The following is a 57,297-nucleotide window of genomic DNA, read 5'->3' on the forward strand; positions in this document are numbered from 1 at the left end:
CGGGGCCCAGCCACATCAAGCCCCTCCGGCGATTGAGGAGCGGGGTCCGGGGCAGAGCCCCGAAGACCCGCACCGCGCAGGCCCGTTCCCACGCCCCGCACCCGCACCCGCACAAGAAGGGGCGCACCCGGAACCCGGGTACGCCCCAACCCACCGCAGACGCTCAGCCGCGCCGCCGCACGTCAGCGCTCGGAACGCTCACGCGCCCGGTCCGCCGCGTCCTGCGCCCGGTCCCGGGCGCCGGCGCCGGCGCCGGGCCGACGGCCCTTCGCCTGGTCCGAGGCGCGGTCCGGACGGTCGGAGGAACGCTCACGCGCCTCGTCCCGCTCACCGCCCGCCTTCTGCTGCTTGGCCTGGTCGGCGAGTTCCTGCGCCTTGTCCTTGAACTGGTCTGCGATGCCCATGCTGTTCACTCCAATGTGGGTGCGTGGGGGTGGTCCCGGTGGAACCTCGCTCAGACTTACACACCTGGACATTCGCCGCATTTCGATCATTCACGAGAGGCTCGGGCCTCTTTGTCCGCCTGCCCACCGGCCCCCACGAGCCCCTTGCTCACACCGTCCAGCCGCGATCCGAAGCGCTGCATCTCGCGCTGCCCGACGGCCCCGATCACCATCGGCAGATATCCCCGGAGCGGCTGCATCCCGCGCAGCCACCACTGGGCGTACACATGTGCGGAGCGCCGTTCGATCCCGGCCACGATCCGGTCGACGGCCGGGCCCAGGGGATACGTGCGGTTCGTCGGCCACGGCAGCCGCTGCCGCAACTCCCGCATGACGTCGTCCTCGTCGGCGCCGCGCACCATGTCCGTGTCGGTCCAGGACAGATAGCCGACCCCGACCTTCACGCCCCGGTGGGCGACCTCGCCGCGCAGGCAGTGCGCGAACGCCTCCACGCCCGACTTGGACGCGCAGTAGGCGCTCATCATCGGTGCCGGTGTGATCGCCGCGAGCGAGGCGATCTGGAGGAAGTAGCCACGGCTCTCCATCAGCACCGGCAGGAAGGCCCGAGCCGTCACGGCGCCACCTATCAGGTTCACCTCGATGACCCGCCGCCACGCCTCGGGGTCGGAGTCCACGAGCGGACCTCCGGCGGCGACGCCCGCGTTGGCCACGACGGCATCGATCTTCCCGAAGCGTTGCTTGACCTCTTGGGCGACCCGGCTCATCGCCACCTGGTCGGTGACGTCCGCGTGCCAGTGGTCGCTCGGGGAATGCAGGCGCTTGGAGACCTTCTTCAGCTCGTCCGGCTCCAGCCCGACCAGCGCCAGCGTCGCACCGCGCGCCGACAGCTTGCGGGCCAGCAGCTCGCCCACCCCACGCGCCGCGCCCGTGACGACGACGACCTGTCCTGCGAGACTCCGCCTGCCACTCATGCGACCTCCTCCTCGCGCACGGCTGCCGCCGTGCTGCCCGCACCTTCCACAGTGACGTACGAGGCGACCAGTTCACGGAGCTTCGCCGTGACCACCTCGGGCGCCTCGACCGGCGTCATATGGCCCGTACCCGGGAGCTCGGTGAGCCCGAGGCTCTGCGGCAGGGCCGCCTCGATGGCCCGCGCGTGCACGGGCGGCGTCAGCCGGTCCTCCGTGCCGGTGATCACCGCGGTCGGCAACCGCAGCTCCCGTAGCCGCGCCTCGAGGTCGAGCTCCGCGAGTACGTGCCCCCAGGCGACCCGCGCCCCGCGCGGACACGCGTGCACGATCCTGGCACAGGCGTCGACCTTGTCCGGGGACGAGCCCCGTCCCATCGTGGCGTATTTGAGTATCTTCTTCGAGACCGCCGTGACCGGCCCGAGCGGCGCGCGCGCCCCGAGGACCGCCGCCGTCATCCGGGTACGGAGGGCGCCGGCCCGCAGGGGCAGCACCAGCGACTCGGCCGTCAGACGCGAGCTGCCGGTGCTGCACAGCAGCACGGCCGCCCCGTGCTCCCGCAGGGCGTCGCGGCCCGCTGCCGCCATCAGCGTCATCCCTCCCATGGAGTGCCCGCCGAGCACGGCCTTCTGCCCCGGTGCGAGCGTGGCCCTCAGCACCGCCTCGAGGTCGTCGGCCAGCGCACGGGTGCTGCATCCGCCGGGGCCGGCCGCGGGTGAACTGCCGTGGCCCCGCTGGTCGTAGACGACAACCCGGTGATCCACCGCGAGGTCACGCACCTGGGCGTCCCAGAAGCGGGTGCTGCACGTCCAGCCGTGCGCCAGGACCACCGCGGGAGCGTCCTCGGGGCCGTGCAGTTCGACATGCACGCGCGAGCCGTCGGCGGATACGACGCCCAGTTCACGTACGGGCACCGGAGGGGTGCGGTTCGTCTCTGTCAGCCGGCTCATCGTGCGGCCTCCTCGGGCACGGCGCGCACCACGGAGCGGGTGGCGGGGGGACGGATGACGTCGTACTCACCCAGGTCGACCGAACGGGTGGCGCGCCGGAATTCGGCCGTCGTGCCCGGCCAGACCGTGGTGTTGCGCCCCTCGGCGTCGAGGTACCAGCTGGTGCATCCGCCGGTGTTCCAGACGGTCCGCCTCATCCGGTCCTGGACCCGCCGGTTCCAGCCGCTGACGGCGTCAGGCCTCGCGTCGAGCGCGGCGCGCCCGCCGAGGACGTGCAGCTGGCGCAGGAAGTCGGCCATGTAGTTCAGCTGGGATTCGATCATCAGGATCATGGAGGAGTTACCGAGCCCCGTGTTGGGGCCGATGATCGTCATCCAGTTGGGGAAACCGGCCGCCGTCGCACCCCGGAGCGCCTGCATCCCGTCCTTCCAGGACTCGGCGAGGGTGATGCCGTCGGCGCCGACGACCCGGGTGGCGATCGGCATGTCCGTCACATGGAATCCGGTACCGAGGATGATCACGTCGGCCTCGGTCTCCGAACCGTCCGCCCCGACCAGGGTGGAGCCCCGCACCTCGGACAGGCCGGAGTCGACCACGTCCACGTTCGGCTGCGCGAGCGCCGGGTAGTAGGCGTTGGAGAGCAGGATGCGCTTGCAGCCGATGCGGTACGAGGGGGTCAGCTTGGCCCGCAGCGCGGGGTCCTTGATCGCCCGTGCCATGTTCGCCTTGGCTATGGACTCCACGAGCCCGAGCTGATCGGGGTGCTTGGTGAAGGCGCCGACCTGCAACTCCCGGATGCCCCACAGGAGTCCACGCCGTGCGGTGGCCGTGAACGGCAGTGTGCGGTGCAGCCACTTCTCGGCGCCGCTGATGGCACGGTCCATGCGCGGCATCACCCACGGCGGGGTCCGCTGGAAGAGGGTGAGCCGGCCCGCCTTCGGCTGGATCTCCGGGACGATCTGGATCGCGGAGGCGCCCGTGCCGACCACGGCGACACGCTTGCCGCTCAGGTCGTAGTCGTGGTCCCACTGCGCGGAGTGGAAGACCTTGCCGGGGAATTCGGCGAGCCCGGGGATGTCCGGCAGCTTCGGGTCGGAGAGCGGACCGGTGGCGGAGACGACCGCGTCGGCGGTGATCGTGGAGCCGTTCGCCGTCTCGATCACCCAGTGCAGCTCGTCGTTGTCCCAGCGCATGACCGTGACTTCGTGGTTCAGCCTGATGTGCGGGCGCAGACCGAAGGTGTCGGCGACGTGCTCCAGGTAGGCGCGGATGTGCTGCTGCCCCGAGAAGGTACGCGGCCAGTCGGGGTTGGGTGCGAACGAGAACGAGTACAGATGGGACGGTACGTCGCAGGCGCAGCCCGGGTAGCTGTTGTCCCGCCAGGTGCCGCCGACCGCGCCGGCCCGTTCGAGGACCAGGAAGTCGGTGACGCCTTCGCGGCGGAGCCGGACCGCGGCTCCGAGGCCCCCGAATCCGGATCCGATCACCGCCACGCGTACATGCTCGTGCTGGGCCATGCTGCCGCCTCCCCGCGGTACGTGCGTAACTCTGCCAGCAATCACTGGCATTGTTGGGAGGGTAGAGCAGCTCCGTACCGATGGGTAGGGGGCGGAGCCAGGAAAGTTACCGGCGGTACAACATAGGGTGCGGGTGTGGCCGAAGGACGCGAGCACCGTGAATACCGCATGGAGGAGTTGGCCAGGGAGGCCGGCATCACCGTGCGGACCCTGCGCTTCTACCGGGAGCGCGGCCTGATCCAGGCACCCCGCCGAGAGGGCCGCATCGCCTGGTACGACGACCACCACCTGGCCCGACTGCGCACCATCACCGGCCTGTTGGAGCGGGGGCACACCCTCAACGGCATCGCCGACCTCGCCAGCACCTTCGACAGCGGCCGCGACGTCGCCGAGGTGCTCGGCCTGGGTGAACCGTCCGCGGAGACCCCGGTCCGGCTCACGCCGGAGCAGCTCGCCGACTACTTCCCGGACCAGGCGACGGCGGAGAATCTGGCCGCCGCCATGGAGCTGGGCTATCTCGGTACCGACGGCGACGAGATCGTCCACATCAGCCGGCGCCTGCTGGAGGCGTCGTCCGAGTTGGTACGGGCCGGGGTACCGCTCGACGCCGTACTCTCGGCCGGCCGCCAGGTCCGCGAACACGCCGACGCCCTCGCCGACCTCTTCGTACGCGTCCTGCGCACCCACACCGCCCGCACCGACCCGGACCAACTGCGCACGCTCTCCCAGGCGGTGGTGGACGCCGAGCTCTCCATGGCCCTGGACAGGCGGCTACGCGAGGACGATCAACGCTCGTAGGTGACCGTCACCGGCGCGTGGTCGCTCCACCGCTCGCCGTGCGTGGCGGCGCGCTCCACCCACGCCTTCACGGCGCGGCCGGCCAGGCCGGGGGTCGCCACCTGGTAGTCGATACGCCAGCCCGCGTCGTTGTCGAAGGCCCGGCCACGGTAGGACCACCAGGAATACGGGCCCTCCTGGTCCGGGTGCTGCGCGCGGACCACATCCACGTACGCGGCCTCGTCGAAGACCCGGGTCAGCCACTCCCGCTCCTCGGGGAGGAAGCCGGAGTTCTTCTTGTTGGACTTCCAGTTCTTGAGGTCGGCCTCACGGTGGGCGATGTTCCAGTCGCCGCACACGACCACCTCGCGCCCCTCCGCCGCCGCCCGTTCCTTCAGCCCCTGGAGGTAGGGGAGGAAGGCGGCCATGAAACGCTCCTTCTCCTCCTGCTTCTCCGTACCGACCTCACCGGAGGGCAGATACAGACTGGCGACCGTCACGCCCGGGAGGTCCACCTCGACATAGCGGCCGGCGGTGTCGAATTCCTCACTCCCCGGAATGCCGAACCCTCCGAACCCGATCTGGACGCGCTCCGGCGCGTGCCGCGTGTAGACGGCGACCCCTGCGCGCCCCTTGGCCGCGGCCGGGGCGAACACGACGTTCCAGCCCTCGGGCTCACACACCTCCACGGGGAGCTGCTCCGCTTCGGCGCGGACCTCCTGGAGACAGATCACATCGGCCTCGGTCCGACCCAGCCACTCGACGAAACCCTTTTTCGCGGCGGCACGGAGCCCGTTCACATTTACCGTGGTGACAGTCAGCATCCCAGCACAGTACCTACACCACCTAGTGCATAGCTGTACCATCGCTCGCATGAATATCCAGCCTCGGCCTTTCGACCACCCCGATGCCGTCAAACTCAACGACCAGGTGCAGCTCGAATACGCCGAGCGCTACGGCGACGGGGGCGACATCACACCGCTCGACGCCACGATGTTCGACCCGCCGCGCGGACTCTACCTGCTCGCCTACGACGACGAGGGCCGCCCCCTGGCCACCGGCGGCTGGCGCAGCCAGGAGGAGAACGACGAGGGGTACTCCGACGGCGACGCCGAGATCAAGCGGATGTTCGTGATACCCGAAGGCCGTGGCAAGGGCCTCGCACGCCGCCTCCTCGCCGCCCTGGAGGCGGACGCCCGTGCGGCCGGGCGCTCCCGCATGGTCCTGGAGACCGGCGACCAGCAGCCCGAGGCGATCGCGCTGTACACGTCGAGCGGCTACACCGTCTGCACGAAGTTCGGCCACTACCGCACGTACGACAGCAGCATCTGCATGGCCAAACCGCTGGCCTGAGAACCTCCGCACGGACCGGTCGACCCCGGTGAAGAGGGCCCGTCGGCGACCGCAGGAGCCCGGCTCCGCGGTCGGCACCGACAGGGAACTACTCGTGGCCGAGCGTGAGGAAGCGTGCCGGTTCGTCGAGGACCGCGCCGGCGCCTTCCTCGTCCGTCATGCGCGCGGCGAGGGTCGCTTCGGCCAGGCGGGGCGGGAGAGCTTCTCCGAACTTGAGGCCACGAACCGCTCGGCTGCTGACATCAGGCAGGCACAGCCCCGCCTCGGTGTCCGCACGGGCCGTCTGCCAGAGCTGAGGCGTGAGGTCGTCGCGCAGTCTGACCCACTGGTCGCTGACACGTCGGTGCGGGGCTGCCACCGAGGCCAGCGAGGCGGCCAGCGTGGCGTTGGCGCGGTGGCCCGCCCAGGTCCACCAGCGGACGTCACCGTCACCGTGCCTGCTGATCACCGTGCCACCGGGGTGGACGGCGTGCAGGTGGACGTCGCGTGCTTCGGCGAGTTTCGCCGTGGCGCGCGCGGTGAGGCGGACCGGTGGATCCTGACCGAGGAGTACGTCCCGGGCGGCGCGGGTCAGGGCGAAGGAGCGGATGCGTTCCCCGCCGAAGCCGCTCCAGCGGGCACGCCCGCCCTCGTCCGCCGGTTCCACGAAGCAGCGCTTGCGTGTCCAGTCGATGTAGGTCACCAGCCAGTTGCGGCCGGCGAGGAGCAGCTTGCGCGGGCCCTCGATCTCCTCGGTGAGCAGGTCGGGGTCGGTGCGGCCGATCTCGTTGCGGCCGTTGAGTACGGTGAACTCCGGCGGCGCGGTGAACATCGCCGTCAGGTTCATGAAGTGACGGTGCCCGTAGCGCCGTTCGGCCTCCGGGCCGATGAACAGCAGTCCGCCGTCCTGATCCAGGTACCCCTCCTCGACCAGATGACGGGCGATGGGCTGCGCTCCCGGCCCGAAGGGGCCCATACCGCCCCACCACTCCTGCCACAGGTTCTCCCCGACCCGGTGCTCCTGGAGGCACAGGGCCAGAAGCTGCTGGGCCACCAGGTGGCGTGGCTCGGGCGGTGCGACGACGGGCTCGACCCAGCCACGTGACCACTGCAGCAGAAGCGCAGCCGACGCGAGCAGGCCTTCGGGTTCCAGCGCGAGGAAGAGGCAGTTGCGTGTCGTACCGGTCCGGCGTCCGGTGCGGCCGATGCGCTGGAGGAAGGAGGCGACCGTGGACGGCGCGTCGAGCTGGATGACGCGGTCCAGGTCGCCCACGTCGATGCCGAGTTCCAGGGTGCTGGTGGAGACGATCACACAGTCGCGCGCGTCGGCGAAGGCTTCTTCGGCCCGCCGCCGTTCGTCCACGGACAGCGAGGCGTGCGACAGGAACGTCGTGACGCCTTTCAGGCGCAGTCGCTCACCCAGCTCCTCCACGGTGCGACGCGTCTCGCAGAAGACCAGGCGTTTCTCACCCCGGTGCAGCCCTGCGATGACGGTGGCGGCGTTGGCGACGGAGCCGACGTAGTCGAGTTCGACCTCCCCCGGCGGCGGTGCGGCAGGGGCCCGCACCTCCCGCCCCGCGCCCGCTCGGCGCTCCTCGGCGAGGTGCGGTGCGACCACCCGCGCGGGCCGGCGCCTGTGTCCCGATCCCTGCAGCCAGGTCAGCAGTTCCTCAGGATTTCCGATGGTGGCGGACAGGCCGATCCGTTGGAGGGGGCGGCCGACGATACGGCTCAGGCGCTCCAGTACGGCGAGCAGATGCCACCCCCTGTCGTCACCCGCGAACGCGTGCACCTCGTCGACCACGACCGTGTGCAGCCCCGCGAAGAAGGAGCGGTGGTCGACATGTGCGCTGACCAGCATGGATTCGAGTGACTCGGGTGTGGTGAGGAGGATGTCGGGGCGCTGGGCGAGGATGCGGCGCCGTCGGCCCGTGGTGATGTCGCCGTGCCACAGCTCGGCCGTGCGGCCCACCCAGCCGGTGTAGGTCCGCAGCCGTGGGTGGAGGTTGTTGAGCAGGGCCTTCAGCGGACACACGTACAGCACGCTGGTGCCCTTCCAGCCGTGCCTCCCCATGCGCGTCAGCAGGGGGAAGGACGCCGCTTCGGTCTTTCCTCCGGCGGTGGGCGCGAGGAGCACGGCGTCCTCCCCGCCCAGGAGCGGCTCGATGGCCTCTTCCTGCAGGGGGCGCAGGGAGCGCCAGCCGAGGGTGTTGACGATCTGGTGACCGAGGACGGGGTCCAGGAGGTCGAAGGCGTCGGCCGGTTCCCTCATGGGAGGGCCGGGTCGTCGTCCAGGTCCAGTGCGATGTCCCCGGCGCCGGTCGCCGCGCTGCGTTCCGTCTCGTTGAGTTCGGCACTGCTCAAGGTGAGCGCGTAGTGCAGGCGGGGGTCGAAGTCGGGGAACTCGTCGACCCGGTCGAGGACGTCGGCGACGAGCTTGCGCAGGTACAGGCGTGGGGCGATGCCGACCTTGCCGCCGAGGGACCCGGTGACGGCACGGGCCAGCTCGTCGAGGTAGGCGTCGTCCACCCGGTCCGTGAGCCGCTGCGGGTGGCGGGCCGCTCCCGTGTAGAGGTCCCGCACCTTGCGCCCGAGTTCACCGAGCGAGTCCAGGTCGAATCCGGCCAGTCGCAGCTGGACGGCGCGGGGCGAGTCGAAGCGGGGGTCGGTGGTGAAGTCGGTGGCCAGCCGCTGGGCGAGGGGCGCCAGGCGCTGGACGCCCTGCTGCCCGTCGTAGAAGGCCGGGGTGCCGGTGATGACGAGGAAGAGGCCGGGAAACCGTCCGGCGTCGATCTCGTCGAGGAGCTGACGCAGGGCGTTGAGGGACTTCTCGCGTACGTCGCCGCGCACGCGTTGCAGGGTCTCCACCTCGTCGAGGACCAGCAGCAGTCCGGGATGTCCGCAGTCCCGCAGGACGGTCAGCAGGCCCTGGAGGAAGCCGAGGGCACCGAAGTGGTCGAGGTCGCCCCGGATGCCCGCGGCGCGTTTCGCGGAGGCGGCCACCGACTTCTGGCCGCCGAGCCAGGCGATGAGTGCCTCGGCGGTGGCCCCGTCGCCCGACGCCACGGCCTGGCGGTAGCCGCGCAGAGCGGCGGAGAAGGCCGGCGTGGTGCGGGCGACGTCGGCGAGACGCCGTTCCAGAAGCTCGTCGACCGCTGCCGCCAGGGCCTCTTCGTCGTCATCGGCGATGTCGTCGCTGTCGAGGACCTCTTCCTCCAGGGCGTAGAACCAGGAGTCGACCACCGCGCGAAGGGCCGAGGGCTGATGGGTGGCGGTGGTGAGGCGTTCGGCGAGTCTGCGGTAGACGGTCTCCAGCCGGTGCAGCGGCGTTTCGGTCTCGGAGATCTGGACTTCGCTGACGGCGAGGCCGTGGCGTTTGGCCCGCTCGGCGAGCCACCGGGCGAAGAAGGTCTTGCCCGAGCCGTACTCGCCGCGCACGGCGTGGAACGCGGAGCCGCCGCGGGCGACCGTGGACAGGTCGCCCTCCAGCGCGGCTTCGAACCGGTCCAGGCCGACGGCGAACAGGCCGAGGCCCGACTGCGGAACCGTTCCCCGCCGCAGCGCGTCGACCACGTCCCGCCGGCGTGCGGTGCTGATCTCGGATGCCGCGGTGCTCATCGCGTGTCTCCCGGGAACTGCTGCGCGAGCAGCACCTTGTCGAGCTGGACGGTACGCCCGGATTCCACGAGCTGGAGCACGGGGTAGCCGTCGATGTTGAGAAGCCGTTCCAGGACCGTCGCGAAGCGCTCCGGGTTGCGCTGCGACTTCCCGGTGGCGGCCTGGGCGGCGGCGGCCACCGCCCCCGGGGACAGCTTCCCGCCTGCCGCGAGCAGGGCGTCGAGGGCCGCGGCGACGGCCTTCTCACTCGGGGCGTGGCGCACGAACTCGCGCTGCGCCTTGTACGGGGCGGACTGCACGGCCTGCTCGCCGAGCGTGCCGTGACCGGGCAGCATGAAGATGCCCTCGCCCTGCTGGTCCTGCTCCGGTTTCTTCGTGCGCTGCTTGACCGCGAGGCCGTCGGCGGCGACGGGAACGGGCACGGCCGCGCCCTTGTCCTGCCACCAGCCGGGAGCGGTGCGTTCAGCGGGCAGCAGCGTCCAGCCCGACGGGATCAGGTCGGCGGACGGCACGAGGGTGATCACGGGAACGGTGACCTCGGCGAGGGAGGCACCGCCGTGATAGCCGGCCTGCCGGCCTGTGTAGCGCAGGTCCTCCCGCCAGGCCGCGGTGATGCGTCCGTTCCCTGCCAGCACGCGGGATCCGGCCAGCGCGACCTCTCCCTGCCCCGGTGCGCCGGTGTGCCAGCGGGCGCCACCCACTCCTTCGGCTTCGGTCTGCTGGTGGCCGCGCGGGGTGCGGTCCAGGACGTGGCCGTGGTCGGAGACGAGGACGACGGGACGGCCGTGGTCGAGGGCCGCGTTCAGCAGGTCGGACAGCTTGGCGATGTCGCCGATGCCCCACCGGCCGCGGGCCCCCTCGCGGCCGTCGGCCAGGGCGTCGTCGATGGTGTTGACGACGACGGCGACGATGTCGTCGGACGGGAGGGTCTCCAGCAGTTCGGGTGCCAGCCGGTGACCGGGCGGCCCTTCGTAGCCGCCCTTGTGGAAGAGGTGCGCGCCCCGGTGGCGCTTGCGCCAGAAGGCGGCGAACCCGGAGCGTTCCACGCTCTGCCCGCCCTGGGCCGGCTGACCGCAGAGCAGGGACGCCCTGCTGATCGTGGTGAGGGAGGGCAGCATGGACACGGCGGCCCGGCGGGCGGCCTCCTTGCCGGGCCGGGGCTTGGGTACGACCTCGGTCCACACCCGCCGGTCCAGCTCACCGGCGAGCTGGACGGCGACGTCGGCGCTCATGCCGTCGAGGACGAGGATCAGCGGCCGGCCGCCCTCGCGTGCGAGCGGCGCGGCGGCTTCGGCGAGGACGTCCTCGATGAGCAGGGCACCGCCCGGTGCCTGCGGGGAGGCGGTCTCCGTCCAGAGCGCGAGCTTGTGGGCGAAGTCCTCGTCGAGCCGCGTCCGACGCGCGCGGACCGCCCCTATCAGCCGGTGGTAGGCCTCGCCGACGGTGGTGTCCCGCGAGGTGTCGCCTTCGGAGAGGACTCCGACGGCCATGTCCGCCCAGCCGGAGGACGCCATGTGTTCCTGTACGGCCTGGGCGACCGAGTCGGCCGTCGGCATGGGGGCGTTCAGCCACCGCACCAGGCGCACCGCGGTGCGGGCCGTCTCGGTGGATTCGGCGTTCAGCGCGGACAGTTGGTGTTCGGCCAGCTCGCGCAGGGCGGCTTCGGCGGGTGCGACGGGGCCGTCGAGGGTGGCCGCGAGGGTACGCAGCCGGCTGCGGTAGCCGGAGGGGAGCATCCGGTCCGCGCCGATCAGCGGGCTGAGCCGGGCGTCGGCGGCGAGCCGGTCGGCGCGGTCGAGTACGGCCAGAACACGGCCGCGTGCCTCGGTGCGTTGCGGGCCGCTGCCTTCCGCCTGGGCGATCCAGCGGGTGACGACTCCGGTGGCGGCGTCGGCGAAGGGGCGCAGCGCGTCGAAGGTGGCGAGGGCGGAACCGAAGAGGGTGCCGAGCGCGAATCCGGCGGCCTCCGCCGACCGGGCGGAGAGCGCGGCGGACGCCAGCGCGCCCAGGGGCAGGGCGTCGGCGCCCCGGTTGTCGGCGGCCAGGGCGAGCAGGGTGGGTGCGGCGGGGCCGACGGCCCGTGCCAGCCACTCGCTGAGGCCGGCCCGCTCGGCGGCGGGCAGCGCGGCGAACAGGGTGGGGCCCGCTGTGGTCCGTGTCCAGGCGAACAGGGCGTCGGCGTCGAGATCGAGGGTGTCGGCGGTGGTGTCGCCGAGTCCGAGCCGGGCGCCGAGCAGGGCCCGCACGGCCCGGTCGCGGGTGAGGACGGCCCCGCCGCGCGGCCAGCCGTCCACGGGCTCGGCCGCCAGCAGTGCGTCCAGGAGCCAGGTCTCCTTGACCATGCGGGCGTCGAGGTCGGTGGCGCCGAAGAGCTGCTTGACGATGTCGGCGGGGTCGACGGCGAGGGGGCGCCGGCGCACGGCGTGGGCGCGCAGGTCCCAGCCGAGCTGGTCGGCGGGGACCGCGCCGGTGACGACGAGGACGCTGTCGCCGTCCGGGTCCTCCTGGGCCCGGTGGCGCTGCCAGGCGTCGGCGATGCCCAGCGGGGAGTTCTGCTCGGTGATGCGGACGCTGCGGTTCCTGCCGTCGACACGGACGGTGAACGCGGTGTCCTGGTCGCCTCCTTCGTAGGTGGCGTCGACCAGCACCAGTCGCCGTCCTTCGGCGTGCGGGAGCTCGGTCTCCAGCAGCACCTCGATGGCCCGTCGGCCGGCGACGGGACGGCCCGGCATCAGCTGCCCTCTTCCGCGTGGTGCTCGGCGTCCGGCACCGCACGCCAGATGATTTCCACCGGTGTGTGCGGGTGGGCGGCACGGAACCGCTCGATCTCCGCCCGCACGGCGTCCAGTTCGTCGGTGAGCCGCGACTCCAGGGGGGAGGGCCCGGAGGCGATCACCCGCCGGGCGGACTGCGGGCTGCCGCCCGGCCCACCCTGCGTCGCCTGCGGTGTCCACGGTGTCTGCTCGGGGTGGGAGCGTACGGGCTCGGAGGACACCGGGGGGTTCCCGTGCTGCGACAGGGCGATCTGTTCCGGCCCCGGGACGGGAGCCGGCGGCTGGACCGGCGGCTGGGACGCCACCGCGTCCACGTGGAGGGCCGCCTCCACGATCGCCATCCCGGTCTCCCGGACGCCGCCGAGCACGGGCACCAGTGAACGCTCGAACTCGGAGGCGCGGGCGGTCTCGGCGACCTGTGCCAGCAGCCGGCGGGCGCGGTCGCCCAGGCTGTCGTCGCGGTCGGCGAGCAGATGGACGTTCTTGAGCACCCGCCACACCGCGTCGTCGTCCAGGATGCGGAGCACGTCCTCGGCCGTGCTCATGACGGTGGCCAGGTCCCGGTCCGGGCTCTCGTAGGAGGCACCGGCCAGTTCCCGTACGAGTGCGGTCGCGTCGCTGCCGTGGCGTCCGAGACGGGCCAGCAGTCCCGCGGCCTCACGCAGCATCGCTGTGCGGGGGGCCGGCGTTTCGCCGTCGAGGCCCAGCAGGGCCGCGTGCCGGTCCAGGGAGGCGCGTACGCCCACCACGCTCTTCTCGTACTCCTCGACCTTGTCCCGGACGTCCTCGGCGAGCTTGTTGATGTTCCGGGCGAACAGGGCGGGCTTGGCGCGGACGCCGAAGAGCCGCCCGGCACGCTCCAGGGCGCGCGCGTACTCCTCGTCGCTGGGCAGCGGCTGCGAGCGCAGCGCCCAGCCGGGACCGATCGCCCCGAGCTCGGGGGCCGCGGTCTCGGGGCCGGAGCGGTAGACCCAGGCACGGTCGTCGAGCAGGGCGTACGCGGCGATCAGGAGGTCGGTGATCTGCTTGTCGAGACCGGCGTGGCCGAGGTCCTTGGTGATCCAGCCGCGGATGTCCTCGGTGGTGAGGTCCCCGCGCTCCTGGTGCTGGGCGGCGGCCTGGTTGATGCGGGTACGCCAGTCGGCGCGCAGCACGAGCGGGCCGTCGTGGACGGTGCCGAGTTCCAGGGGTTCCACGATGCGCTTGACGGTCCTCAGCTGATGGCTGTCGACCTCCACCCGGCCGCCCTCGTCCATGGCCCGGGTGATCCACTCCAGGGTGGTCCGCAGCTCGGCCGCGGTGACGGCCTTGCGCTGACCGGCCCGGTCGGGCCCGAAGTCGGGGTGCTTCGGGTACAGCGCGGCGAACAGGCCGTCGGCGAGGTACACCGCGTTGTCCGCGAAGGGTCTGCCGCCCTCCGGCTGGGGCCGCGGGAACTCCGGCTGCAGGGAGAGCACATGGCGGCCTTCGACCACCTCGGCCGCCCTGGTGCCGTCCTTGACCTCCGCGATGCCGTACACCTCGCCGAGCGAGGCGGTGAGCGTGCGGGTGAGGGTCTCGCGGCCGACCTCCAGCTGGCGGCGGGCCTTGGCCCGGTCGTCCGGCGGGTAGTTGCGCGTGTAGTCGGCGAGCCGGTCGCGTTCCAGCAGGAAGTTGATCCGCATCAACCGGCCCAGCTGGGCCTTGCGCTGCTCGGAGAAGAAGTCCGGCAGCCAGACGAGGGTGGCGGCGGTGTGACCGTTCTTGATCAGGTCCCCGACGCGCTGGAAGTCGTAACTGGGGAACTTGTCGGCATCGTCGAAGGGGTAGTCGATGACGAAGCGGATGTTGCCCGGGGTGGCCGGGGTGAACTGCTCGTCCGACAGGTCGCGCGCATCGCGTACGTTCCCGAAGACGAACTCCGCGGTGCGCCGGGTGCCCCGCCAGATGATCTCCTTCTGGGGGACGAGCTGGCCTTCCTTCACGCCGAGCTCCTCCCACAGCCTGTCCCGCAGCCAGACGCGTCGCACGCCCGCCTTGTCCTCCCCGGCGGCGGCGTCGAGCAGGGGCTCGACGTCCAGGTCGGACAGGTGCAGGGAGAAGACGGGATCGGTCTCGCCCTCGGCACGCAGCTCGGTCGGGTACTCGCCCTGCAGGGCCCGCATCCGGTCGATGACCTTCTGCCCGACGGGCACGGTCCGCGACCGTACGGAGCCGTGGTTGAGGGCCGCGAGTCGGGCCCCGGTGAGCCGGCGCAGCGCGGGCACGTCGGGGGCGAGCGCGGCCAGCAGCAGGGTCTTGACGAACCGGTCGTCGGCGAGGAAGTCGGGGTGGTCCTCCCTGCCGTACTTCTCCAGCAGGTGGGCGCGGGCCTTGGTGTGGAAGCGCTGGGCGGCCTCGGACTCGTGCTTCAGCTTGTCGGTGAAGGCGGCCCCGGTCCCGTCGATCAGGACGTCCCACAGGTCGCCGAGCGGGATCAGCTGCCCGAGCTCGGCGCCGGCGTTCTTCTCCAGGAGCTGCTGGACGAGCTTGAGGCCGGTGCGCTCGCGCTGGAGCGCACCGGACAGGGCGACGAGCACGTTCAGCAGGGCGGGCGAGAGCGGGTAGACGGTACGGAAGTCGTCCCATCCGGCCTGGGTGGCACCGCCGTCGTCCAGGAGGACGTCCTTGACCAGCGGGCTGAACCGGTCGACACCCGCGAAGGCGGTGTCCAGCACACTCTGCTGACCTGGCCGGGGTTTGAGCACCCGCTCCTTGATGATCTCCGGGAGGTTGCGGTCCTCCAGGTCGACGACGGTGAAGCGCTCCTGCAGGTACTCCAGCGCCTGCTCCATGTTCTGCACGTCGGATCCGAGGATGTCGGAGCCGACGAGCTGGGAGAGGTCACGCTGGCGGGAGATGAAGGAGATGATCGGCACCGGCCGGTCGGGGTTGCTGGACTCGATCAGCTTGACCAGCTTCTGGATCTCGTCGTTGACGAAGGTCCGCTGCTGCATCCGGGCCTGCAGCCACAGGATCAGCTCGTCCAGGAAGAGCACCACGCCGTCGTAACCGAGCTGCCGGGCGTGGACGCTGATGGCGCTGAGCCCGTCGTCCAGGGACAGATAGGCTGCCGCGTCCCCCCGGATACTGTCCGCATACGCCTTCATGGGGCCGCTGACCAGGGCGGACACCAGCCGCTTGCGCCGGTCGTCCCCGTCGGGTGCGGCAAAGGCGGCATCGAGCTCGGCGCCGGTCCACGGGGTGTCGGCGACGGCACCGATCACGGCCAGCCCGTCCTCGTCCACCACGGGCTCGGACGCCGCTCCGGCGGTGGGCAGCAGCGGTACGAACGCCTCGTCCCCGAGGGAGGCCCGCAGGTTCCGGGCGTCGGACAGCAGGGAGTCCGCTTTGAAGACCAGGGGGGTGGGTGCGTCGGGAAACCGGTCGCGCACGGTCTTGGCGTAGCCGCCGAGCAGCGCCGATTCCAGGTTGGCGGCGCCGACCAGGTGGTAGGGCACCATGAGGAACTTCTTGCCGCGCAGCCACTCGTCGTGCTCGGCGACCACCTCGCGCAGCCGGGGCTTCTGCCGGGTGGCGGGCTCACCGTTGAGCACGGCGTGCAGCACGGTGAGGAAGTGGCTCTTACCGGCGCCGAACGAACCGTGCAGGTAGGCGGCGTGCGAGCTGTTCTTCTTCACGGCGCTGCGGATCAGCTTCAGCGCCGTGTCGAACTGCTCGCGCAGCTGCGGGGTGACGACGTACTCCTCGACGGAACCGGCCGAGGAGCCGGTGAAGCCCTGCGACAGCTCGACCTTGAAGTCGCCGGCGTGGACGTCCTCCCTGATGTCGAGGACGTCTCTCAGCGCGATGTTGCTGCCCCTGGCCATCAGCCGCTCCTGCTCCCCACACATCCGGCCCGGCCACCCCAGCCGGGTACTCGGCGGAGCCGACCGGTCACCCGCGTCCGTACCGCCGCACAACCCCTCCATCCTGCCAGGTCGCGTATCCGGGCGAGGCGGCCCGAACCGGATCAGGCTCGCGCACGCCGTCGAGCGGCTGCCGGACGCTGCACGAGGATGTCCGCCGAGGTGTGGTTCAGGCCGCCTGCCGTCAGCTTGTGCACCCAGGGGCCTGGCTCGGTGGCTGCTCTCGCCATGGCCTCATGAAGAGCGTCGAAGCGTGCGATCTGCTCCGAGACGGTCAGGTTGTTGTTGGGGAACAGGAAGAAGCGGGCGGAGTGCTCCACGACGGCGGCGAGCTCCAGTACGTTCGACATGATCCGCATGTCGGATCCGACACAGATCCGGCCGTCCGTGGTGGCGTCCCGGATCCATTCGACGTCCAGCACCTTCTCGGCAGCCGCCACCCCGTACCACTCGCCGATCGTGACCGTGTCCGGGAACAGGCGCTTGACGGCCTCGGCGAACCGCTTCCCGTTGGTGCTCCGATCGAGGAAAAGCCTGATCCCCCCGGGTTCAGTCACGAGGCCGCCTTGAGTCCCATCCGGTCGGACACCTCGGTCACCTCGTCGGCGGGGAGGTCGAAGTCATAGGCGATGTCCTCGGAGACCTCACCCGCCTTGAGCAGCCCCTGGACCACGTGAAGGGGAGTACCGGTCTTGGTGAAGTAGGGACGGCCGAAGTTGATCCCCGGCCGCACGCTGAGATCGGCGACCTCGTATCCGGGCAGCCCGAGCTTCGCGGCGTACCCGTCGGCGCTGTCCTCGTCGTACTCGATCTGCTTCATGTGCCGTTCGACGTCCACGGCCGCGAGTGCGGCAGCGGCGAACCGACGGCGGTGCAGCTCGCCGCGCTGGCCGAGGTGATGGCGTCGCCCAGCAGGGCGGCGATGACACCCCGGCGAAGGCCAGACCCGCAGTCACGGCGAGCAGGCGTCCACGTCCGGGTCTGGTGAAGGTGGCGCTCGTTGCTGCGAACACGACGCTCCCAGGGTCGTGTGCCAAGGAGCGTGCGGCAGCGCCCGAGGTGCCGTACAGCCGGAGCACCCGTGCCCGGCCAGTCTGAGAGCATCCTGAGATCGGATGAACGCGGCCGAGGGCGCCTGTTGACGCCCGTCTGCCGACTCGGCAAACGGTTGCCGCAGCCGTATCCGGCGACGAATCCGGGCGCGGCGGCGTTAGAGGTTCAACCGGCATGGCAGCTGCCTGGCCAGCAGCGACCCGTCTGAGATTGGCTCAAGCGCGACTCGCGGCATCATTGCCGCACGAGCTCCAGCACCTGCCCACACCTAGCGCCGAAGGTGGCGCGGAGCAGGTCCGCGGCGTCGGAGTCCTGGTCGAACAGCGACTGCATGTCGATCGCCAGCATGACGGCGAAGGTCATCGCGCTACCGAAGAACTCCTGAATCTGCTCATCCCGCAATGCTGCTTCGTCGCGGAGGAAGCGGTAGATCTGCAGGAAACCGTCGCGTACCGCTGCACCGATCGCTGGTTCAGCCCCGGAAACGAACCCTTGCAGTAGGACGGTGTGCAGTCCCCGCTTGGCGGCGAGGTCGAAGAAGCGCTCACCAATGGCATGCGCGGCGGTGTCCTCCGGCGCGAGTGCCGCGAGCGTTTCGCGCCACTCGTCGAGGAGGGTCGCCAACGTGTCCGCGAAGACTTCCAGGAAGAGCGCTTCTTTCGTACCGAACATCCGCACAACGTAGGGCTGGCTGATGCCGGCTGCTGCGGCGATCTGGTCAGTCGTGGTGCCGTGGTAGCCACGTCGTCCAAAGAGATTGCGGGCTGCGTCCAGGATCAGTCCGCGCCGCTTTGCGGCAGGCATACGGCTGCCGGAGGTGGTGCCGTCAGTGGGTTCATTGCTCATGTTGACAAGGTATCAACGGATAACTACCGTAGCTAGTAATCATACGATTACCTCTAACCGGAGTTCACGTGAAGCGTTCTGTCCCGGTCTGGCTCGCTGTCGTAGCCACGTCCCTCCCGATGTTCATGGCCACGCTCGACAACCTCGTCGTCACAAGCGCTCTGCCGGCCGTGCACGCCGACCTCGGTGCCTCGGTCGAGGAGCTGCAGTGGATCACGAACGCGTACACGCTCGCCTTCGCCGCGCTCATCCTTCTCGCCGTCGCCCTCGGTGACCGACTCGGCCGCCGGCACCTGTTCATCGCAGGCATCGCGGTCTTCACCGTCTCATCGGTCTTCGCCGCGCTGAGCGCCGACCCGACGGCACTCATCGTCTGGCGCGCGGTCGAAGGCGCCGGCGCCGCCGCGATCATGCCGCTCTCTCTGACCCTCCTCGTCGCAAGCGTGCCGGACCGCCTCCGCGCCGTCAGCATCGGCATCTGGAGCGGAATCTCCGGTCTAGGCGTCGCGCTCGGCCCGCTCGTCGGTGGCGCCGTCGTGGAGAACTGGAGCTGGGAGGCCATCTTCTGGCTCAACGTCCCCGTCGGCATCATCGCGGTCCCGCTGGCGATCTTCGCGCTGCCGAACACCCGTGGCGCCCGGGTCCCTGCCGACGTCCTCGGCGTCCTGCTCGCTGGCCTCGGCGTCCTCGGGCTCGTTTTCGGCGTCGTCCGCGGAAACGAAGCCGGCTGGACGAGTGGCGAGGTGCTCTCCGGGCTGATCAGCGGCGCCGTGCTGCTGGTCGCGTTCATCCTCTGGCAGGCACACACGTCCGCACCGCTCCTACCGCTCCGGCTCTTCCGCGACCGCAGCTTCACGCTCGCCAACATCGTTGCGATGACGTTCTCGTTCGGGGCCTTCGGTGCGGTCTTCATCCTCATCCAGTTCCTGCAGGTCGTGCAGGGTCGCAGCCCGCTCGAGGCCGGCGTCTGGACGACGCCGTGGACGCTCGCGCCGATGATCGTGGCGCCGCTCGCCGGGATTTTCGCCCCCAGGGTCGGCACGCGTGCGCTCATCACCGGCGGGATAGTCCTCCTCGCTGGCGGGCTGTTCTGGATGGCGGGAACGCTGGCCGCCGACGCGACCTTCCTCACGCTGCTGCCGGGCTTCGCACTCGCGGGAATCGGAATGGGTGCTGTGTTCGGACCAATCTCGACCGTCGTGCTCGCCCGGATGCCCCAGCACGACCACGCGAAGGCGTCCGGAGCGAACTCCACCCTTCGCGAGATCGGAGTCGCGCTCGGGATCGCCGTCCTCACTGCGGTCTTCACTGGCAACGGCGGCCAACTCACGCCCACCGGGTACGTCGACGCGGCGCAGCCGGCCGTTATGGTCGGTGCCGCCGTGGTCGCGGCCAGCGCGATCATCGCCGTGTTCCTACCCTCTGGGCGAGGAAGCGCATCCAACGGTACCGCTGCACAAGACCCTGCGGCAGCTGCACCGGAGCCCGCTTCTGCTGCCCTGCGCTAGAGCCCGTAGCCACCGAGGTCGAGCCCGCGCAAGTACCAATGGCCGCTAACCAGAAGGCCGACGAGGACCCGCGGCAGCCGCAGGTCGTTGATGATGAACTCCTGCCCGGCCTCCCCGTGGCCCGCCAGGTCGGGCAACCCGCTGGTCGCTGTCGCGCCCCAACTCCACGACGTGGTGGTGCTTTCGGGCCGCGGTTACTGGAGGCGGCAGGAGCGTTCCGCGGAGACCAACGCCGCACGCCTGGACTTCCTCGCCCGCGTCGACGGCCCTGCGCCCCCACGACACTGCGCAGAATTCGCCTGGCTGGGCACGGGTCGGCGGGAGAAGAACCCAAGGCCCGGGTGCAGGCGGCCATCGAGTCTGGCGGCTTTGCCGTCATCGACCCCTCCTGCGGGCATGGCCACCTCTCCGAAACCGACCGACACCCTTGCCTGCCACCGCGCCGAGCGACGGCATAGACATCCCAGGCGACCGAAGCGACCCAAAACGATCGCCAGCCGCATTCCGTGGTCTTTCCATACAGCTGACCACCCAACCAGATAGGGGAATCACCGATGTCAGAGCGCCATCCCATCCTGATCACCGGAGCCGCTGGCCACGTCGGCGGTGTGAGTCGAACGATCGTCGACATGCTGCTTGACCAAGGCCACCCCGTGCGCGCGTTCGTGCGGCAGGACGACGACCGCGCGCAGGCACTCCGCCAGGCCGGCGCCGAGGTCTTCGTCGGAGACCTGCTCACCATCGCCGACGTGACAGCCGCACTGAAGGGCGTCCGGCGCATCTACTTCAGCATGAGCCTGACGCCGTACTACACCGACGCCGTCAGCCTCATGGCCGCGGCGGCGCGGACCCAGGGCGACATCGAGATCTTCGTCAACATGTCCGAGTACGAGCAGTCGTTCATGACGTTCGAGAAGATGACCGCACCGGAGCAGGAACGACGTGCATGGCTCGGCGGACTCGTCGCGGACTGGTCGCCGCAGCAGCGCGCCCACTGGATCGCCGAGCAGGTGCTGGAGTGGTCCGGCCTCCCGACCGTCAACATCCGGGCGGCCATGTTCGTCGAGAACCCCCTGATGACCTGGCTGGCACTGGAGCCGCTGAGCAACGGTGAACTGCGCCTGCCCTTCGGCCACCACCGGCTCGCGCCCATCGCGGGTTACGACGTGGCGGAGGCGTGCGCGAAGATCCTGGCCGACCCCGCTCCGCACATCTCGAAGTCGTACGAGCTCAACGGTCCGGAACTTAAGGACATGCACGGGTTCGCAGAGGACTTCGGGGCTGTGCTGGGACGCCAAGTCACCTACGTACCCGAAGAGGTCGAAACCTGGAACGAGACCTACGTGGACCCTGCCATGGCAGAGATTCCCCACACCGCGGAGCACATGAAGACCCTGACCCGGCTGGTGGGCGGCGGCGGATACCTCGGCGTCAGCGACCAGCTCCAAACCCTGCTCGGGCGACCGCCAAAGACCGTGCGCTGGGCGCTGGAGAACCATCTGCGCATCCAGAATCTGGCGGCCGGTTAAGAGGTCGTTTTGGCCAAGCAACGGCCTCACGACGTCATGACGTCATGAAGGCGGAGCCATGCGCCGCCGCAGATGCCCATAGGGGCCCTCGTCGGACTGGCCGTCATCCGCGGCGCCCGGATAGGCGGGAGAGTGTGAGCCGAGGGCCCCACGGGCCCGGAGGCCGTCAAGGTCGGGCAGGTAAATCCTGGCAGGGACTGGAGCGGGGCGGCTTCGGTGGCACGGATGTGCGTCAGGTCCTCGGGGCTGGCACCAAGAGGGCCGCGAGCGGTCACGCGGTGCATCGTGCGGGGGCGCTTGGCTCACTATCACGCTCCTGCCCCCGACATCCTGGCAGCGCTCCTCAACGACGTCGGCATCCCCACCACCGCCGGTCGCACCGCCGCGATTCGGCAGCACGTGCTGGAGATGGCCGCCCCGGTTGTCGCGGAGGCTCTGAGCTATCACCGGGTCACCACGGCCAAGCTGGCCTCCGAAGCCTGAGGCACCTGGAGCCGATACGCCTCTGGGGACCACTGGCGGTCACCACCAGGGTGGACTCCTCGGAGAACTGGTGACAGTTGAATACGCGAGCCCACCAGTACCGAGGCCGTAGCAGTTCCGTTCGCCGAACGGTCACGGTGACCGCTCTGCGAACGCTTCGGCGAACTTCGCGTTTGGGACACTGGCGGGTTGGCCTGCGGCTTCTGGGTTCAGAAACAGGCACTCAGGCCCTTCCGATACGCCGCCGGGCACCCCGCCCGGGCCACCCAGGTGCGGTCGCCAGGACAGCCCACACGGTCTTGCCCGGCGCCCCCTCACGCGGGGTGACACCCCACTGCTCGGCGAGCGCGGCGACCAGCAGCAGCCCGCGTCCCGTCTCCGCGTCGACGGGCAGACCGGTGGGCGAGGTCGGCAGCCGTTCGCCCCGGGTGTCACTGACCTCGACCCGCAGCCGCCCCTCCGCTGCCCGGACCAGTCGGAGCAGCACGTCCCGACCGGGCACCAGTCCGTGCGTGACCGCGTTGGCGGCCAGCTCACCGACGACCAGGCTCACCGTGTCGTTCAGCTCGGAGTTGTAGCGGTGGCCCCACTCGTGGACTCGGTGGGAGGCCAGCCGCCGGGCGAGGCGGGCTCCACGAGGGGTGGCGGAGAAGCGGAGCTCGAACGTGTCGCCGGGGTACGGCGCCGTGAGGCCGGGGATCGTCATACGCGGAAGGCTCTCGCGACGCGCACCCCTCTCACCAGGGGTAACGGCCGTACGGCCTGGCCCTGTCGGGGTCGGGGAGCCGGCTGACGGGGCTGTACGGGACGCCACGTACAGGCTTGCTTCTCTGGTCGGTCATTCGCGGCCCAAGGGCGGTGGCCCGCCCCGGCAGTCCGTGGGTCGGCCCTCCACGGCCAAGCGCTGTACAGGGCACCACGCGTCGGGCCTTCTCCGCGCCTGTCGCCTACGGGTACGGCTTGTCGCCCTGCGCCAGCATCGCCACGTACTTCTCGATCCGGCGCGCTCGGGTCTCGGCCTTCTTGGCTTCCTGGATCCGGTACAGGATCGCGTAGCGGTTCTGCCGGTCCAGCGTCTCGAAGAACGCCGCCGCGGCCGGGTCCGCGTCCAGGGCCGCCGTGAGGTCGTCCGGCACCGTGGCGGTCTTCGCACCGTCGTAGGCCGCCTCCCAGCGGCCGTCGGCCTTGGCACGGTCGACCTCGGCCTGCCCCGGCGCACGCATCCTGCCCTGTGCGGTCAGGGCGGCCACCTTGTCCCGGTTGATCTTGGACCACTTGCTGCGCGGCCTGCGCGGGGTGAACCGCTGGAGCCACCACTGGTCATCGACCTTGGCCTTCTGGCCGTCGATCCAGCCGTAGCAAAGGGCCACGTCGAGCGCCTGAGCGTAGTCCAGTGCGACGATTCCGGGGCTTTTCCTGCGCAGCTTGAGCCAGATGCCGGGCGAGACGGCGTGGTTCTCGCCGATCCACGCCTCGAACTCCTCGGCCGATGCGAACGCGACGATCTCCAGGTCCTGAGTCACCCCAGCAGCGAACCACACCAGGCCGGTGATCATGACGCGTTCCGGCACAGTCGCACGGTCCCGGGACGCAGGGTGTCCGTGCGAAGCCTCCGCCGGGGCACTCTGCGACCATGCGGGGAGATCGTGCGCCGTGTGGACGGTGTACGCCCTTACGGAGAAAGGCACTTACCCATGGCCAAGGACGCGACCGGACTTCCCGAGGTCGACAAGGACTGGGACGTTCCCTACCAGCCGGCGGACTTCCTCGACCTCGACCGTGCGTCCATACCGCTGACGGGCAAGACACCGGCCCCCGCCCTGGTGGAGTTCGTCCATCAGCTGATCACGGCCGAGGGGCCGATCCACGAAGAGGTGCTTCTCCTGCACGCACGGGAGGTGCTGCACCTCAAGTCCTTTACGTCGCCGAGGAAGAAGCTGGTCCTGGCGGCGGTGGAGCAACTGGTCGAGGGCGGCCGGGTCGCGGTCGAGGGCGAGTTCTTCGATCTGCCGGGCCGCCCCTGCCGCTACGCCCGTCGACCGTTCCCGGGCCTTGCCAAGCGCACCGTGGAACGCGTGGCACCGGCGGAACGCCGGACCGCCCTCGCCGGCCTCATCCACGACGAACCCGGCCGCCCTTACGGCGAGGTCGTGGCCGATGCCGTCCGCTTCTTCGGCTGGACCCCAGGCACGCCCGGCGCCAAGTCGGCTCTGGCAAGCGACCTGTACCGCCTGCGCGACCAGGGGCGCATCGCGGGATGGCCGGACAGCCTGGTGGTCCAGGCGTCCTCGTAACCCCTCGGCGGCTGCTCCAGGTCACTCACATGACGGACATTCCCCCAGAACCGCCTCGTGCCTGACAGGGCCGCCCTAACCTGCTGCCACTGCTTACCGACCGAGGGAGCGAGAGAGCATGGACGTTGCGGTGGCCGGTGCCGTCGAGAGTGCCGCGGACCCGGGCAGCGGGTTCCTGCGCTGCTTCGGCCGCCAGGTGAAACTGCTGCGCGAGGCCGCGGGGCTGACCCAGGCGGAGCTGGGGGCGAACGTCGGATACGGCGAGGCGCACATCGCCTCGGTGGAACAGGGACGGCGCATCCCCAAGCCCGAGATGGTGGAGGCGGTGGACCGGGCCGTGGGCGGGCGCGGGGTGCTCGTCGCGATGAAGGGGGAGGTGGAGCGGGCGCGGTATCCGTCCTTCTTCCGCGAGTTCGTGCGGCTTGAGGCGGAGGCGGTCGAGCTCCACGCGTACGACGCGCACGTGGTGAACGGACTGCTGCAGAGTGAGGAATGCGCGCGTGCCGTGTTCGCCATGTGGCGACCGCTTCTTGATGAGGACACCATCGAACAGCGGGTAGCAGCCAGGTTGGATCGCCAGAAAATCTTCTCCAAGCGCCCGGCCCCGCTGCTGAGCTTTGTCATCGAGGAGTCGGTTGTACGGCGACCACTCGGCGGGCCACAAGTCCTGCGCAGCCAGCTCGAACAACTGCTCATGGTTGGCCACCAACGGAACGTTGAGATCCAGATCATGCCGACCGACCGAGATGAACATGCCGGTCTTTCCGGTCCGTTCACATTGATCCTCGCCAAGAACCAGCGGAGGATGGGTTACGTGGAGGCGCAGAGCGAAGGCGTTGTGCACTCGGACCCTGCAAAGGTCCAGACGCTCGAATCCACATACGGCGTCCTGCGGGCCCAGGCTCTGACTCCGAAAGAGTCGTTGGCCCGGATCGAGAAGCTCTTGGGAGAGTTGTGAAGAAGAACGTCGACGGGGCAGCGGAGCTGACCTGGATGAAGAGTAGCTACAGCGCCGGCGACGGCGGACAGTGCGTGGAGGTGGCAGCCGCAGACACGTCCGTCCACATTCGCGACTCGAAGCAGGCCGGAGGCCCGACCCTGCACGTCGGAACCGCCCAGTGGGCGACGTTCGTGCGGATGGCTGAGCGCGGCTGACGTACTGAGGACCGCATACCGGATGCGGGTGGAGCCGGAGTCCGGCTCCACCCGCACCCGACGGAGCATGGGGCGCGCCGGTCCGCCGATCCGAGGAGAGGCGCCACTCGGCACCGCAGCCACCAGCCGCTGTCAGCCGGGGATGATCTGCCCGTTCTCGATCTGGAAGTTCTCGGCCGGTGAGCAGCCGATCGATGGCGTGATCAGCAGGCTGACGACAACCGGTGCGGGCTCCGTGCTGGCGGTGGAGAACTCGCACACCGTGTGGTGGCCGGTCAGCGGGAACCAGAACCAAGCGTCCGCCTCGCCGACCAGAGCACGGTCCGACTCGCTCCACGCACCGTTCTTGAACGTGAAGACCTGGAGGCGCACGGATGCCGCGAGCGGATCGGTCTGTGACCTCAGAGCGGTGAGTGTGTACTTGAAGTCCCTGTTCAGGACCGATGTGGCGATCCGTCGGCGCTCTGCCGACTGAGGCACAGTCTGCGGTTCCTTCCCCTGACCAGCCGTCAAGCGGGTCTGCGGGTCGGTCGGCAGCGGGTTCGGCGGGCCACCAGCGGTTGCGCCGACCGTGACGGTGACGGCCGTGGCGGTGGCCAGGGCGACGCCCCAGCTCATGCATGTGCGGAAGTTCTTGATCACGACGTCTCCATGTGCGGTGATCGGTGCGGGTCTGGTCGCGGAGGCGCGTCGATGTCCAGGACGGGCCTGTGACAGGGACTGCCCGATACCTGGCGCGGGCGGGGACCGCTGCTCTCGCCACTGCGATCCCGGGCGGCGTTGATACCGCCTGACGCGGCTACTTGCCAGGGAAGGACGGAGGCATGGGCGTCGGCGCCTCGGACGAAATGCGACCGTCCCGGGTCCGATGAGGCTGCACGTCGAGAACCCCGAAGGTGAGCTGCCAGGTCGCCGGCGTCAACACCCGCTGGGTCATCTGGCCACGCGCCTCACGGAACTCTCCGGTGCCTCCGGTGATCGCGTTGACGACCGTTTTCGGTACCGGAATTCCGGCTTGCTCGCCCTGGACGGTAATCTGCCCTTCCGGCAGCACCGCGGTTGACGAGCATGGTCCCGCGTTGCGTTCGAGGTCGGCGATGACGCAGAACCCGCCGAAGCGTCCGACGGAGCGTTCTTCCGGTCCCCCGGTCGACACCAGATTCCCGCTGAAGATGAACTGGTCGCCGATGCTGCGGCCCGGTGCACCCAGATCCAGCTCTTCGCCGACTTGCAGCCGGGCCTCCACGCGGATGGTGCGGCTTTTCGCCGAGGAGCCGTCGGCAGGGTGGGCTGCCGCAGTCGCGGCCGCCTTCTGCGGGACCACGTCTGCCGACGCGGATCCCAGGGTTGCGAGCCCGGCAGAGCCGCCGAGAACCGCAACAGCGAGGAATATGAAGGGCCGGCCAGCGAAGCCCATGGTCGCCTCCGTTTCAGTAGGAGTGAACCGAGTCAGGGCCGCCCGACCTTGGGTCGGTTCACAGAGGGCAAGGCACCCGAGCAGATCTGGGGACCGTGGGCGAGAACGGACTCTGGTCGTGACAAATGCGTCCGTATTGATTCATACGGGCCTTCGTCATGCGGAAACGCTAATGGCAGTGATGGCGACGTGCTCAACAGAGAGCCGAGATGGGAGCCATTGGGGTGCACTCCCCGGGGAGAAGCCTCGTCGTCTCATCGCGACTGCCGGTTGGTCCTGTGCCCGTGATGTCGCGGCATTCCCTGGCGGTCAGCCGGGCGGCGTTCACGCTCGTCCCCCGCGAGGAGCAGACCCGTCCCGGACGTCGAACGGACAGTGCGTCCTGCACGCCTCCCGCCCGCTGTGCGGCTGCTGTGGCGGCCCCGCGCGGGCGGCCACAGGATTGACGTTGCGCCTCCGTGGAGCAAGCAGGGAGCAACCAGCACCCCTCGGTGTCCGACCCCTACGGAAGCGCCCACCAGCGGTCCAACTCATGGAGGCCGCGCTCGGCACCGGAAGGAACGCCAATGGACCAGGCCGTGACAGAAAACGGCGCGACGCCGTCGTTCGACGGGCTGCGGGCGCTGTTCTTCAACACCACGCTCAAGCGGTCGCCGGAGGTCAGCAACACGGGCGGGCTGATCGACCGCAGTGTCGGCATCATGCGACATCACGGAGTGGGCGTCGAGACCGTACGGGCCGTCGACCACGACATCGCCACCGGAGTGTGGCCGGACATGACCGAACACGGCTGGGAACGTGACGACTGGCCTCAGTTGTACGAGCGGGTGCTCGACGCGGACATCCTGGTGCTGTGCGGGCCGATCTGGCTCGGCGACAACAGCTCGGTGATGAAGCGGGTGATCGAGCGGCTGTACGGCTGCTCCAGCCTGCTGAACGATGCGGGGCAGTACGCGTACTACGGACGGGTCGGCGGGTGCCTGATCACCGGCAACGAGGACGGTGTCAAGCACTGCGCCATGAACGTGCTGTACAGCCTCCAGCATCTCGGCTACACGATCCCGCCACAGGCCGACGCCGGGTGGATCGGCGAGGCCGGCCCCGGCCCGTCCTATCTCGACCCCGGTTCGAGCGGACCCGACAACGACTTCACCAACCGCAACACCACCTTCATGACCTACAACCTGCTGCACCTGGCGGCGATGCTGCGTACAGCCGGCGGCATCCCGGCGTACGGCAACCGGCGCAGCGAGTGGGACGCGGGCTGCCGACCCGGCTTCAGTAACCCCGAGCACCGATAGCCCCCTCTGGAGGAAGACGCCGTGAGTACGCACCACTCCCCCACCCTGCCGACGGCGTCGAAGCGTGCCGCATGGCCGTCGCTGCGGGTCGCCGACTGGACCGCGACGCGGGACACACTGCATATGTGGACACAGATCGTGGGCAAGCTCCGGCTGGCTCACGCGCCCCTGCTCAACCACTGGTGGCAGGTCACTCTGTACGTCACCCCCAGAGGGCTGACCACCGGGCCGGTCCCCTACCGCAGCGGCATGTTCGACGCGGAGTTCGACTTCGTCGACCATCAGCTGCGGATCCGCAGCAGCGACGGCGCCGACCGCAATGTGGCCCTGGCACCCAAGTCGGTGGCCGCCTTCTACGCCGAGACCATGGAGGCGCTCGATGCGCTCGGCATCGGCGCGGACTTCCAGAGGCGTCCGAACGAAGTGGACCCCTCGATCCCGTTCGCGGAAGACGAGCAGCACTCCGCCTACGACGCAGAGGCAGCGCACCTGTTCTGGCGGCAGCTGCTCCAGGCGGACCGGGTCATGGGCCAGTTCCGGGCGCACTTCACGGGCAAGGCCAGCCCGGTGCACTTCTTCTGGGGCGCGATGGACCTCGCCTGCACCCGCTTCTCCGGCCGCTCCGCTCCCCCGCATCCAGGCGGCGCCCCGAACTGCGGCGACTGGGTGATGGTCGAGGGCTACTCCCGCGAACTGTCCAGCTGCGGCTTCTGGCCGGGCGGCGGAGAGGAAGGCGCGTTCTACTCCTACGCCTACCCCGAACCAGCAGGCTTCGCAGACCATCCCGTGGGACCGGAGGGCGCCTACTACAGCACGGAAAACGGCCAGTTCCTGCTCCCGTACGAGACCGTGCGCACCGCCCCCGAACCCGACCGCGCACTGACGGAGTTCCTGCAGACCACCTACGAGGCCGCCGCCGAACACGGCGGTTGGGAACGGGCACAGTTGGAAGACGACCCACGCCGGTGGAGACAGACACAATGAGCTGATTCCATCCTGAACCGTGCGTGTCAGGCCGACTGCCTGGGCCGGGTTCGTGGAGTTCGGCAAGAACGCCCAGCAGGGGAGCAGGCCCTCTCACGCGGCGGGTGGGGCCGACCTCCGGCCCCACCCGCATGTGTCCGTACGCGCCTACTCGGCAGCCTTCTTGCGGCCGCCCCGCTTCTTCTCGGGGCGCCAGGCGCGCAGGTCGGACTCCGAGAGGTGGCGTTCGGTACGGCCGAGGTTGAGCGCGCTCTGGAACTCCTCGGCCGGGTTGCCGTCCCACTCCTCGTCGAACTCGTCGTACCACTGGTGCACCCAGGGCATGGCCTCCTGCAACCCGGCCAGGAGCGGGACGAAGCGAGCGTCGTCCTTCGGCCAGCCGTCCTGCTCCGCACGGTCGTGGACGAGGTTGGCCAGGGCCTCGGCCTGCTCGCGGTGGTTCCAGCCGGCCCAGCCGAGGAGGAGCGACGAGTCGTTGTCGGTGGAGGCGCCCGGGTAGGAGATGAACCGCTCCTTGGGCACGTCGAGCTTGCCGCGGTTCGACCAGTAGGACTGCTTGACGAAGTCGGCGCCCGTGTACTTCGGCGGCACCTTGATGTCGAGCCGCTTCCCGGTACGGTCCTCTTCGCGCTGCTGCTCCCAGACCTGCTCCCACTGCTCACGCTTGCGGAGGCCGGTGTCCTTGTAGCGCAGGACGCTGAGGTAGGGGACGTGCTCGGGCTCGGTGATCGATGCGAGAACGGTCGCCAGGGAGGCATCCCGCTTGCCGAGGTGGTCCTCTGCGTAGAGGGCGGCGACGGCCTGGACGTCCTCGTCATGGCGCAGGGCGTCGGCGAGCTGGTTCACGGTGAGGGGGCGGGGCGAGGTGAACTCGTTGCGCTCCTCGAACCACAGGTCCTCGCGCTCGACGGCATCCAGCAGCCAGGCCCGCAGGGCAGCGGCCTCCCGCTTCTCCCACGGCTCGGTGGACCAGCGCCGCTTGTACTCGGGGCGCTCGATGAGGCGGATGTCCTTGTTGGACTCGATGAGATCGAGCCTGGCCTGGACAACTTTCTTGTACGGCTCGGGCCACTCTGCTGGGATCTCAAGGATCGGTGTCGACCTGTGTCGCTCGAACCATGCGGTTTTGGCCCCCTCGTCACGCACTCTGCGGGCGAGCGCGATCTCGAAGGCACGCTGACCGAGAACAAGTTGTGGCACATCGGCATCAGTCAGCTCGGCGGGGAACGTGGTTGCTCCGGCCTCCGTCGGGGTGAGCAGGCCGTACGCCCCGTACACGTTCCAGTCCAGCTCCTCCTGGAGCACGATCATCCGGGACCGGATCTTGGCCTGGGCGGTGCGAGCCTCGTCGAGTGCAGCGCGGGTCGGGATTGCGTTGGCCGTAAGGGCAGAAGGCTCGTGCTGAGCCAGCTGCTGGGCAAGCCTGTCAAGTTCACGTCCATGGGCAAGCGGAAGCGTGGCGGGGAGGGGAAACTCTTGGAGCTTGGTGCCGGTGAACTCGTAGCGCTCCTCCCAGTCCTCGTCCTGCAGGCCACGCCCGAGACCGCTGCCGCCCTTGCCTTGGCTCACCTGCTTCAACCAGAAGCAAGCCGCCGAAGAGTTCAGCACCCCCAGCAACTCCAGATGCTGCTCCTCGCTGGCCCCCGCCGGCAACTTGATCACCGGAGCGGAACGATTAAATACCTTTTCGCCTCGATCTAGAACGAAATGGTTATGTGTGGCCACAAAAGCAAAGGCGATAACCATCGGTGCACGGTAACGCTTCGGAAAGAACATTGAGTATTCGAACCATTCGAGCCCCCGCTCAATTTGGCTCTCCCCATAAGCGATTCTCTCTCGCAGGATTGTCCGGTGAGGCCACAAAAAGCAGTTGATCTCTTCCGATGAACGCGCTTCGAGTGATTCGCTGGCGTAGGGCCAGAGGGCGACGGTGGGGCGACTGATCTCGTAGTCGCGGACTGCATCCCCCTCAACCATGGACCGTTGAAAATCGGCGCTGATACCCGCCCTGCGAAGGGTTCCGCCACCTACCATGTAGGCACTGTCTTCCCGTGTCACAGCACCGGACCCTACTTCCGTATCGATGCTGTGCAGCCGAACAGATACGCCCTCAATCTTTTGCTGGAGAGGCCCGGCTCCGCCTCCACTGAGCGCCCACGGGTGTGCAGCGAACCGTGACCGTTCCGCATCCTCCGCTGAAACCCAGTCCGACTCGCTCCCGGCTTTCCCCACCTGCTGCAAAATCGCCTGCCACACCACCCCCCGCGCCGCGTCCTCCGGCTGGCTGGGCTCCCCCCGCACACCCAACACAGCCCGAACCCTGTCCGCCTGCAACTGGTTCTGGTTCCGCCCCGCCAGAATGACCGTCGGCGTTCCATGCCCCGGAATAAAGGCCCCCGACGTGTCAATCACATGCGTCAGGTCGACCTTCGGGAAGAACTCCTCGATCAGCTTCTTCCCGAACTCCCGCTTCATGAAGGAGTTCGCGGTGATCTGCCCCGTGAACCCGCCGGTGCGCTCGCCACCCCCAGCCCGCACCGCCAGTTCGAAGATCCGCTGCGCGAACGGCACCGACAACGCGTACTGCCGGTAGCAAGCGCTGTACGCGGCCTTGTAGTTCGCGTTCTCCTGTTTGTCCTTCACCGTGATGTACGGCGGGTTCGCCACGACCACGTGGTACGACCCCCGCCCCAGCAGGTCCACCTCGCGGGCGTACTCCCCGGCATCCTCCGTGCGGTAGTAGAAGGCCTCCCGCTCCCCCATCATCGTGTCGAGGGTTTCCGTCACGCCCTCCGCGCCCCGCCCGTGCAGCAGGGAGTCCCCCACCGCCACCCGGATCGGCATGTCCGGCGCGCCACTCAGCTCCCGGACCCCGCACTCCTTCAGCGCCGCGACCAGCAGCCGGAAACGAGCGATGGAGGCCGCGAAGGGGTTCTTGTCCGCGCCGTGCACCGACTCCAGGGCCCGGCGGATCAGGACCCAGTCCTGCGTGCCCGGCTCCGCCTCGCGCCACTTCTCCAGCACGCGCTTGAACATGCCGAGCAGGAAGTGCCCCGAGCCGCACGCCGGGTCGATGCAGCGCAGGCCCCGGACCTGGCCGTCCGGGTCCTCCTCGCCGTTCCAGTCGGCGGGCTTGTGCTTCCACACGGGGTCGAGGCCAAACTCCTCGATGGCCGGGTCCAGCGTCAGGTCGAGGATGAACTCCTCGACGAAGACGGGGGTCTGGAGCAGGGCGTAGGTCTTGCGGGCGTGCTCGGAGAGGTCCTGGTAGAGGTCGCCGAGGAAGCGGGTGTCCAGCTCGGGGTCGGAGAAGTCGTAGCGGACCTCGCCGTCCGCGCCGCGCTCGCGCCAGAACGCCAGCAGCCGGGTCGCCGCCTCGTAGGACGGCGTCACCTCCCACAGCGGGTTGTGACCGCGCTCGAAGAGACCGGCCGCCGTCCGGTGAGCGCCGGCGAGGGCGTCGAAGGACTCGGTGAGCCAGTCACGGTCGTTCAGCTCCGGGCTGCGGCGGAAGAAGGCGTCGTGCCGGTCCTGCGCCTCGGCCAGCCGGTCGCCCGGCCCGGAGAGCCACGCGTCGGGGATCAGCCCGTTGTCCTCGCTGAAGCGGACGAAGACGCAGGCCAGGACCCAGGCGGCGGCGATCTGCACGACCCGCTCGTCGCGCCACGTCTCGTACATGGAGGCGGTGCGCTCGGACTCCAGGGCCCGGCCGTACTCGGCACGCAGCGCGGTCGCGTACTCCTGCTCCGTCTCCGTACGCTCCCGGAGGTCGTCCTCCAGCAGCGCGACCTGCTTCTGCAGGTCCTTGAGCAGGGCGGCGTGATCAAGCGACGCGGCCCCCGTACGGTCTTCCTCGGACGACACCGGCGAAACCTCCCCATCCCCGACAAACCGGGCCGTGGCTTCACGGTCCGTGCATCCGTCCATCCTGCCAGCTCAGGCCGGAGCACAGGGGGCCGTGGAGAGCGGTCGCCGGAGTGGTACTCGGGGCTGGGCGGACCGCACCCGCCCGGGACGCGCCGCGGCCTTGCGCGTACGCCTTCCGGCGGGCGTCGCCGGCCGTGGCTGCTGCGCAGAGCGAGATCCCAAGTCCCTATGGGGAGAGGTGTTTGCTCAAGACGCGCGCCTTCCTCGCGGAGCAGGGCCCGAAGGCCCTCGTGGCTGATGTCGTCGAACGCCCCCTCGGCTGCCAGGAAGTCGGACAGCTTGGCTGGGCTCCAGGTCGAGAACGGCAAGCCGTGCTCGGCCGGCTCGGACTTGGCGATCTTCTTGATCTCCCGGCCGGTCCCGGCGAACAGGGTCTGGTCCATGGATTCAACAGAGGCGAGACGGGTCCGGCGGACACGGCGGGAAGCACATTCCGCTCGGCCAGGACCAGGTCGCGGTGAGCATCCGCCAACGCCGCGCGGGTGCGTCGAGGAGATCGCCGTCGCGCCCGCCGGCCGGGAGAGGGTGACGCTCGCCGCGGGCGTGGAGGTGCTGCCGTTGATCATCCAGGGCTGGCGGATATATTTCGTAGCTCGATATATGCTCGATGCATGCCCAGACAGAATCCTCCCTTGACGGAACCGCAGTACTTCATCCTTGCTGCACTCATGGATGGTCCGTTGCACGGTTACGGCATCATCAAGGCTGCCGAGCGGGCCACCGGCGGGCGGCTCCGGATCGCTGTCGGCACTCTCTACGGCGCACTGGAGCGGATGGAGCGGGCCGGGCTGGTGGCCGCCGGCCATGAGGAGATCGTGGACGGGCGGGCGCGGCGCTACTACCGGCTCACCGAGGACGGCACCGAGGCGCTCGGCCGGGAGGCGCTGCGGATGCAGCAGGCGGCGGCTGTCGTCATCGGACGCTCGCGGGATGCCGGAGCGGCCCCGGCATGAATCGTCTGCTGCTTGCGGCCTACCCCGAGCCCTACCGTTCCCGGCAGGGAGAGGAGGTGCTGGCCTGCCTGTCCGAGGCGTATCCCGGCCGCTCCTGGCCCCCGCCGCGGGAAGTTGCCGCCCTGGTGCGCGCCGGGGTGCAGGCCCGCGCCCGTGCCGTCGTCGACGACACGGCCCGTCCGTGGTGGCTGGACGGCATCCAGCTGGCCGCCCTGGCCCTCGCCGCGCTGGCGCTGATTCCGTACTTGCAGGATGTGTGGCACTGGGCACTGCGCATCGACCCCGGGCAGCACGCCATCGCCTTCCGCTTCTCCGGCTGGTACCCGTGGGCCGAAGGTCCCACGCGGCGGCTGCTGCCCTACGGGCTGCTCCCGCTGGGCTGCCTGATCGCTCTGCTGCGTGGCAGAGCGTGGATCGCGCTGCCGGCCGCGGCAGCCATGATCTGGGCCGGCGCCACGTCCCACGGCCGCATCCTCTTCGGCGACGAGGGCAAGGCGGGCCTGAGCTACTACGGTCTTGGCGCCCCGATAACGGCCCGTGACCTGGTGCTCTCAGGGACGCTGTGCGCCGCGTGCGCCGTGCTGGCGCTCTGCCGTCCCAGCCGTCTGCGACGCCGCTCGTACCGCTGGCTGGTCCCTGTCGTGCTCGCCATGTTCGTGGCCGGGGGCCTGCACATCATCTCCGTCAGTCCGACCTTCCAGCGCGGTCTGTTCGCCCTCGAAGTCGCCGCGCTGATCGCCGCGTGGGCGGCGACGGCCGCCACCGGCGACCGCCGGTGGCTGATCCCCGTCGCGGCGGTCGCGATCGTCCGCACGCAGGCGATCGTCGTCCGTCCGGACGCGTTCATGCAGTCCTTTCCGGACCTGGTCGTCTTCCTCCTGCTGATCGCACCCCTCCCCGCCCTGGCGATCGCCGCCCAGCGCCGACAGGGGCAGGCACTCGCCGAATAGGAGCGGACCCCCGGTGGGCCGACCGAGCCCGGCGGTCAACGTCGTGCCGCACCACGTGCGTGACCGAACTCCCCCCAACGGAAGAAACAGAGCGATGACTCAGCACGATTCTCCGTCCCTGCCCGCGCACCGTCCGGGGGCCTCAAGGCAGGCCCCCGAGGCCCCCGACGACACCAGCCCGTCGCGTACGACGCGGCCGTGGATGCCGGCCCTGCTGTACACCCTGGGGTTCCTGACGGTCTACCTGCTCGCCATCTGCACCCCGTGGGGGCAACGAGCTGAGAACCCGTGGTTCTACCTCGGCATACAGGGTGGCGAAGCAGCATGGATCTACCCCCTGTCAGGATCGGCCTACGGCTCGACGCCCCTGCCGCCGCTGGAACTGAGCGCCAAGCCCACCGTGATGGCGGGCCTGGCCGCCATCGTGCTCCTCACCCTGGTGCGACGGTGCTGGCGGCAGGGGTTCGCGGCGCTGGGGGTCGCCATTCTCGCGATCGGAGCCAAGGAGGTGTTCAAATCGACCGTGCCCCGCCCCGATCTGGTGGGCGCGCCCGAGAATCTCCTTGATCAGGGTTTTCCCAGCGGGCACACGGTCATCCCCGCCGCGCTGACCCTCGCCGCCGTCCTCGTGGTTTCCCCCCGCATCCGCCCCTACGTCGCCACGGCCGGTGTGCTGTGGCTCGCCTGCATCGCCGCCGCCACCGCGACCATGGGCGGCCACCGGCCCAGCGAAGTGCTGGGAGCCACCTTGCTCGCCTGTGCCTGTTACGGCCTCGCAACCTGGCTGCTGCCGCCGGCCGCCGCGCCAGGCGCCACGCGGAGCCCTCGTGCGCTGCATGTCATCGCCCTGGTGCTGGCACTGATCGTCGCCCTCGTTTCCGGCGCACGGCCCGACACCCTCACCAGGTCACTGGTCTCCGCGGCGACGGCCTTCACATGTGCGGCCCTGGTCTGGTACGCCGCAGTCGGGCGGCCCGCACACACCGCACGCCGCACACGTCCCGCACTGGACTGACCACCCGGCCGGCTCCGGGCGGGAACCGGTTGCATCCTGGCAGAGCGGCATGCGACAGGTGAGGGACGCCCCCGGGCACTTCGTGTTTACGGCGCAGCCGACGGGGGCCTGAGGCCCGGAGGGTCAGGGCAGCCTGAGCCCGTCACGGAGGGCTTTCATGTGGGCCTGGATGTTGCGTTCGATGGCCGGTTCGGTGGTGGGGGCCGCCTCGTGAGGGGCCTCACGGCAGGGGCGGCAGAGGCCGTCGGGGAGAGCTTCGGCGGGACCGGGAGCGCCGCATTCGGCGCACTCCACCAGCAGTCGGCGGCCGGGGGCGCCGGGCGCGGGTGCCGCCGGGGCGGCGGGCAGGTGCGGTGGGATCTTGTCCTTGAGGCGGCCGCGTACGAAGCCGACGGGTGAGTCGACCCGGTCGGGGAGGCCGGAGGCGAGGGCGTGGGTGAGGTAGTCCGTACTCACGCCGCGTGCGAGCCATTCGGAGGCCCGGCCTTCCAGTGCCGCGCAGTCGGCGGCGGAGAGGGGCAGGCGGGGGTCGATCCGGCCGAGTCGGGCCAGGGCGAGGTAGGCGGGTGAAGGACCGTCCGGGGACGGTTCCGGGGTCCGCTGCTGCGGTACGGCGGGCGCGGGCGGGGCGGGGTGCGGCGCGGGCTCCAGCGGTGCGACGGCGACCTCGGCGGTGACCTCCACGGCGACCTGCGCGGCGAGGGGTTCGGCCAGGGGTTCGGTGACGGCCCACGGAGGCGGCGGAGTCGTCGGGGCCGATGCGGCTTCCCGGGAGGCCGGGGCGCTCTCCGCTGCGAGGCGGGTGGTCCACCACTCGTTGTCGCGGGCCGTGCGGGACCAGAAGGTGCGGGTGACCCAGCGGCTCTGGTTGTCGACCTCGATCCGGCACCGTACGCGGCGCAGGTGCCCGGCCACCGCAAGGGCCCTGAGTGCCGTGCCGACGGCCATCTGCCCGTACAGGGGGAGGTGCTTGGCCAGCGACTTGATGTCCATGGCCCCGCCCTCGGGGAGGCGGTCGACGTATCCGGCGATGTACCGCTCGCGCTCCGGAAGCAGCAGGAAGTCGTCCTGGCGGGGCGGGCGTTGGTCCGGTGCGGAGTGCTTGCCGTAACCCGGGTGGGCTTGGGGGCGCGAGGATGCGGGCGCGCGCACGGCGACGCTACTGTTCGGGGTAGCCACGAGATCGCTCTTTTCGATCTTGGGGTGAGACCCCGGCCCGGTGCGCAAACACCATGTCGGGGTCGTTCAGTTGTCGCACCGTAAGCAGTCGCGACGCTCCGCTGCAAGTTGGTCACGATTAGTCATACTTGCTGGCCGTGACGGGTCAGGGAGGGTGGGGAGGTTTTTCCCCACCTTCTTCTACCTACCTGTACAAGAAGGCGCTCGGGTCCCGGATCCCGTGTCCCGGCTCCCGGATCCCGAAGCTCAAGCGTCGGGCCCGGCGCCCTCCTCGTACCCTCGAACGAGTGAACCGGCCGGTCCCGGAGCTCGACTCCCGAGGCCCGGGCCCCGAAGCTCAGGACAGGTCGCCAGGAGCCGGAGTGTGTGGTGTGAGGTCGACGGACGGTTCGCCGGTCAGGGCTACTCCTCGGTTCCGAAGGAGCACCCGTACGTGCAGTTGTCGTAGGTAAGGCGGGCACCCAGCAGTTGCTCACAGTTGGGACAGACAGCGACAACCCGGGGGTTGGTGCGCAGGATTGCAGCGTCCTTGAGGGCGAAAACTGCTCGTACCGCGTCTTTTCCGTGTTCGCGGATTCCTTGCTGTAGGAACTCAAAGGCACCGTAAACCTCCCCGCACTCGCATGTGATGCGGTTACAGTGGAAGGGGCCGATGTCCTCGATGTCTAGCTCCGACTTGATTTTGGCCTTTTCTTCGCTCGATACCATCCTGGTCCCTGTTTTCCGGATCCGTTCAGGCGTCCAATACCAAGCTCTCACGGTCATGTACTGCTCAGAGGACAGGTAGAACGAAGCGGATCTTCCGCTACTGATTGCCTCTTGGACGATGGCGACGATCGTGCAGTCGTCCGCCGACATAACGGCTTTTCCACTGCCTGCGACGGTTTCGATATCAGCCAGCATGGAGTTCTTCATGAGGTGCATGCCTTTCTGTTTGTTCCCCTGCCTGCCAAGCGACAGGCCGCAGCCCCATGTGGGGTTTGCTCGACGCTTTGCATGCGGGGCGGGTGCTTGTGTTGGATTGCTGCGGACGGGTTGCGGGAGATCGCTCGCGGATCCGCTGATCGTGGCCATCGGCCACGTCCCGGTCAGCAGGTGCGCATGGCATGGCGGGCACTACCACCGAGCTTCGCTCAGACAGACGAGGAGGAACTCGGCCGGTAGACAACGACTGGGCAGACGGCGCACGCAGACCGCCCGCTTTGAGCGAACCATCGGCAGGTGGCTCGGATATCGCAACGCGGTAGCTCGTCCGCTGTCCCTGCCTCGGCCTTCGGGGCGGACGGAGCGCCGGCCAACTGTCCGATCAACCTGCAATGCTGATCACTCCAGTGCTCACAGGCGGCCTGGACACACTCGTCTGCGAATCGAAATCGAGATTCCGGATCGCCCTCCCGTCGGGCATCCCGATCGAACCGCTCGTCGACCAGAAGCGCCGGGCGAAGATAACCCAGGCGGCCGTCCTCTCCGAGTACGGCGATAATCTTTGCGCCCTCGTGGCACGTGGTGCTCGGGCACAGTGCACTCGGAGATTCGGGGTCACTGGCCATCTACTGCTCCACCATCTTCACCCGGTAACCTTGCGGGTTGCCACCCATCCTCGTAATGGACATACCTTCGCCGAGCAAATCCACGCTACGGCCTCCGAGATTGACCTTGGCGAGTTCCAGCAGTACGGCGCTGCGCAAGGCGCCGTCGATCCGCTGCACCACGTCGTCCGGGAACTCGATGCCATCGATCTCGATACGGAACTCCTGCCGCCTGCTTGCAGACATACATGCTCCTTCACTTCCTTTCCCGCAGGGGGATGGCCCTCACCGGGGATGCGAAGATGTCAGCTGTCGCAGCACGGAGGCTCCGATGTCCCGCGCTGGTGGTGGTTCCACAGAAACACGCGCATCAGCCGGCGTGCCATCAATAGGAGACCAGGCGTGTAGCGGCCACCCGTGTGAACCCACTTCGGGATCACGTCCGAGCTCGGTGAGGATCTGCCGTCGTGACGTCCGGTCCGAGCCCCGGAAAACTTCTGAGTACCGCAAGGCCAGGCGGCGGCCGGTGGCGCCGGGCGGGTGCGGCCGGGAGGGGGCAGGAAGGCGGGGACGGTTCCCCGACCTTACTTTCACCTACCTGCACGAGAAGGCGCTCGAGTCCCGGGGCCCGAAGCTCAGGCCCCGGGCTCCGGGGCCCGCAGCTCCCTCAGCGACAGCCCGTCCAGCACCGCCCACTCGCTGACCCGGTCCACGACGTCCACCGTGCGGCCGTCCAGGGCCGGTGTCGCCTGCGGGTCCTCGGCCGGGACGAGCAGCCACAGGCCGTGCGGGGCGTCGGCGGGGCGCCGGGCGGACTCCTGCAGCGTGACCAGGAGCTCCCGGCCTCCCGCCTCCCAGTAACGGGCGGCCAGTCCGGCCCGGTGGGCCAGGAGGACGGTGCGCGGACCCGACTGCTCGGCGAGGGTGGTGACGCGGGCGGCGACACGTTCGGCGGCGAGACGGGTGTAGGAAGCGAGCGCCGCCCCGATGACGCCGGAGACCGCGAACGTGGCGTCGGCCTTCAGCAGGGCCTGCCACCGCACCCCCTGCTCCTCGGCCAGCTCCCGCATCGCGGTGAGGAACAGCTCGTCGAGTGCGACCGGTACGACCTCGTAGCGCGACGCCAGCCTCTCCTCCACACCCGGGAGTTCGGCGCCCTTCAGGGTGAGCGCGAGGAAGCCGCCGCGTCGGTGGGAGGTCTCCAGACGCGCGGCGAGCAGCTTGCGCGGGTCGCGGCCCTGCGCCAGGTCGCCCTGTGCCGCGGCGATCAGCGTGCCCGTGCTGGTGAGCGCGGACACGGACACGTCGTGGCGGCTCCCGGGCACCTCCTGTACGCGTGGCAGGAAACGCTTGCGCTCCTGGTCGTAGCCGAGGGGGAAGTCGGCCTCGGCGAGGGCCTCCTCCAGCTCGACATAGGTGGTGTCCGCCAGGACCGCCAGACCGGGGAAGCGGGCGCGGACCCGGGCCAGCAGATCCGCGGCGGTGATACCGACATGGGCACGCACCCCTGCCGGAGCCTGCGAGATGCGCAGGGCGCGCGGGAGGTCCAGGTCCAGGGGGAACAGTTCGAGGCGCGGGGAGAAGGCGACTCCCTGCGCCAGGGCTGCGGCGAGCGCCACCAGCCGGGTGTCGGCCAGCGGCGTTATCCCCTCGGGCGGGCTCACCGCACGCAGCTCGCGCAGCACGGTCGCCCGACCGGGCAGCGGATCGCGGGCCGCCACCACGGTCGCGGTCTCACCGAGACGGGCCGCGTACTCCGCCAGCTCGACCGGCGTCGGGTCGTCGGCACCCGGCTGGTCCTCCAAGGCCACCAGGACCCGCCCGGCACGCCGCAGGACGGTGAGCCGGGCCGGGGCCTCGGCAACGGTGTCGGCGTCCTCGGTGCGCTTGCGGGCCTCCGTCTCGGCAGCCGCCCGCACCACGGCGAGTGCCAGGCCCAGGGTGTCCGCGGGGCCGGCGTCACCCGCGCCGTGCCGGGCACGCAGCTCGGTGGCCAGCTCCTCGGCCGTCATGACCCTGCCCTGCTCGGACAGGATGGTCACCAGCTCGTCGCGGATCCGGCGCAGCCACGGCAGGCCCGCCCACTGTTCGATCGCCGCGAGCTGATGCTGGGAGACGGTGGGCTGGCTGATGCCCAGCGCCTTGGCGATGGCCGGCTGGGCGGGCCAAGGCTCCAGCCGCTCCGCGCCCGGGAGTTGCAGCGTGCTGCGTACGACATCGGGGCGTGGCTTGGTACGCCGGTTCCCCTCCGCCGGGGTGAGCCGGGCGGCCAGCGTGTCCACCGACTCCAGCGCCTCTTCGGGCGCGTCTGCCGCGACGGCCGTCGTGGCCCTGGAAGCGGGCTTCTTCCGCAGGTCGTGCGTCCACTGGCGGTGGCGCCGGTTGAGCTCCTTGCGGATCACGTTGCCGGCGCCCCGGGCACGGGAGATCGAGTGGGGCGGGATGTCCAGCAGAGCCTTCACGGTCGCCGCGCCCAGGCCGGCGGCGACCGAGACGGCCCGCGGCGACAGCCCTGCGGCCTCCAGCGGCGTGGCGAGACCGGCGGCGGCGGCAGCCTGCTCGCGTGCGTCCTCGACGGCCTCGGCGTTCAGTCCCACCGTGGCCGGAGTGGTGGCCGGGCGCGCCGAGTCCGCCGTACGGAACAGCTGCCGCCAGGCCTCCGCCGTCTGGCGCAGGCTGTCGTACCGCTGCTCGACATCCCGGTGCAGAGCACGCTCGAAGAAGCGGGTGAGTCCTTCGCTGAGAGCCGGATCGAACAGTTCACGGGCGACATACAGCTCGGCGTCCGTCACGGTGAGCGGGTCGCTCTGGCCGTCGCCCCACACCGGACGTTCACCGGAAGCCATCTCGTGGAGCGTCACGGCGGCGGCGTACCACTCGGCGTGGTCGTCGTAGCGCGAGCGGCGGCTGCCGCCCAGGAACGGGTCGAGATAGCCGCGGGTGCCCGCGTGGATGTCCTGGTCGGGGGCTTCGGCCAACGAGAAGTCGAACAGCATGAGCTGCCAGGAACCGTCGTTGCGCTTGAACAGGCCCAAGTTGTCCGGCTTGATGTCCCGGTGGCGCACTCCGCGTGCGGCCAGGCTGTCGAGGGCGTCGAAGAGGTCGTTGCCGAACCGCTCCAACTGGTCGTACCCCAGTGCGCCCTGACCGCGCAGGCGCGACCCGAGACTGACCGGATCCCGGTCCGCGGGCGAGCGGAACCCGCCCGCGTACTCGATCTCCAGCACGGTGCGGCCGGCCAGTTCGCGCGGTTCCGCGAGCAGCTTGGCGATGCGGCCTCCGCCGACCTCCTTGAGCGCCTCGGCCTCCGCGTACAGCCTGGCGTCCTTCTCACGGTCCAGGGCGACCTTGAAGACACGGGGAGAATCCGGCTCGGCCGTCCCCTCGTCCGCCGTGCGTCGCACCAGCAGTGCGCGCGCGGTGGCTCCCGTGCCCAGGACCCGGGTGACCGTCCAGGTGTCGTCCAGGGGCTGGCCCGGCAGCACGGTCAGCGGGTCCGCGACCGCGCCGCCCGGCTGCTCGGCCGGTGCGGCGTCGGCCTCCGCGGCGTCCAGGAGACGCAGGAAGTCCTCGGGCGAGGCCAGTCGCTCCTGCAGATCGGCGGCGGTGGCCTGGAAGACCACCGCGTCCAGAGCGGCGGAGATGCTGTCGGCGACCGCGTACGGGTGCAGTCCGCCTTCGGCCGCCAGGCGGTCCACCAAGGTGCTGCGGCGATCGGCGGGCGGGCGACCGGTGAGGAGTAGATACGCGAGGCTTCCCACGCCGAAGACATCGAGATCGACCGGGTCGGCGAACTCCTGGTCGGTCTCCGGAGCGAGATACACCTGGGCGATGTCCGCGATCAGACCCGCGTCCAGAGGCGTGTCCCCGAGTGAGCGGTGCAACGAGGTCTCGAAGTCGCGGGCTGCGGTCTGCCAGTCCGCGATGCGCAGAACGGGATCACTACCGTCCTCGCGCGCCGAGACGTACACCGAACGCGCGGACAGAGCACGGTGGTAGAGGGAACGGTTATGGGCGTAGCGCACCGCCTCGGCAAGCTGGCGCACCATGTCCAGGCGGACCACCGGGGTGAGCCGGCCACCGTAGGCGTCCAGGTAGGCGTCCAGACGCAGATCCGGCTCCCGGTGCCGGAACAGGATCGCCGGGCCGCCCTGGTGCTCCCGGATCTGTACCGCCTGCACGATGCCACGGTGGTTGATGCCCTGCAGCACCTGGTACTCCCGGCGGGCCGCCCGGTCCACCCGGCGGCGCTGCTGCTCGGAGGACGCCTGGCCGGCCAGATAGATCCTCACCCGGCCGCTCTCCTGGACCAGACCGTCGTCGCGTACCGCGAGCCGGTCCTCCCAGCCGGGACCGGCGTCCAGGGCACGTGGCTCCATCCGCCAGCCGTCACCGAAGCGCAGATGCGCGGTCGAGTGGCTGATCCCGATGCGCTTCATCAGCTCTTCGAGCAGTCGGCTGGTCTGCGGGGTGACGCGCCAGCTCTCCCGCTCGGGCGGCAGACCCAGCAGATCGTCCCAGATCTTCGGCAGCCCGCCGGAGCCGTCGTTGCGCCCGAAGACCGCGGTGCGCTGGAACTCGTCGAGCTCACTCACCAGGTCCGGGTCGTGCAGGAAGACCGCCGGCTTGATGTAGGGGATCTGCCTCGGGTCCTCCTTCATGGCCCGGGCAGCCCGCTCCAGCCGGCCTTTGAGCTCCTTGGCCTTGAGATCGGTCAGGTGCAGCGGGTTCTTCAGCGTCCGCACCCGGTCGGCATGGAACTGCCAGGTGTCCCCGTGATTCACCACCCGCCCGGGGTGGCCCTTCAGCTCCAGCAGATACAGACCACCCGGCACGGCGATCAGCAGGTCGCTCTCGTTGACCCGGCCGGAGTCACCGGTGAACTGGAACGTCGCCCACGCCCGGTAAGGCTCGGCCTGGGGCATCAACTGCCGCACATGGTCCAGCCCCTCCTGCTCCCACCGGAATCCTGAGCGGCGTGGCTGGTACCAGTGCTCGCGGCTCGGAGGAGGACCGGGCTTCGGGGCGGACGGCCGCTCGGCTGGCGTCACCGGGAGATCTCCTGGCTCTGATAGGGGCGGGCAGGATGGTCGGAGTCTCACACAGGCAGGGGCTGAAACGACGAGATCCCGGTCAGACGGTGACCGTCTGACCGGGATCTCGTGTGTGCGGTGGACCTGTGGGGATTTGAACCCCAGACCCCCTCGATGCGAACGAGGTGCGCTACCAGACTGCGCCACAGGCCCTTGCAACGAGTGAAACTCTAGCACCCTCGTCGGGGTGCTCGGAAATCCGTATCCCGGCAGGTCACCGAGCCGGGCCTTCCGCCGGTCTCACTCGTTGGCCGCGCGCGGCCGGTCCTCGTCGTCGTACTGGTCGAAGAGGGGCGTCCGGCCTCGGTCACGGGTGCGCCGGGGCGTGTTGCCGCGACGGCGCGGGGCCGGGTCGGCGGCGGGCGTGGCCGTGTCCTGGGTCTCGTGGCTGCCCGTCCGGCTCGGCTCGGCCGGACTGGAGCGGGCCGCGCTCCAGGTCTCCGGGTCACCGACCTCCACCCCGCCCGTGGCGCGCGGCGCGACCGGGGCGGTGACATAGGTCGGCAGGGGAACCGGTACCGGCTCCCAGCTGTCGCCCTGGGCCGGTCCGCGCTCGCGCTGCTGGTCGACCCACTCCGCGTGGTCCGTCTGCTCGACGAGAGCGCGCCGGCCCGCCTCCTGGGGCGAGACCGTGGGTGCGGGCGCGGGCGCCCCTCCGGGCTCCTCGTCGGGGTCGACCGGAGCCGAGGAAGCGGGCTGGTGCCTGCGGGGCCGGTTCTCGCGCAGCCGCTGCGCGGCCACCTCGGCCCGGCGCCGGTCCATGGTGAAGACGAACCGACGGCGCTCCTGGGTGCGCAGATGCACGATGTACGTGCTCAGCAGCACAGCCGGCACGGCCGGTGCCCACAGGAAGCGCAGTCCGCCCACCGCCGCGACGATCGCGCCGAGCGTGAACGCCATGAACAGGATCGTGGTGGTACGCCGACGGCGCGCCAGGACCTGCGAGCGCTGTCTGCGCTCACGCTCGGACTCCGCACCGGAAGGCCGTCGGCCTTCCCGCCACGCGGGTGCCGGACGGAAGGCCCGGCCCGGCGGGCGCTCCTGGTCCGGACGGACGGGCGCGGGGTCGGTCAACCGCGCTTCCGTATGTGCCGGAGGCGCGGAAAAGGCCCGGACGTCGACGGACTCCAGTCGGTCCGTGACGGCATCCGGGTCCACGTCGCCAGGCGCCTGCTCGGCATCCCGCTCCCGCAGCTCCTTGGCGTAACGGCGCTCCATGGCCGCCCGTCCGGACAGCAGCCGGATGGCGGTGCTGAAGCGTTCCGTCGGACGGGCTTCGTTGAGCTCGTCCTGCCTGCGGAGCCACATCGGTACCAAGTAGGCGGCCCAGGCCCCGACGATGACTGCGTAGATGAGGCCGCTGCTGCTCACGCTCACACCGTAGAGGGGTTTGCACGGCAGCATCCGCCAATTGGCCCGGTGTGTCGCACGATCAGGCCGATATGACGGACTTTTTTCGTGACTGTTCAGGTCAACAGTCGCCGAAAGTGAGGCCGCTTACATTCACGGAGCGATCAAATTCGAACACTTATTTTATTTCTCCGGGAGAGCGCGGTGTTCCCGGCGGTCCGGGCGTTCCCGGCGGTCCCGGCGTTCCCGGCGGTCCCGGCCGCATCCTGCGCCAACGCCTCAGCAACCCGTCGGGCACCTCCTCCGCGGTGAGGGCGAAGATCAGGTGGTCCCGCCACGCACCGTCGATGTGGAGATAGCGCGGACGCAGCCCTTCCGCCCGGAATCCCAGTTTCTCCACGACTCTTCGACTGGGACCGTTCTCGGGCCGAATGCACACCTCGATCCGGTGCAGCCCGACCGTACGGAAACAGTGGTCGACGGCGAGCGCCACCGCGGTCGGCATCACGCCACGGCCCGCCACGCTCTGGTCGACCCAGTAACCGACGTGGCCGGAGCACATGGAGCCCCAGGTGATGCCCGCCACCGTCAACTGGCCGACGAGACGGCCCTCGTACTCGATGGCGAACGGCAGCATCCGCCCGGCGTTCGCCTCGGCCCGTAGATGCCGCACCATCTGACGGTAGGTCGGCCGCTGGGCCGGGGGGCCACCGGGGGCCGGCGGCGGTACGGTCGCCTCCCAGGGCCGCAGCCAGTCACGGTTACGCCGGTTGACCTCGCGCCACACGCTCTGGTCGCGCATCTTTATCGGGCGGAGGGTGACCGCGCCGTCGGACAGGATCACCGGCCAGGTCCGGACGTTCAGCTCGAGCTCCCCGGTCGGGGGTGGTCTCCGCCGCGCAACTGGTCGACGGCATGCACCAGAAGCCTGCTCAGGACCGCGAGTCCGTCGCGTACACCACCGGTCGAGCCGGGCAGGTTCGCGATGAGGGTGCGGTCCGCGACGCCCGCGAGGCCGCGGGAGAGCGCGGCGGTGGGGACCTTGTCCCGGCCCTCGGCCCTGATCGCCTCGGCGATGCCCGGGATCTCACGGTCCAGGACGCCGCGGGTGGCCTCGGGCGTGCGGTCGGTGGGCGAGATGCCCGTACCGCCGGTGGTGACGATCACGTCGTAACCCGCCGCCACTCCGGCCCGCAGGGCCGCTTCCACCGGTTCCCCGTCGGGCACGACCTGCGGTCCGTCGACGGTGAACCCGAGGCCGGTGAGGGCCTCGGTGATGAGCGGGCCGCCCTTGTCGGCGTACACGCCTGCGGAGGCGCGGTTGGACGCGGTGACGACGAGGGCGCGGTATCCGCCGGCGCCAGGAGGGCTTCCGGGCGCGGTCATGCGTCCGCCCCCTCCGGTGCGGGGCGCCGGTAGTCACCGGACGTGCCGCCGGATTTCGCCTCGACGCGGACGTCCGTGATCACGGCGCTCTTGTCGACCGCCTTGATCATGTCGATCACCGTGAGCGCGGCGACCGACACGGCGGTCAGCGCCTCCATCTCGACCCCGGTACGGTCCGTGGTCTTCACGGTGGCCAGGATCTCCACCGCGTCGTCGGCGACGCTCAGGTCGACCTTCACACCGGAGACGGCGAGCGGGTGGCAGAGCGGGATCAGGTCCGGGGTGCGCTTCGCCCCCATGATCCCGGCGATGCGCGCGGTGGCCAGGGCGTCGCCCTTGGGGACACCCTCACCTCTGAGGAGCTCGACGACACGCGGTGAGACGAGGACCCGGCCGCTCGCCCGGGCGACACGTGCCGTGACGTCCTTCTCGGACACATCGACCATGCGGGCGGCACCCGCCTCGTCGATGTGCGTCAGTTCGTTCTGCGTACTCAACTCACTCCGCCTAGCGGTAGGGCGCCGGTTGCCCGCCCGTCCCGCGCCGAGGTGCGGACCGAGGGGCCCGGGGGCTTCCCCCGGTAAGGCACAGCGCCAGACACCGTACCGCCACAGCGCCGAAGTCAGCGGAGGAGGATCACCTCGGCCTCCGCGCCGGGCTCGGCGGACGTGACGTCCTCGGGCAGCACGATCAGCGCGTCCGCCTGGGCGAGGGCGGCGATCAGGTGCGATCCGGGCCCCCCGACGGGCGCCACGGTGCCCGCCTCGGCGTCGTAGGTCCCGCGCAGGAACTGGCGCTTGCCGGACGGCGAGGCGAGCGCCTCGTCCGTGTCGAGCGTGGCCCGCACGGTCGGCCGGTGGACGTCCTGGCGACCCATCAGCTTCAGGATCGCCGGCCGGACGAACAGCTCGAAGGAGACGTACGAGGAGACCGGATTGCCGGGCAGTGCCAGCAGCGGCGTGTGGTCGGGGCCGATCGCACCGAAGCCCTGCGGCTTGCCCGGCTGCATGGCGAGCTTGCGGAAGTCGACACCGCCACCGGCCTCGTCCTCGTCTCCCACGGACGACAGGGCCTCCTTGACCACGTCGTAGGCACCGACGCTCACGCCGCCCGTGGTGACGACGATGTCGGCGCGGATCAGCTGGTCCTCGATCGTGGTCCGCAGCGTCTCGGCGTCGTCGGCGACCGCGGGGACGCGGTAGGCGATGGCCCCCGCGTCCCGCGCGGCAGCCGTCAGCGCGAAGCTGTTGGAGTCGTAGATCCGGCCGCCGTCCAGCTCCTCGCCCGGCTGTGCCAGCTCGCTGCCGGTCGACAGCACGACGACGCGCGGACGGGGCCGCACCCGCACCGTGGACCGTCCGATCGCGGCGAGGAGGCCGATCTGCGGCGGTCCGACGACCGCACCCGCGCGCAGAGCCATGTCACCGGGCTGCACATCGCTGCCCTTGGCCCTCACATGGGCGCGTGGCGTGACCGGGCGGTGGATGCGGACCTCACCGCTCGCCCCCTCCGGGGCGTCGCTGTGGGCCCGCATGCCCTCGGCGGGCCCGCCGCCCGTGCCGCCGTCCGTCCACTCGACGGGGACGACCGCCTCGGCGCCCGCGGGCAGCGGAGCACCGGTCATGATGCGGGCGGCCTCGCCGGGGCCGACGGACCGGCCGTCCGCCAGGCCTCCGTCGCCCGCGGCGACGTCACCGATGACGGTGAGGACCGCGGGGAACTCCTCGCTCGCGCCCTCGACATCCGAGATCCGGACGGCGTATCCGTCCATCGAGCTGTTGTCGAAGGGCGGCAGGGCGACCTCCACCACGACGTCCTCGACCAGGAGGCAGCCCTGGGCGTCGAGCAGTTGCAGCTCGATGGGTTCGAGCGGCTTCACCGCGGCCAGGATGTCGTCCAGGTGCTCGTCCACCGACCAGATCGTGCTGCTCAAGCTGTTACAACTCCTCGGTGACGTAACTGCGCAGCCAGGTCCGGAAGTCAGGTCCCAGGTCTTCACGTTCGCACGCGAGTCTGACAATGGCACGCAGATAGTCGCTGCGGTCACCGGTGTCGTAGCGCCGGCCCTTGAAGACGACGCCGTGCACCGGGCCGCCGATCTTCTCGTCCTCGGCCAGCAGCTGGAGTGCGTCGGTGAGCTGGATCTCGCCGCCGCGGCCGGGCTCGGTGCGGCGCAGTATGTCGAAGACCGCGGGGTCCAGGACGTAGCGGCCGATGACGGCGAGATTGCTGGGCGCCTCGGCAGGATCGGGCTTCTCCACGAGTCCGGTGACCCGGACGACGTCGCTGTCGGCGGTCGCCTCGGTGGCGGCGCAACCGTACAGGTGGATCTGCGAGGGGTCGACCTCCATCAGGGCGACGATGCTGCCGCCCTCACGCTCCTGGATCTCGACCATCCGGGCGAGAAGGGGGTCACGCGGGTCGATGAGGTCGTCACCGAGAAGCACGGCGAACGGCTGGTCACCGACGTGCGGAGCGGCGCAGAGGACGGCGTGGCCGAGACCGCGCGGGTCGCCCTGACGTACGTAGTGCATGGTGGCCAGGTCACTGGACTCCTGGACCTTGGAGAGCCGTTCGGCGTCTCCCTTGCGGGTCAGCGCGGACTCCAGCTCGTAGTTCCGGTCGAAGTGGTCCTCCAGGGGACGCTTGTTGCGACCGGTGATCATCAGTACGTCGGAGAGGCCCGCGGCGACCGCTTCCTCGACGACATACTGGATGGCGGGCTTGTCGACGACAGGCAGCATCTCTTTGGGAGTGGCCTTGGTGGCCGGCAGGAACCGGGTGCCGAGACCTGCAGCTGGAATGACAGCTTTGCTGATCCTGGGGCGCGACTGAGTCATGCGCAGAACTCTAGCCGGTGCCTATGGGCGGAAGATGAGCGTCCGGTTAACTTCGTTCTCATACATCCACATAAACGAGCTATGCGAGCACCCGTTGAACGATGACATGTCCCGAAAAGCGGCACTGCGACGTGAACTGCTCGCCGCACGAAGGCTCCTCACCCCGCAGGACGTCGGACAGGCCGCCGCGGTTCTCTCCTCGGCCGCCTCGGATCTTCCCGAGCTGACCGGCGCCCGGACCGTGGCGGCCTATGTGTCCGTGGGGCGCGAACCGGGCACCCACGCGCTCCTTGACGCCCTTCGGGCGCGGGGCGTACGCGTGCTGCTGCCGGTGCTCCTGGCGGACAACGACCTGGACTGGGCCGTGTTCGAGGGTGCGAACCACCTCGTGCCCGCGGGCCGGGGCCTGTTGGAGCCGGACGGCACGCGCCTGGGGCCGGAGGCGGTCCTCGACGCGGACGCGGTTCTGCTGCCCGGCCTCGCCGTGGACGAGCGCGGGATGCGTCTGGGACGCGGCGGGGGCAGCTACGACCGGGTGCTGGCCCGGCTCGCGTCAGCCGGGGCGCACCCCGCCCTGATCGTCCTGCTGTACGACGACGAGGTGGTCGCGCGGGTTCCCGAGGAACCGCACGACCACCCCGTGGACGCCGTGGTCACGCCCGCCGGAGCACGGCGCTTCCGCTTCCCGCCTACGGTTTCCTGAGCGTCAGGGTGTCGACCGTGGACTGCTTCACGGCGCCCTCCTCGAAGGACCAGTCGAGCAGTTCGCCCTCCACCCACTTGTCCGTCTGGTCGGTGTAGTGCGCGCTGAACGCGTGCCCGGAGGCACCGGTGAGGTTGATCCACCGGGACTTGTCCCAGTCCCCCACGTTGACGACCATCCGCATCGAGGGGACCCAGATGACCTCGTAACCGCCGGCCGCGTTCCAGCCGGAGGCGTTGACCGCCGCCTCGCCGCCGCCGAGGTCCCAAGGGCCGCGGTTGAGGGCCCGCTGCAGGAGGTCGGGGCCCTCGGTGCCGAGTGTCTGGTTGCGCAAGGACAGCTGGTGCAGCCGGCCCCAGCTCCAGGTGTTGATGTCCTTGCCCAGCTCCGCGGTCAGCTCCCAGCGCGCGTCCTTCATGGCGCGGGCGAAGAGCTCGTCACGGCTGTCGATGGCCGTGTCGCGCCCCTTGGCCGGGACCTTCCACCACTCGCTGTCCTGGTCGTCCAGGACGCTTTCCACCACCTCGTACCAGCGGTCGCCCCCGTCGGGCTGCGCCGCTTCCGGGGCGCGCTGACCGCATTCCCGTACGAGCTTGTCCTGCTCGTCCACCGGCCCGGTCCCGGCTACCGGCTCCACATAGATGCAGTCGCCCTTGGCGCGCATCTCCTTGGGAAGCTTGTCGCCGAAGGCCAGCTTGAGGATGTTGCGCCAGACGCCGTTGAAGTACGCGGCGGCGGCCGAGTCGGGCTCCTGGGTGTAGTCCCAGCCCTCCAGCAGCTTCTGGGCCTCACGGACGTTCTTGTCGGAGATGCCGATCTTCTTCAGTTCGGGCACCAGCTTCGCGGCGATCGCGCTCTGGTTGTCCATCTGCATCGTCTGCATGTCGTCGGTCGAGATCTTCTCGCCGCCGTCGATCTTCTTCTTGAGCAGGTCGTTGATCCGCTGGCTGCGGGCGCCGTAGCCCCAGTCCTTCGTGAGCATGTGCTCGTAACCGTCGCCGATGACCGCCTGGTTGGCGGTGACGATGTAGCCCCGGTCGGGGTTGTACTCGTACGGCAGCTCGTCGAAGGGGACGGGCTTCTTCTCCCAGCCGTAGTCGGGGGACCAGCCGGGGCTCGGCAGCGTGCCGTCACCCTTGAGGCGGACCGGGATCCTGCCCGGTGCCTGGTAGCCGATGTTGCCCTTGGTGTCGGCGTAGATGAGGTTCTGGGACGGCACCTCGAAGTGCTCGGCAGCCTTCCGGAAGCTCGTGAAGTCCTTGGCGCGGTTGAGCTCGAACACCGCGTCCATGGACTTGCCGGGCTCAAGCGCCGTCCACTTCAGGGAGACCCCGTAGCCGTCTCCGCGGTCGGGAGCGGAGGTGGTGACGGGAGCCTTCTTGCCGACCTTCTCCAGCTCGCTGTTGCGGTCGGAGACCAGCGGGCCGTTGTTGGTCTCACGGACGGTGATCTTCCTGCTCCTGCCGCCCGCGACCTTGATGGTCTCCTCACGGGTGATGAAGGGCTCGGTCCTGCCGTCGTACTGGTAGCCGTCGGCGGAGACCTTCTCCAGGAAGAGGTCGGTGACGTCGGCTCCGAGGTTCGTGAAGCCCCACGCTATGTCCTGGTTGTGGCCGATTATCACACCGGGCATCCCGGAGAACGTGTAGCCGGCCGTGTCGTACTGGCACGACGCGGAGAGCTGACGGCAGTGCAGCCCCATCTGGTACCAGAGCGAGGGGAGCTGCGGCGCCAGGTGCGGGTCGTTGGCCAGCAGCGGATCGCCGGTCGTCGTGTGGGCGCCGGAGACGACCCAGGAGTTCGACCCGATGCCGTTGCCGTTGGGGCCGAGGAGTGCCGGGATCTCGTCCAGGGTGTCGCTGAGCGCGGAGAGCTGGGTGTTGAGGCCCTCGGTCGCGCCCTCGACGGTCTCGGAGCCGATGCTGTCGGACGGCTCGGCCTCCGGGTCGTACTTCCCGGTGACCGGGGAGACACCTCCCTGCTCGACGATCGGCTCGTTCTTCTCGTACGGGTAGTCCGGGTAGAGATCCTTGATCTGCTTCTCGCTGAGCCTGCTGGTCATCAGCGAGCGGTCGATCTCGTCCTGCATGTTGCCGCGCAGGTCCCAGGCCATCGCCTTGAGCCAGGCCACCGAGTCGACCGGGGTCCACTCGGTGGGCTTGTAGTCGTTGGTCAGGCCGAGCGCCGCGTACTCGACGGAGATGTCCTTGCCGTCCTTGCCGTCCAGATACGCGTTCACCCCCTCCGCGTAAGCCTGGAGGTTCTTCTTGGTGTCCTCGTCCAGGACCTCGTCGTACTCCTTCTGCGCGACCTTGCGCCAGCCCAGAGTGCGCAGGAAGGAGTCGGTCTCGACCTGGCCGGCGCCGAACATCTCGGAGAGCCGTCCGGACGTCATGTGGCGGCGTACGTCCATCTCCCAGAAACGGTCCTGGGCCTGGACGAAGCCCTGGGCGCGGAAGAGGTCGCTGTCGGTGTCCGCGTAGATCTGCGGGATCCCGTAGTCGTCGCGTTTGACGTCGACGTCCCCGGACAGACCTTCGAGCTCGATCGATCCGGTGGTCTGCGGGTACGAGGCCCGGACCGTGGAAACGGACCAGTACGCGCCGTACCCGACACCCGCGACAAGCGCCAGCACCAGGACGATCACGAACAGGCGGGCGCGTCGCCCCTTCTTCCTGCCGGCCTTCTTCGCAGCGGAAGACCCGGGAGGGGCGGTTGTGTTGGCGGGCATCGCTGTCCTTCGAGGGGCAGGGTGGTCCTGGGAGTGCAGGAGCAACCATAGGCGCCCCGCCGAAGCCACTCGGACGCGGTATGGGGATGCATCCATTTGCGCACCGGTTCGCACGGACACTCGAAGGCGTCAAGAAAACGTTAAAGATTAGGTAAGGTAACGAAGTACTGGCCGCCGGAGGCCGATCCGGAAGGCGTACGCAGGGAAGGAACGGACCCTGACTGTCCACGCGCTCAACGAACTTCTGCTCGTCTGCTCGGTCGTGCTGCTGGTCGCCGTCGCGGCCGTCCGCATCTCGTCCCGCAGCGGGCTCCCCAGCCTGCTCCTGTACCTCGGCATCGGGATCGCCATGGGTCAGGACGGCATCTTCGACGTCAAGTTCGACAATGCCGAGTTGACCCAGGTGATCGGCTACGCCGCCCTGGTCGTCATCCTGGCCGAGGGCGGACTGGGCACGAAGTGGAAAGAAGTGAAACCCGCGCTGCCCGCGGCGGCCGTTCTGTCGACCGTCGGCGTAGCCATCAGCGTGGGTGTCACCGCGAGCGCGGCGCACTACCTCGTCGGCCTGGACTGGCGGCAGGCCCTGATCATCGGCGCCGTCGTCTCCTCCACCGACGCCGCGGCCGTCTTCTCGGTCCTGCGCAAGGTCCCCCTCCCCTCCCGCATCACCGGGGTCCTGGAGGCCGAATCCGGCTTCAACGACGCCCCCGTGGTCATCCTGGTGGTGGCGTTCTCCGCCGTCGGCCCCGTGGAGCACTGGTACGTACTGGTCGGCGAGATAGCCCTGGAGCTGGCCATCGGCGCGGCGATCGGCCTCGCGGTGGGCTGGCTCGGTGCCTTCGGAATCCGCCATGTGGCACTGCCCGCCTCCGGGCTCTACCCGATCGCCGTGATGGCCATCGCGGTGTCCGCGTACGCGGCGGGCGCCATGGCCCACGGCAGCGGGTTCCTGGCCGTCTACCTGGCCGCGATGGTCCTCGGCAACTCCAAGCTCCCGCACTGGCCGGCCACCCGGGGCTTCGCCGACGGGCTCGGCTGGCTGGCACAGATCGGCATGTTCGTCCTGCTCGGACTGCTGGTCACTCCGCACGACCTGATCGACGACTTCTGGCCCGCCGTGGTCGTGGGGCTGGTCCTCACCGCCGTGGCCCGGCCGCTGTCGGTCTTCCTCAGCCTCGCGCCGTTCCGCCTGCCCAGACGCGAGAAAGCCCTGATGTCCTGGGCCGGGCTGCGCGGCGCCGTCCCCATCATCCTGGCGACGATCCCCATGGTGTCCGGCATCGAGGGCAGCACCCGGGTCTTCAACATCGTCTTCGTCCTCGTCATCGTCTACACCCTGATCCAGGGACCGACGTTGCCCTGGCTGGCGAGGGCCCTGAAGATTTCTGACGACCCGTCGGAGACCTCGGACCTCGGCATCGAATCGGCCCCCCTGGAACGGCTGCGCGGCCATCTGCTGTCCGTCGCGGTCCCCGGCACATCCAAGATGCACGGCGTGGAGGTGGCGGAACTCCGGCTGCCCGCCGGGGCCGCGGTCACCCTCGTCGTACGGGACGGCAAGAGCTTCGTCCCCGCCCCGTCGACCGTCCTGCGCCACGGGGACGAGCTGCTGGTCGTCGCGACCGACCCGGTGCGCGACGCCACGGAGGCACGGCTGCGGGCGGTCGGCGAGGGCGGCAAGCTGGCCGGCTGGCTGGGGACCGGCGGGGCGGACCGCCGGAACGGCGCCAAGACGAATCTGCCGCACGTCGCGCGACTGGCCAAGAAACTGGGCAAGGGCGCCGAGGACCGTCCGGGCGACAAGGCGGGCGGCAGGCGGGCTCACCACTGACCGGACGCGTCGCGTGAGCGACCGCCCACATTCACAGGTCCGCCGGGACCGGAGCCTGTAAGATGAAGGACTGGATCTCTCGATCCACACGATGTGAATCTGATCGACCAACTCTGCCTGATGCAGAGCTGGCGCGACCGTATGGCGGTCGTGGCGTCCCTTCGCCTCCGTCGTGGCGTCCTTCGCCTCTGGAGCGAGCGCCCGGCATCTACCGCAGTCCCGCGCGAAGAGGACAGCTCTCGGCAGCTCCCGTACGCTCCCGCACCCCGGTGCGGGAGCGTACGGGAGCACGGCCACCAGGCGGCAGAAAGGCATGGACCGTGGCGTCCACGGTCTCCGACCGCCCGGGATACGGGCAGTTGCTGCGCACCCCGGGTGCATGGACCTTCCTCCTGCCGGGCTTCGCCGCCCGGCAGCCCTTCGCGATGCTGACCATCGGCATCGTGCTCCTCGTGCAGCACACCACCGGCTCGTACGGCAGTGCGGGCGCCGTCGCCGCCGTCTCCGGCGTGTCCATGGCCCTGTTCGCGCCGCAGAGCGGCAGGCTCGCCGACCGGTTCGGCCAGCGCGCGGTGCTCCTGCCCGGCGTCCTGGTGCACGCCCTCTCCGTCGGCGCCCTCACGGCGCTGGCCCTGGCAGACGCACCCCTGTGGGTGCTGGCCCTGGCGGCGGTGCCCACCGGGGCCTCCATTCCGCAGATCGGGCCGATGGTGCGGGCCCGCTGGGCCGCACGGCTCGGCGCGGCCCCGGGCCGGCCGGCGTCCCCGCTGATGACCACGGCCGCCGCTTTCGAGTCCGTGACGGACGAGTTCACCTTCGTCGTCGGACCCGTGCTCGCGACGGCGCTGTGCACCGGCGTGCACCCGGCGGCCGGGCTGATCGCCGAGGCGGCGCTGACGCTCGTCGGCGGCCTCCTGTTCGCCGCCCAGCGCTCCACCCAGCCCACCACCCGGAGTGCCGCGTCCGCCGCCGAGCCGCACCGCTCGGCGCTCTCCGTACCGGGCGTCCGCGTCCTCGCGATCACCTTCCTGGGTATCGGCGCCGTCTTCGGCGGCATGCAGGTCTCCCTGACCGCGTTCTCCGAGGAGATCGGCCGGCCCGGTGTGAACGGGCTGCTGTACGGGGTCTTCGCAGCCGGCAACATGCTGGCCGGCATCGCCTGTGGTGCCATCGCCTGGAGGAGCAGCCCGCGCCGCCGGCTGATCGTCGGCTACGTGGCCCTGACGTTCACCGCGTCCGGGCTGTGGGCCGTGCACTCCGTGCCGCTGCTGGCGGGTCTCGGACTGCTGGTCGGACTGTGCATCGCTCCCGCGCTGATCAGCGGCTACACCCTGGTCGACGCACTGGTGCCCGCGTCCGCCAGGACCGAGGCCTTCACCTGGCTGACGGGCGCCGTGGCGCTCGGCCAGGCGGCGGCCGTCACGGTGGCCGGACAGCTCGCGGACGCCCATGGCGCGAGCACCGGTTTCGTGGTCCCGATGGCCGGCACGGCGCTGGCCCTGGCGACCCTGCTGGCCCTGCGTTCCCGGCTGACGCCGCAGCCCGGAGGACGGACGGTGGCACGTGGGATCGATCACCGCGAGCCGGTCACGGTGGACTGATCGCGCGGAATACGTCAGTATGGAGCGTCGTTAGCACTCATTGAGTGAGAGTGCCAGGAGGAGCAAGTGCCGACTTATCAGTACCAGTGCACCGAATGCGGCGAGGGCCTCGAAGCGGTGCAGAAGTTCACCGATGATGCCCTGACCGTGTGCCCGAACTGCGAGGGACGCCTCAAGAAGGTGTTCTCGGCCGTCGGCATCGTCTTCAAGGGATCCGGTTTCTACCGGAACGACAGCCGCGGCTCCTCGTCGAGCAGCACGCCGGCCTCGTCGTCGTCCTCCAAGGCGTCCGACTCGTCCGCCGGGTCGTCCTCGTCGGAGTCGAAGCCGAAGTCGGAGTCGAAGCCGGCCGCTTCGGCAGCGGCATCGTCGTCCTCGAGTTCTTCCACGTCGTCGAGCGGTACGTCGGCCGCCTGAGACCGCCCTCGTACACCACACGCTTCGCCCGGACCCCGCTGATCGACTCGGCGGGGTCCCGGTCGTGTGTGCCCGGTTAGTGTGACCACATGGTGAACGCAGAGACGGGTACAGCGGAAACGGCTACAGCGGAAATCGGTGTCATCGGCGGATCGGGCTTCTACTCCTTCCTGGAGGACGTGACCGAGATCCAGGTGGACACCCCGTACGGGGCGCCGAGCGACTCGCTTTTCCTGGGGGAGCTCGCGGGCCGACGGGTGGCCTTCCTCCCTCGTCACGGCCGGGGGCACCATGTGCCGCCGCACCGGATCAACTACCGCGCCAATCTCTGGGCCCTGCGCTCCGTCGGCGTACGCCAGGTCCTCGGCCCGTGCGCCGTCGGCGGCCTGCGTCCGGAGTACGGGCCCGGCACCCTGCTCGTCCCGGACCAGATGGTCGACCGCACCAAGGCCCGCACGCAGACCTTTTACGACGGTGTGCCCCTGGCCGACGGGACCGAACCGAACGTCGTACACCTCGGCTTCGCCGACCCGTACTGCCCCCAAGGACGCAAGGCGGCCCTGGCGGCGGCACGCGGACGCGACTGGGAACCGGTGGACGGCGGAACCCTGGTCGTGGTCGAGGGCCCGCGTTTCTCGACCCGCGCCGAGTCGCGCTGGCACGCGGCGATGGGCTGGTCGGTCGTCGGGATGACGGGGCACCCGGAAGCGGTGCTCGCCCGTGAACTGAACCTCTGCTACACGACACTGACGCTGGTGACCGACCTCGACGCGGGCGCCGAGGCGGGCGAGGGCGTCAACCACGCTGAGGTTCTGGAGGTGTTCGCGGCCAATGTGGACCGGCTGCGGTCGGTGCTCTTCGACGCGGTGGCCGCCCTGCCCGCGAACGAGGACCGCGACTGCGTGTGCGCGCACGCGCTGGACGGGATCGACACAGGGATCAAGCTGCCGTAGGACTCCGGCTTTCTGCCGGTGTCCGCGGCCGGCTTCCGCCGG

General features: G+C 69.9%; 46 protein-coding genes, 1 tRNA gene and 1 pseudogene. 18 read left to right on the plus strand and 30 right to left on the minus strand.

What is annotated here, in order from left to right; genetic code table 11:
• Positions 1–182: 182 nt before the first annotated feature.
• The 4 genes from ACFYSH_RS16200 to ACFYSH_RS16215 form a co-directional block, all read right to left on the minus strand.
• Entirely contained in the window at positions 183–404 is a 222-nt protein-coding gene (locus tag ACFYSH_RS16200) for a hypothetical protein (protein ID WP_388753043.1), read from the minus strand.
• Positions 405–490: 86 nt separating this feature from the next.
• On the minus strand, positions 491–1,375 hold the full coding sequence (locus tag ACFYSH_RS16205; RefSeq protein ID WP_359478221.1) for an SDR family oxidoreductase: 885 nt from the start codon (positions 1,373–1,375) through the stop codon (positions 491–493).
• A complete protein-coding gene (locus ACFYSH_RS16210; RefSeq protein WP_388753046.1) occupies positions 1,372–2,322 on the minus strand; it encodes an alpha/beta fold hydrolase in 951 nt (316 codons plus the stop codon). The genes ACFYSH_RS16205 and ACFYSH_RS16210 overlap by 4 nt, the downstream gene beginning before the upstream one ends.
• Positions 2,319–3,839, minus strand: a complete 1,521-nt coding sequence (locus ACFYSH_RS16215) for a flavin-containing monooxygenase (RefSeq protein ID WP_388753049.1) — start codon at positions 3,837–3,839, stop codon at positions 2,319–2,321. Before ACFYSH_RS16215 ends, ACFYSH_RS16210 begins: the two co-directional genes overlap by 4 nt.
• A gap of 168 nt (positions 3,840–4,007) precedes the next feature.
• Between ACFYSH_RS16215 and ACFYSH_RS16220 the strand changes: the two genes are divergently transcribed.
• The gene (locus tag ACFYSH_RS16220) at positions 4,008–4,637 is read left to right on the plus strand and encodes a MerR family transcriptional regulator (protein ID WP_359476182.1); all 630 of its coding nucleotides are present in this window, start codon (positions 4,008–4,010) and stop codon (positions 4,635–4,637) included.
• On the opposite strand, the gene ACFYSH_RS16225 is transcribed toward ACFYSH_RS16220, so the two are convergent.
• Positions 4,625–5,440, minus strand: coding sequence for an exodeoxyribonuclease III (locus ACFYSH_RS16225; RefSeq protein WP_388753052.1), 816 nt, complete (start codon positions 5,438–5,440; stop codon positions 4,625–4,627). The two genes, ACFYSH_RS16220 and ACFYSH_RS16225, sit on opposite strands and share 13 nt — an antisense overlap.
• Before the next feature lie 49 nt (positions 5,441–5,489).
• Here ACFYSH_RS16225 and ACFYSH_RS16230 point away from each other — a divergent pair, with 49 nt between their 5' ends.
• Complete coding sequence (locus ACFYSH_RS16230) at positions 5,490–5,969, plus strand: GNAT family N-acetyltransferase (protein ID WP_388753055.1); 480 nt, start codon at positions 5,490–5,492, stop codon at positions 5,967–5,969.
• 88 nt (positions 5,970–6,057) lie between these two features.
• Here the strand turns inward: ACFYSH_RS16230 and ACFYSH_RS16235 are convergent, their stop codons facing one another.
• From ACFYSH_RS16235 to ACFYSH_RS16265, 7 genes are all read right to left on the minus strand, one after another.
• Positions 6,058–8,220, minus strand: coding sequence for a DEAD/DEAH box helicase (locus ACFYSH_RS16235; protein ID WP_388753058.1), 2,163 nt, complete (start codon positions 8,218–8,220; stop codon positions 6,058–6,060).
• Positions 8,217–9,566 carry a BREX system ATP-binding protein BrxD gene (gene brxD, locus ACFYSH_RS16240; protein ID WP_359476079.1) on the minus strand — a complete coding sequence of 450 codons (1,350 nt, stop codon included), beginning with the start codon at positions 9,564–9,566 and terminating at the stop codon, positions 8,217–8,219. The genes ACFYSH_RS16235 and brxD overlap by 4 nt, the downstream gene beginning before the upstream one ends.
• On the minus strand, positions 9,563–12,298 hold the full coding sequence (gene pglZ, locus ACFYSH_RS16245) for a BREX-2 system phosphatase PglZ (RefSeq protein ID WP_359476082.1): 2,736 nt from the start codon (positions 12,296–12,298) through the stop codon (positions 9,563–9,565). Before pglZ ends, brxD begins: the two co-directional genes overlap by 4 nt.
• On the minus strand, positions 12,298–16,188 hold the full coding sequence (locus ACFYSH_RS16250) for a hypothetical protein (protein ID WP_388753062.1): 3,891 nt from the start codon (positions 16,186–16,188) through the stop codon (positions 12,298–12,300). Before ACFYSH_RS16250 ends, pglZ begins: the two co-directional genes overlap by 1 nt.
• A 143-nt stretch (positions 16,189–16,331) precedes the next feature.
• Positions 16,332–16,784, minus strand: a complete 453-nt coding sequence (locus ACFYSH_RS16255) for a hypothetical protein (RefSeq protein WP_388753065.1) — start codon at positions 16,782–16,784, stop codon at positions 16,332–16,334.
• Positions 16,781–17,065, minus strand: coding sequence for a DUF433 domain-containing protein (locus tag ACFYSH_RS16260; protein WP_388753068.1), 285 nt, complete (start codon positions 17,063–17,065; stop codon positions 16,781–16,783). Before ACFYSH_RS16260 ends, ACFYSH_RS16255 begins: the two co-directional genes overlap by 4 nt.
• A gap of 449 nt (positions 17,066–17,514) precedes the next feature.
• Positions 17,515–18,126, minus strand: coding sequence for a helix-turn-helix domain-containing protein (locus ACFYSH_RS16265; protein WP_356307340.1), 612 nt, complete (start codon positions 18,124–18,126; stop codon positions 17,515–17,517).
• A 68-nt stretch (positions 18,127–18,194) separates the two neighbouring features.
• Here ACFYSH_RS16265 and ACFYSH_RS16270 point away from each other — a divergent pair, with 68 nt between their 5' ends.
• From ACFYSH_RS16270 to ACFYSH_RS16280, 3 genes are all read left to right on the plus strand, one after another.
• Positions 18,195–19,634: a DHA2 family efflux MFS transporter permease subunit gene (locus tag ACFYSH_RS16270; protein WP_388753071.1), complete on the plus strand. Its 1,440-nt coding sequence runs from the start codon at positions 18,195–18,197 to the stop codon at positions 19,632–19,634.
• Positions 19,635–20,263: 629 nt separating this feature from the next.
• The gene (locus ACFYSH_RS16275; protein ID WP_388208166.1) at positions 20,264–21,163 is read left to right on the plus strand and encodes an NAD(P)H-binding protein; all 900 of its coding nucleotides are present in this window, start codon (positions 20,264–20,266) and stop codon (positions 21,161–21,163) included.
• A 297-nt stretch (positions 21,164–21,460) separates the two neighbouring features.
• Positions 21,461–21,646, plus strand: coding sequence for a hypothetical protein (locus ACFYSH_RS16280; protein ID WP_388753074.1), 186 nt, complete (start codon positions 21,461–21,463; stop codon positions 21,644–21,646).
• A gap of 223 nt (positions 21,647–21,869) precedes the next feature.
• On the opposite strand, the gene ACFYSH_RS16285 is transcribed toward ACFYSH_RS16280, so the two are convergent.
• Together ACFYSH_RS16285 and ACFYSH_RS16290 are read right to left on the minus strand one after the other, a co-directional pair.
• Complete coding sequence (locus ACFYSH_RS16285) at positions 21,870–22,352, minus strand: ATP-binding protein (RefSeq protein ID WP_388753077.1); 483 nt, start codon at positions 22,350–22,352, stop codon at positions 21,870–21,872.
• 241 nt (positions 22,353–22,593) lie between these two features.
• On the minus strand, positions 22,594–23,202 hold the full coding sequence (locus ACFYSH_RS16290) for a YdeI family protein (protein WP_388753319.1): 609 nt from the start codon (positions 23,200–23,202) through the stop codon (positions 22,594–22,596).
• Between the two features lie 138 nt (positions 23,203–23,340).
• Here ACFYSH_RS16290 and ACFYSH_RS16295 point away from each other — a divergent pair, with 138 nt between their 5' ends.
• From ACFYSH_RS16295 to ACFYSH_RS16305, 3 genes are all read left to right on the plus strand, one after another.
• Entirely contained in the window at positions 23,341–23,940 is a 600-nt protein-coding gene (locus tag ACFYSH_RS16295; protein WP_388753080.1) for a hypothetical protein, read from the plus strand.
• Positions 23,941–24,058: 118 nt separating this feature from the next.
• Positions 24,059–24,898 (plus strand): Scr1 family TA system antitoxin-like transcriptional regulator, encoded by an 840-nt coding sequence (locus tag ACFYSH_RS16300; protein ID WP_388753083.1) that lies wholly within the window; start codon positions 24,059–24,061, stop codon positions 24,896–24,898.
• 35 nt (positions 24,899–24,933) lie between these two features.
• Positions 24,934–25,095, plus strand: a complete 162-nt coding sequence (locus tag ACFYSH_RS16305) for a DUF397 domain-containing protein (protein WP_388753322.1) — start codon at positions 24,934–24,936, stop codon at positions 25,093–25,095.
• Between the two features lie 132 nt (positions 25,096–25,227).
• Here the strand turns inward: ACFYSH_RS16305 and ACFYSH_RS16310 are convergent, their stop codons facing one another.
• Both ACFYSH_RS16310 and ACFYSH_RS16315 read right to left on the minus strand, forming a co-directional pair.
• A complete protein-coding gene (locus tag ACFYSH_RS16310) occupies positions 25,228–25,737 on the minus strand; it encodes a hypothetical protein (RefSeq protein ID WP_388753086.1) in 510 nt (169 codons plus the stop codon).
• 157 nt (positions 25,738–25,894) lie between these two features.
• Positions 25,895–26,512: a hypothetical protein gene (locus ACFYSH_RS16315; protein ID WP_359476111.1), complete on the minus strand. Its 618-nt coding sequence runs from the start codon at positions 26,510–26,512 to the stop codon at positions 25,895–25,897.
• A gap of 566 nt (positions 26,513–27,078) precedes the next feature.
• Here ACFYSH_RS16315 and ACFYSH_RS16320 point away from each other — a divergent pair.
• Positions 27,079–27,813 carry a flavodoxin family protein gene (locus ACFYSH_RS16320; RefSeq protein WP_388753089.1) on the plus strand — a complete coding sequence of 245 codons (735 nt, stop codon included), beginning with the start codon at positions 27,079–27,081 and terminating at the stop codon, positions 27,811–27,813.
• A gap of 21 nt (positions 27,814–27,834) precedes the next feature.
• Positions 27,835–28,797, plus strand: coding sequence for a DUF5996 family protein (locus ACFYSH_RS16325; protein WP_388753092.1), 963 nt, complete (start codon positions 27,835–27,837; stop codon positions 28,795–28,797).
• A gap of 147 nt (positions 28,798–28,944) precedes the next feature.
• On the opposite strand, the gene pglX is transcribed toward ACFYSH_RS16325, so the two are convergent.
• On the minus strand, positions 28,945–32,661 hold the full coding sequence (gene pglX, locus ACFYSH_RS16330) for a BREX-2 system adenine-specific DNA-methyltransferase PglX (RefSeq protein WP_388753095.1): 3,717 nt from the start codon (positions 32,659–32,661) through the stop codon (positions 28,945–28,947).
• 221 nt (positions 32,662–32,882) lie between these two features.
• Positions 32,883–33,077: pseudogene (locus ACFYSH_RS16335) on the minus strand (IS630 family transposase); the annotation flags it as partial.
• A gap of 258 nt (positions 33,078–33,335) precedes the next feature.
• On the opposite strand from ACFYSH_RS16335, the gene ACFYSH_RS16340 reads away from it, so the two are divergent.
• From ACFYSH_RS16340 to ACFYSH_RS16350, 3 genes are all read left to right on the plus strand, one after another.
• Positions 33,336–33,677, plus strand: coding sequence for a PadR family transcriptional regulator (locus ACFYSH_RS16340; RefSeq protein WP_359476123.1), 342 nt, complete (start codon positions 33,336–33,338; stop codon positions 33,675–33,677).
• Positions 33,674–34,627 carry a hypothetical protein gene (locus ACFYSH_RS16345; RefSeq protein ID WP_359476126.1) on the plus strand — a complete coding sequence of 318 codons (954 nt, stop codon included), beginning with the start codon at positions 33,674–33,676 and terminating at the stop codon, positions 34,625–34,627. Before ACFYSH_RS16340 ends, ACFYSH_RS16345 begins: the two co-directional genes overlap by 4 nt.
• 94 nt (positions 34,628–34,721) lie before the next feature.
• On the plus strand, positions 34,722–35,642 hold the full coding sequence (locus ACFYSH_RS16350; RefSeq protein WP_388753099.1) for a phosphatase PAP2 family protein: 921 nt from the start codon (positions 34,722–34,724) through the stop codon (positions 35,640–35,642).
• Positions 35,643–35,765: 123 nt separating this feature from the next.
• Here ACFYSH_RS16350 and ACFYSH_RS16355 read toward each other — a convergent pair whose 3' ends face one another.
• From ACFYSH_RS16355 to galU, 11 genes are all read right to left on the minus strand, one after another.
• Complete coding sequence (locus tag ACFYSH_RS16355) at positions 35,766–36,821, minus strand: MarR family transcriptional regulator (RefSeq protein ID WP_388753102.1); 1,056 nt, start codon at positions 36,819–36,821, stop codon at positions 35,766–35,768.
• Between the two features lie 402 nt (positions 36,822–37,223).
• On the minus strand, positions 37,224–37,745 hold the full coding sequence (locus ACFYSH_RS16360; RefSeq protein ID WP_388753105.1) for a hypothetical protein: 522 nt from the start codon (positions 37,743–37,745) through the stop codon (positions 37,224–37,226).
• 626 nt (positions 37,746–38,371) lie between these two features.
• Positions 38,372–38,596 carry a hypothetical protein gene (locus tag ACFYSH_RS16365; protein ID WP_388753108.1) on the minus strand — a complete coding sequence of 75 codons (225 nt, stop codon included), beginning with the start codon at positions 38,594–38,596 and terminating at the stop codon, positions 38,372–38,374.
• Positions 38,597–38,985: 389 nt separating this feature from the next.
• Positions 38,986–43,401, minus strand: a complete 4,416-nt coding sequence (gene pglW / locus ACFYSH_RS16370) for a BREX system serine/threonine kinase PglW (protein ID WP_388753111.1) — start codon at positions 43,399–43,401, stop codon at positions 38,986–38,988.
• Positions 43,402–43,522: 121 nt separating this feature from the next.
• Positions 43,523–43,596, minus strand: a tRNA-Ala gene (locus ACFYSH_RS16375).
• A gap of 87 nt (positions 43,597–43,683) precedes the next feature.
• Positions 43,684–44,847, minus strand: coding sequence for a gephyrin-like molybdotransferase receptor GlpR (gene glpR / locus ACFYSH_RS16380; protein WP_359476144.1), 1,164 nt, complete (start codon positions 44,845–44,847; stop codon positions 43,684–43,686).
• Positions 44,848–44,971: 124 nt separating this feature from the next.
• The gene (locus ACFYSH_RS16385; RefSeq protein ID WP_388753114.1) at positions 44,972–45,637 is read right to left on the minus strand and encodes a GNAT family N-acetyltransferase; all 666 of its coding nucleotides are present in this window, start codon (positions 45,635–45,637) and stop codon (positions 44,972–44,974) included.
• A gap of 17 nt (positions 45,638–45,654) precedes the next feature.
• On the minus strand, positions 45,655–46,179 hold the full coding sequence (locus ACFYSH_RS16390; RefSeq protein WP_359476150.1) for a MogA/MoaB family molybdenum cofactor biosynthesis protein: 525 nt from the start codon (positions 46,177–46,179) through the stop codon (positions 45,655–45,657).
• The gene (moaC, locus tag ACFYSH_RS16395; protein ID WP_359476153.1) at positions 46,176–46,676 is read right to left on the minus strand and encodes a cyclic pyranopterin monophosphate synthase MoaC; all 501 of its coding nucleotides are present in this window, start codon (positions 46,674–46,676) and stop codon (positions 46,176–46,178) included. Before moaC ends, ACFYSH_RS16390 begins: the two co-directional genes overlap by 4 nt.
• A gap of 125 nt (positions 46,677–46,801) precedes the next feature.
• On the minus strand, positions 46,802–48,112 hold the full coding sequence (gene glp / locus ACFYSH_RS16400) for a gephyrin-like molybdotransferase Glp (RefSeq protein ID WP_388753118.1): 1,311 nt from the start codon (positions 48,110–48,112) through the stop codon (positions 46,802–46,804).
• Positions 48,113–48,116: 4 nt separating this feature from the next.
• The gene (gene galU / locus ACFYSH_RS16405; RefSeq protein WP_359476159.1) at positions 48,117–49,019 is read right to left on the minus strand and encodes a UTP--glucose-1-phosphate uridylyltransferase GalU; all 903 of its coding nucleotides are present in this window, start codon (positions 49,017–49,019) and stop codon (positions 48,117–48,119) included.
• Positions 49,020–49,125: 106 nt separating this feature from the next.
• On the opposite strand from galU, the gene ACFYSH_RS16410 reads away from it, so the two are divergent.
• A complete protein-coding gene (locus ACFYSH_RS16410; RefSeq protein WP_388753121.1) occupies positions 49,126–49,722 on the plus strand; it encodes a 5-formyltetrahydrofolate cyclo-ligase in 597 nt (198 codons plus the stop codon).
• Here ACFYSH_RS16410 and ACFYSH_RS16415 read toward each other — a convergent pair.
• A complete protein-coding gene (locus tag ACFYSH_RS16415) occupies positions 49,709–52,453 on the minus strand; it encodes a penicillin acylase family protein (RefSeq protein WP_388753124.1) in 2,745 nt (914 codons plus the stop codon). The two genes, ACFYSH_RS16410 and ACFYSH_RS16415, sit on opposite strands and share 14 nt — an antisense overlap.
• Positions 52,454–52,715: 262 nt before the next feature.
• Here ACFYSH_RS16415 and ACFYSH_RS16420 point away from each other — a divergent pair, with 262 nt between their 5' ends.
• From ACFYSH_RS16420 to ACFYSH_RS16435, 4 genes are all read left to right on the plus strand, one after another.
• Positions 52,716–54,284: a potassium/proton antiporter gene (locus tag ACFYSH_RS16420; protein ID WP_388753127.1), complete on the plus strand. Its 1,569-nt coding sequence runs from the start codon at positions 52,716–52,718 to the stop codon at positions 54,282–54,284.
• Between the two features lie 320 nt (positions 54,285–54,604).
• Positions 54,605–55,885 (plus strand): MFS transporter, encoded by a 1,281-nt coding sequence (locus ACFYSH_RS16425; RefSeq protein ID WP_388753130.1) that lies wholly within the window; start codon positions 54,605–54,607, stop codon positions 55,883–55,885.
• A 66-nt stretch (positions 55,886–55,951) separates the two neighbouring features.
• A complete protein-coding gene (locus ACFYSH_RS16430) occupies positions 55,952–56,302 on the plus strand; it encodes an FmdB family zinc ribbon protein (protein ID WP_359476173.1) in 351 nt (116 codons plus the stop codon).
• Between the two features lie 89 nt (positions 56,303–56,391).
• Entirely contained in the window at positions 56,392–57,255 is an 864-nt protein-coding gene (locus ACFYSH_RS16435; RefSeq protein ID WP_388753133.1) for an S-methyl-5'-thioadenosine phosphorylase, read from the plus strand.
• Positions 57,256–57,297: the final 42 nt, after the last annotated feature.

Origin of the sequence: Streptomyces sp. NPDC005791 (genome assembly GCF_042871485.1) — a bacterium.
Taxonomy (GTDB): Bacteria; Actinomycetota; Actinomycetes; order Streptomycetales; family Streptomycetaceae; genus Streptomyces.

What these genes read in the sequence shown, in the direction of transcription:
- ACFYSH_RS16200 (WP_388753043.1), bottom strand. Translation starts at nt 404, where the DNA reads ATGGGCATCGCAGACCAGTTCAAGGACAAGGCGCAGGAACTCGCCGAC.
- ACFYSH_RS16205 (WP_359478221.1), bottom strand. Translation starts at nt 1,375, where the DNA reads ATGAGTGGCAGGCGGAGTCTCGCAGGACAGGTCGTCGTCGTCACGGGC.
- ACFYSH_RS16210 (WP_388753046.1), bottom strand. Translation starts at nt 2,322, where the DNA reads ATGAGCCGGCTGACAGAGACGAACCGCACCCCTCCGGTGCCCGTACGT.
- ACFYSH_RS16215 (WP_388753049.1), bottom strand. Translation starts at nt 3,839, where the DNA reads ATGGCCCAGCACGAGCATGTACGCGTGGCGGTGATCGGATCCGGATTC.
- ACFYSH_RS16220 (WP_359476182.1), top strand. Translation starts at nt 4,008, where the DNA reads ATGGAGGAGTTGGCCAGGGAGGCCGGCATCACCGTGCGGACCCTGCGC.
- ACFYSH_RS16225 (WP_388753052.1), bottom strand. Translation starts at nt 5,440, where the DNA reads ATGCTGACTGTCACCACGGTAAATGTGAACGGGCTCCGTGCCGCCGCG.
- ACFYSH_RS16230 (WP_388753055.1), top strand. Translation starts at nt 5,490, where the DNA reads ATGAATATCCAGCCTCGGCCTTTCGACCACCCCGATGCCGTCAAACTC.
- ACFYSH_RS16235 (WP_388753058.1), bottom strand. Translation starts at nt 8,220, where the DNA reads ATGAGGGAACCGGCCGACGCCTTCGACCTCCTGGACCCCGTCCTCGGT.
- brxD (WP_359476079.1), bottom strand. Translation starts at nt 9,566, where the DNA reads ATGAGCACCGCGGCATCCGAGATCAGCACCGCACGCCGGCGGGACGTG.
- pglZ (WP_359476082.1), bottom strand. Translation starts at nt 12,298, where the DNA reads ATGCCGGGCCGTCCCGTCGCCGGCCGACGGGCCATCGAGGTGCTGCTG.
- ACFYSH_RS16250 (WP_388753062.1), bottom strand. Translation starts at nt 16,188, where the DNA reads ATGGCCAGGGGCAGCAACATCGCGCTGAGAGACGTCCTCGACATCAGG.
- ACFYSH_RS16265 (WP_356307340.1), bottom strand. Translation starts at nt 18,126, where the DNA reads ATGAGCAATGAACCCACTGACGGCACCACCTCCGGCAGCCGTATGCCT.
- ACFYSH_RS16275 (WP_388208166.1), top strand. Translation starts at nt 20,264, where the DNA reads ATGCTGCTTGACCAAGGCCACCCCGTGCGCGCGTTCGTGCGGCAGGAC.
- ACFYSH_RS16285 (WP_388753077.1), bottom strand. Translation starts at nt 22,352, where the DNA reads ATGACGATCCCCGGCCTCACGGCGCCGTACCCCGGCGACACGTTCGAG.
- ACFYSH_RS16290 (WP_388753319.1), bottom strand. Translation starts at nt 23,202, where the DNA reads ATGATCACCGGCCTGGTGTGGTTCGCTGCTGGGGTGACTCAGGACCTG.
- ACFYSH_RS16295 (WP_388753080.1), top strand. Translation starts at nt 23,341, where the DNA reads ATGGCCAAGGACGCGACCGGACTTCCCGAGGTCGACAAGGACTGGGAC.
- ACFYSH_RS16300 (WP_388753083.1), top strand. Translation starts at nt 24,059, where the DNA reads ATGGACGTTGCGGTGGCCGGTGCCGTCGAGAGTGCCGCGGACCCGGGC.
- ACFYSH_RS16305 (WP_388753322.1), top strand. Translation starts at nt 24,934, where the DNA reads ATGAAGAGTAGCTACAGCGCCGGCGACGGCGGACAGTGCGTGGAGGTG.
- ACFYSH_RS16315 (WP_359476111.1), bottom strand. Translation starts at nt 26,512, where the DNA reads ATGGGCTTCGCTGGCCGGCCCTTCATATTCCTCGCTGTTGCGGTTCTC.
- ACFYSH_RS16320 (WP_388753089.1), top strand. Translation starts at nt 27,079, where the DNA reads ATGGACCAGGCCGTGACAGAAAACGGCGCGACGCCGTCGTTCGACGGG.
- ACFYSH_RS16340 (WP_359476123.1), top strand. Translation starts at nt 33,336, where the DNA reads ATGCCCAGACAGAATCCTCCCTTGACGGAACCGCAGTACTTCATCCTT.
- ACFYSH_RS16345 (WP_359476126.1), top strand. Translation starts at nt 33,674, where the DNA reads ATGAATCGTCTGCTGCTTGCGGCCTACCCCGAGCCCTACCGTTCCCGG.
- ACFYSH_RS16350 (WP_388753099.1), top strand. Translation starts at nt 34,722, where the DNA reads ATGACTCAGCACGATTCTCCGTCCCTGCCCGCGCACCGTCCGGGGGCC.
- ACFYSH_RS16360 (WP_388753105.1), bottom strand. Translation starts at nt 37,745, where the DNA reads ATGCACCTCATGAAGAACTCCATGCTGGCTGATATCGAAACCGTCGCA.
- ACFYSH_RS16365 (WP_388753108.1), bottom strand. Translation starts at nt 38,596, where the DNA reads ATGTCTGCAAGCAGGCGGCAGGAGTTCCGTATCGAGATCGATGGCATC.
- glpR (WP_359476144.1), bottom strand. Translation starts at nt 44,847, where the DNA reads ATGCTGCCGTGCAAACCCCTCTACGGTGTGAGCGTGAGCAGCAGCGGC.
- ACFYSH_RS16390 (WP_359476150.1), bottom strand. Translation starts at nt 46,179, where the DNA reads ATGACCGCGCCCGGAAGCCCTCCTGGCGCCGGCGGATACCGCGCCCTC.
- galU (WP_359476159.1), bottom strand. Translation starts at nt 49,019, where the DNA reads ATGACTCAGTCGCGCCCCAGGATCAGCAAAGCTGTCATTCCAGCTGCA.
- ACFYSH_RS16410 (WP_388753121.1), top strand. Translation starts at nt 49,126, where the DNA reads ATGTCCCGAAAAGCGGCACTGCGACGTGAACTGCTCGCCGCACGAAGG.
- ACFYSH_RS16415 (WP_388753124.1), bottom strand. Translation starts at nt 52,453, where the DNA reads ATGCCCGCCAACACAACCGCCCCTCCCGGGTCTTCCGCTGCGAAGAAG.
- ACFYSH_RS16435 (WP_388753133.1), top strand. Translation starts at nt 56,392, where the DNA reads ATGGTGAACGCAGAGACGGGTACAGCGGAAACGGCTACAGCGGAAATC.